Source organism: Flavobacterium soyae (assembly GCF_021245985.1).
Lineage (GTDB): Bacteria > Bacteroidota > Bacteroidia > Flavobacteriales > Flavobacteriaceae > Flavobacterium > Flavobacterium soyae.
This window is the reverse complement of the sequence record NZ_JAJQXA010000022.1, coordinates 1-57,671: the sequence shown is the minus strand read 5'-3', so window position 1 is coordinate 57,671 and position 57,671 is coordinate 1. Positions and strand designations below refer to the sequence as shown.

The window sequence follows — 57,671 nt, the reverse complement described above, 5'->3', positions numbered from 1 at the left end:
TTATGTTATTCCGCCAACAACAAACAATAATTATACACCAGATCAATCGGCAGATTTAAAACTGGAATTCAATACAGAATATCGTGCAAAATTATTTAGTATCGTAAGAGGTGCAGTATTTTTAGATGCTGGAAATATTTGGCTTTTAAATGCCGACCCAGATAAACCCGGAGCCGAAATCTCAAAAGATTTTATGAAACAAATTGCAGTTGGGGCAGGAGCAGGTTTGCGTTTTGATTTATCGTTCCTGATTTTAAGAACAGATTTAGCTATTCCGCTTCGAAATCCTTCCTTACCAGACGGACAACGCTGGGTAATTGACGATATTAATTTAGGAAGCAGTACGTGGAGAAAAGATAACCTGATTTTGAATATTGCGATTGGATATCCTTTTTAGAAAAAGTTTGCCACGAATTTCACGAATTTCACGAATTTTTTTGAGATTTTAATTTATGAATTGACCCATAAATACAACACATAGAATTAGTGGAAATTCGTGAAATTCGTGGCAAAAAAACTTTAGTAAGCTTCGAAAAAAAGAAGTAAATTCGTCTAAATATTTTACAGGAATGCAAAACTTAGTTAAAAGAATTATTAGTATCGGTATTACTATTTTAGTCATTGTTCTGGCTTTTAAATACTGCCAGTTTAAAAAAGATGACGACTCTACAATCGATTATAATACCAATTTAATTCAGCAGCAAATTTTAAATGTTGGAAAACTGGTGGTTACCGAAGGACATTTCTCTGAAGTAATCACGTATAAAAATCAGCAGAAGTATTTGATGGATATGATTTCATTTGAAAAAAAGGCACTTATTGTGGTAAATGCCAATGTTACCGTTGCCTACGATTTGCATAAAATGAAATACGATATCGACGAAAAAAACAAAACCATTACGATTCTAAATATCCCAAAAGAAGAAATCACGATTAATCCTGATATTCAGTTTTATGATGTCGAACAAAGCAAACTGAATCCGTTTACGGGCGACGATTACAATAAAATCAATAAATCGGTAAAAGCCAATCTGGCAAAAAAAATCGAAAAATCAACCCTAAAAACAAACGCCCAAAACCGATTAATAAGCGAATTGTCTAAGATCTTAATTATGACAAATTCTATGGGCTGGAAACTACAATATAACGGGAAAACTATAGAATCTGAAAGCGAATTAAATCAGGATTTGAAGTTATAAATGCCACAAAGGCACAAAGGCGCTAAGTTTTTTGCACTTCTGATAGCTAACGGGATAAAAAATCAAAATGATTTTAGTTGCCTCCAGCTTTAGCTGGAGGTATACATGAAGAAATTAAAAAAGGCTTTAGCCAAAACTCTTTTGGCTTTATTTTTTCCTCCAGCTAAAACAGGAGGCAACTAAAAAAAGTTTGAGACTTTGTAAGATTAAAAAAACCTGCATATATCAGTTTAAATCAGTAAAATCTGCGGGCAAAAAACAAAAAGGCAATAAAAAACTTAGCGTCTTAGCGTCTTAGTGTCTTTGTGGCAAATGCGGCAAAGAACTATCAAAAATCAAATCCAATCCCCCAGAAATCAAATGCGCAATTTCAGGACGTTTTTCTTTCAATTTATCTAAATAAACCAACACTTCCTGCAAAAGCTGTTTTTCATCTGAATCTTTTAAAAGCTCTGCAATTTCAACAGATAATAACCAATCGTTTGAATGATTATTTTTTAGGTTTTCAAAAATAGATTTCAGCTCCGTTTTAGAACCTTTATTTTTTCTAATATCTCTAACTAACGCATATAAATTCTCCAATTCATTACGTTCATCAGTATGTTTTGCTTTTATTGTTTTAGTTGTTGGCACAATATTGATCAAGTCAAAACTATTTACATCTGCCGGGCCAGAAAATGCCGAAATCACTTTTTTACCAATTGCCATATCATAATTTCCCCACTCAGGCTGAAACAAAACAGTTTCGCCATGCGTTACGGTACAATTTCTAAAACTGATTAAAATGATTTCTCCGTGTAAGTTTCGGGAACCCGTAATAATTTCACCTTCAACAATAATATTACCTTCAAATTCCAGTTTTACAGTTTCGTTTTCAACAATACTGTAAGCCTGTAAATCCTTCGGACTCATATCTTCAATTGCCAGATTAAAACCTTTCAGTTTCCCAATCGGACTTCCAAATCCATGTGGGTGCGTTAGAGTTCCGTGTCCTACTAATTCTTTTTCACGGTATGATAAAGCTGTTTTTCCGGTTGTCTGAATATAGACTGGTTTTCCTTCTTCTTCAATAACATTTGTGAAAACTCCGGAAACTTGTAAACCAGTACTCAATTCAATTGTTCCTAAAGCATTGGATTGAATTAATTTTTTAATTCCCGAAAGTCCTCCGGTACGAAGTGCCATTTTATTAGCAAATTCTTCCAGAACTAAACTTAAATAAGAAAAAGTAGGCGTTACATAAAGCTGAGGCTGCAACTGCGTAATATCAAAATTTTGATTGGCTGCAGAAATATCATAAGGGATTTTCTTTACATTATCGGTCATACACCAGGCACTTTCACCAATTGAAGAAAGTAATCCGGCACCATAAATTTTTGGATTTTCAACTGTTCCAATCAAGCCGTATTCAACCGTCCACCAATGCAGGTTTCTAATTTGAGCCATTTCAGACAATTCGCCCATGTCATTTTGTAAATCGGCAACTGCTTTTTCAGCTTCGTCAATTTTTTCCTGAGGCGTATCTTCGGCTTCTTTTAAAATAGAAAGCAAACGAATCGCTTCATACATTTGATAATCTTTGTGAGATGAGATTGCTTTACAGCCAATTTCTCCAAAACGTCTCAAATATTCTGCATATTCAGGATTGGCAATAATAGGAGCGTGGCCGGCACCTTCGTGAATAATATCTGGTGCAGGGGTATATTCAATATGTTCTAATTGACGGATATCTGATGCAATAACCAAAACATTATAAGCCTGAAACTCCATAAAAGCATTTGGCGGAATAAATCCGTCAACGGCAACTGCAGCCCAGCCAATTTCAGTTAGAATACGGTTCATTCCGTACATACTCGGAATAGAATCAATTTCGATTCCTGTTTTACGTAAACCTTCTAAATACGAATGATGTGCAACTTTTGAAAGGTAATCTACATTTTTACGCATAACATATCGCCAAACCGCCTGATTAATTGGTGTATAATCACTATAATCCTGAGGTTTAATAAATTGCTTTAAATGTTTTGGCAATCGTTCTAATAACGGATTTGTTTCTATAGATGCATTCATTTCGAAAACGTTGTAGATTAGAATGTAAAATTACGAATTTAGGTCGCTATTTTTTGCTATTCATCACAAAATTTTTATTCGAAAGTGATTTTTATTGCGTTTTTATAGATTTTTTGAAGTTAGCGGAAAACTAAATTTTAGCAGTCATTATTTTCATAATTAACTTTTTCCAATGTTTTCTCGAAGTTTTCCAGCTCTTTCTTCGTCATTGAGGCTTCTTTCAAGTCGACTGGTAATTGTTTTTTAGCATCAGAACTAATCCATAATCCCGTAAAAGTATTTCCGGTTTTCTTTAAAATTAAAACACCGCTAAAACCATGTTCAACTAAAACAAATTCATTTTCTTTCTTTTTATTCTGAGTAATATCAAGCTGAATCCATTTTTTTGATTTGTCATATCGATACATAGACGTATACATTAAATCGGCAGTACATGGATTTTCTTCTGTTTTAATATAAACTGTTATTGGAGTTTTTCCATCGACAGTTCCTTTGTATAAATTAAAAGCAGGTGCTTGTGATTGCGCGTTTAAATGATTTAGAAAAGAGAAACAGATTATAAAGAACAGGATAACTTTTTTCATTTTAAATAGTTGATTGGTTTTTGATAGTATTTGGGTCAATCAAATTTATTTAATTTAAAACAGTATCCAAATTTAATTTGTCAGCTATTTTTAAAATTTACCTGATGAATTTCGTAACTCGTTTTCGGCATTTCTAAAATATTCAATTTTGTGGCTGAACATAAAAGCCATATTTGTGGCACGCATTTTTGCTTCTTCGGTAATCACTCCTGCAAACTGCGCATCGATTGTAGTATTGAAAATTTGTATCCAGCGGTCAAAATGAGTTTTATCTACCGGTAATTGTTTGTGCGGAGGAAAAGGTGTTCCCGAATAAGCGCGAACATCAAACAAAATAGTCTGCCAAAAACCATACATTTTTTGCAAATGCGGCTCCCAGCGATCTTGTAATTTATCATTAAAAATAGGACCAATTAGATCATCTTTTCTAACATTATCATAAAAGCTGTTCACCATTTGTTTAATATCCTCTATGGTCGAAATATCTTTAAGCGTTTCCATGTTTTCTAATAAAATTGAAATGCAAAAATACGATATAACTTCAGGTTCGTTCCATGATATTTGTCATTTATGAAATAATTATAAGTTGTATTTGGGAATCAAAAACGATAATTTAATTACTGATTTTAAAAGTTTTGTAAAAACTGAAATTTAAATGTAAGTTTTTTATGGTTTTTAATATTTTAAATAATTGGTTTTTAATTGTTTATAAAAAATAAAGATGTGTTTTTGTTAAGGTAATATTTACAAATGATGTGTATTTGTAAAGTTGTAATTATAACGATTTCGTGAAAATTGATATATTTTTGAATCGTTTTAATAAAAATAATCATAATAAAATGAGAAAAATTTAACTATTAACAAACCACAAAAACCACAAAAAAGATGCGCAAAACTACTCAAAAACCTACAAACCGAGTAAGAGCTTTTATGACACAAGTCATTATTATAATGCTGTTATCTATTACCAAAACAAATGCACAGACGGTTACACCTTTTATAACATCAGGTGATCAAACGAGATTATTACAACAGCAGGCAACTGTAAGTTTCGGAACAAACTCAGGAACAAATCCTTCTACAGTTACAGTTAATGCGGGAACAACGTACCAAACAATGGACGGCTTTGGTTACACTCTTACCGAAGGAAGTGCCGAAGTAATCAGCGGAATGGCAGCAACGCAGCAAAACCAATTACTGAATGATTTATATAATCCAAATACAGGATTAAACGCAAGTGTAATTCGTATTAGTATTGCAGCTTCAGATTTAAGTAACTCTTCGTATAGTTATAACGAAACTTCCGGAGATACTAACATGAATAACTTCAGTTTAAACGGACCGGATTTAACGTATCTAATTCCGATTATCAAAAAGATTCAGCTGATAAATCCAAACATTAAAATTTTGGCAACACCTTGGTCAGCGCCACGCTGGATGAAAACCAACGGTTCCTGGATTGGCGGAAGTCTGCAGACACAATATTATGCTGCTTATGCAAGATATTTTGTAAAATACATTGCAGCAATGCAGGCGCAGGGAATTCCTATTTGGGGAATCACACCGCAAAACGAACCTGAAAATCCGCACAACGAACCAAGTATGCTGATGAATTCTACAGAACAAAAGAATTTTATCAATCAACAACTTGGGCCTCAATTGGCTGCAGCTGGATACGGAGGAGTAAAAATTATTGCTTTTGATCACAACTGCAACAATACAGCATATCCAATTGATGTTTTAAATAACAGCAGTTATGTTGACGGAGCGGCATTCCATTTATATTTAGGAAATATTTCGGCTATGTCTACAGTACGAAATTCAACAAACAAAAACGTTTATTTTACAGAACAATACACAGGTTCAGGCGGAAGCTTTGGCGGAGATTTTGGCTGGCACATGCAAAACGTTGTTATTGGGAGTACAAACAACTGGTCTAAAACAGTTTTAGAATGGAATGCTGCAAACAATTCAAGTTTAGGGCCAAGAACTCCGGGTGGATGTAATACTTGTTTAGGAGCGATTACAGTTAATAACAGTACAAGTTATACTAAAAATGTGGCCTATTATATTATTGGTCAAATCTCTAAATACGTAAAACCGGGTGCAGTAAGAATTGGTTCTTCAAGCACCAACGGAAGTATTTTATCTGTTGGATTCAAAAATCCTGATGGCTCAACTGCACTTGTAATTTACAACTCAGGAGGATCAAATACCATAAAAGTGGTTTCAGGATCATCAGCATTTAATTATACAGTTCCGGGATCATCAGCAGTTACTTTTACGTGGGGAGCAGGAACACCGCCTCCAACTGGTTTTCCGGGGTATTATAATATTATTTCAAGAAACAGTAATAAAGGACTGGATGTAGCAGATAATTCAACTACAAGTGGTGGAAGAATACAGCAATATGATGTAACAGGCGGCGGCGGAAATAACCAGCGCTGGAAATTTGTTTCTGACGGAGCAGGGAATTATTACATCATTGTAAAATCAACCGGAATGTATTTGGCAGTTGAAAATAACGGAACTGCAAATGGACTAAAAGTACAGCAAAAATCTTTTTCTTCTTCTAATGAATTTAAATGGACGGTTGCAAGTCTTGGCGGCGGATATTATAAAATTACCAATGTAAATACAGGTAAATCACTTGATGTTGAAAATGTTTCTACAGCAAATGGCGCTAATATTCAGGTTTGGGATTACACGGGCGGACTGAATCAGCAATGGCAGTTTGTTCAGGTTGAATCGACAGCAAAAAAAGCTTTGACAATAACAGAAGATGGTGAAAGCACAAACGATATGGCTATTTTTATTAATTCGGCAAACGATTATTTAAAAATTGATACCAATCATGAAGGAAGCGCCGATGTAGCAATATTCAATATTGCGGGACAAAGTATCTTGAAAAAGAATGTAAACTTTGTAAAAGGAAATCAAGCAGAAATCGAAATTTCAAGATTACCAAAAGGAGTTTATGTAGTAAGAGTAACAGATAATCAGGGATCTTATTCTAAAAAAATATTAAAGCAATAATTACAAATCGAGAATTCAATTAGTAATTTTATATTGATGTTTAAAAGGCTGTCTAATTTTTAGGCAGCCTTTTATTTTTTATCCAATAAGTTGTGTAAACAAATCCTGATTATCGTTTAAGTATTGAAATTCAAATCCGTATTGTGTCATTTTCATTTTGATAGGCAGAATATCTTTTTTCTTTTTCAATTCTAAACCAACAATAACAGAACCAACTTCACGGCTGTTTTTCTTGGCAAACTGGAAATAAGTAATATCATCATCCGGCCCTAAAATGTTATTTACAAATTCTTTTAAAGCTCCGGGACGCTGCGGAAACTGGATCATAAAATAGTGCATTAAACCTTCATAAAGTAAAGAACGTTCTTTTATTTCGGCGGTTCTTTCAATGTCATTATTACTTCCGCTGACAACGCATACTACATTTTTACCTTTAATTTTATCTTTGTAAAAATCCAAAGCTGCAATTGTCAAAGCGCCTGCAGGTTCTACAACCATAGCTTCTTCATTGTACAATCGTAAAATGGTCGTGCAGACTTTACCTTCGGGAACCAAAATAATATCTTCCAGATTATAACGGCAGATTTCAAAAGTTTTATCGCCTACTTGTTTTACAGCCGCGCCATCAACAAATTTGTCGATTGTTTTAAGCGGGGTATTTTTATTTTCTTCAATGGAAGTTTTCATCGAAGGAGCGCCTTTTGGCTCAACGCCGATGATTTTAGTATTAGGACTTAAATGCCTGAAAACTTCAGATAAACCAGAAGCAAGTCCGCCGCCGCCAATCGGAACAAAAACATAATCGATTGGTTTTGTATAACTTTCCAAAATTTCAAGTCCTACAGTTCCTTGTCCGGCAATAACTTTTTCATCATCAAAAGGATGAATAAATGTTTTATGATTTTTAATTGCATCTGCCGTTGCCGATCCGTAAGCATCATCAAAAGTATCTCCGGTTAAAACAATTTCTACAAACGATTTTCCAAACAATTGTACTTGTTTTACCTTTTGTTTGGGAGTTGTTTTAGGCATGTAAATTTTGCCTTTTATATGCAGTAAATTGCAGGAATAAGCAACACCCTGCGCATGGTTTCCTGCACTGGCACAAACAATTCCGTTTGCTTTTTCTTTATCATTTAACGTAGAAATCTTGTTGTAAGCACCTCTAATTTTATATGAGCGAACAATTTGCAAATCTTCCCGTTTTAATAAAATAGTCGATTTAAACTCGTCTGAAAGATTTAAATTTTGGGTAAGGGGCGTCGCGGCAACTACATTTTCTAGCTGCTTTTTTGCGTTAAGTACTTCGTTAAATAAACTCATAATTTGTTTGTTTTTTATTTTTTTGCCACAGATTTAAAGGATTTCCACAGATTAAAAAAATCATTATAATCCTTTAAATCTGTGGCAAAAAAATATTTCGTTTTTAATCTTCTTAAAAATAAAAAACCTCCCGATGTGGGAGGTTTTTATAAATTATATTTTACTTATTTATATAACACCTCGCCATCATTGCTGAATTGCAATAATGCTGATAATCGCGATAATAATGTTATTAAAGTTTTTCATTTTTAACTGATATAGTAACAAATGTACTTATTTTTTTCGAAGTAATAAACAGCAGTTTTGTAAAAAAACTGAATACTAAAAACTGAAAACTGAATACTACTTTTTAACCGGCGGATATTGAGCTAAAATTTTGTTTACGAACTCAGCAATTTTTTCGTCTTTTTTATCAACGTTTTTAGTCAAAGTTCCTAAACCTTCACCCTGCCAGATCATTTCTTTCTTTTTGGCATCGATTAAATCAATATACAAAGTTCCTTCTGTAGAAGTCGAAACCGTAGTTTGTCCGCCGTACATCATATAAGGATTCCAACCCCAGCCCCAGCCGTAACCCCAGCCAGCACTAAATTGGTTTACATTTACCTGTTCTCTAGATTTTGTAAAAATGTTTACTAATAAATCAGGATTATCACTTTTTGTGAAACCTTTTGCTGCCATTTCATTATCAATGGCGTGAAGAATACGTCTTTTATCCAAATCTGAAATCTCAACTTTGTCAATTCCGGGCTTAAAGAAAGCATAAGTTTTATAAGGCGCAAAATCGACATTTTTGTCGTAATCAGAATAAACAGTAACACTGCTGCAGGATGAAAGTATCAAAAGCAGAAAAATCGGAACTAACTTGAATGTTTTCATAATTATTAGAAATTTAATGTTCTTGTTCTGTTTGTTTTATCGTAAAAGCAGCTTTTACGTTTGTCAGGCTGAGCGAAGTCGAAGCCCTTTTTTGCTTACCAGCCTTCGACTTCGCTCAGGATAACATTGCGGTTATGATAAAATCTTTTTAAAAAACTTTAACTAAAGCAGACTTTCGTCAACAATATTTGGTAAAGTTACTTTTAATAAAGGCTCGACTTGCATCGCTCTTTTTATAGCAAAAATAGCTTCGTCATTTCGGGCCCAGCTTCTTCTTGAAATTCCGTTGTTTACATCCCAAAAAAGCATTGATGCTAAACGCTTTGAAGCCTCTTTAGAACCATCAAGAACCATACCAAATCCGCCGTTTATAACCTCTCCCCAGCCAACTCCGCCGCCGTTATGAATTGATACCCAGGTTGCTCCTCTAAAGCTGTCACCAATTACGTTTTGAATCGCCATATCGGCCGTAAAACGAGATCCGTCGTAAATGTTTGAAGTTTCTCTGTAAGGCGAATCAGTTCCCGAAACATCATGATGATCGCGTCCTAAAACAACAGCGCCAATTTCACCTTTTGCAATAGCCTGATTAAAAGCTTCAGCGATTTTAATTCTACCTTCGGCATCAGCATAAAGAATTCTTGCTTGAGAACCTACAACCAGTTTATTTTCCTGCGCACCTTTAATCCATTTAATGTTATCCTGCATTTGCTGCTGAATTTCACTTGGAGAAGTCTTCGCTAATTCTTCTAAAACCTGACTTGCAATGGTATCTGTTTTTTGTAAATCTTCCGGTTTTCCAGAAGTACAAACCCATCTAAAAGGCCCAAATCCGTAATCAAAACACATTGGGCCCATAATATCCTGAACGTAACTCGGATATTTAAAATCGATATTATTTGCTGCCATTACATCTGCGCCGGCACGTGAAGCTTCAAGTAAAAATGCATTTCCGTAATCAAAAAAGTAAGTTCCTTTTACCGTATGTTTATTAATAGCAGCTGCGTGACGGCGTAACGTTTCCTGAACTTTTTCTTTGAATAAATCCGGATTGTTAGCCATCAAATCATTTGCTTCTTCAAAAGAAATTCCAACAGGATAATAACCTCCAGCCCACGGATTATGAAGCGAAGTCTGGTCTGAACCTAAATCAATTTTGATATTTTCCTGATCAAAGCGTTCCCAAACGTCCACCACATTTCCTAAATAAGCAATTGAAACGGTTTCTTTATTGGCTTTCGCCAAAGCTACTCTGGCAACTAATTCATCTGTAGAAGTCACAACTTCATTAATCCAGCCTTGTTCGTGACGGATTTTAGTGATTTTCGGATTTACTTCGGCACAAACTGTAATACATCCGGCAATATTTCCGGCTTTCGGCTGTGCGCCAGACATTCCGCCCAAACCAGAAGTTACAAATAAACTTCCTTCTGGATTTTGTTTTATTTTTCTAAAACCATTTAAAACCGTAATCGTAGTTCCATGTACAATTCCCTGCGGGCCAATGTACATATAACTTCCCGCTGTCATTTGTCCGTATTGCGAAACGCCTAGCGCATTCATTTTTTCCCAATCGTCCGGTTTAGAATAATTTGGGATAACCATTCCGTTAGTAACCACAACTCTTGGTGCTTCTTTGTGCGAAGGAAATAATCCCATAGGATGTCCTGAATACATGGTTAAAGTCTGCTCGTCTGTCATTTCAGACAAATATTGCATCGTCAATAAATATTGTGCCCAGTTTTGGAAAACAGCCCCGTTTCCGCCATACGTTATTAATTCATGCGGATGCTGCGCCACAGCATAATCCAAGTTATTTTGAATCATGTGCATAATCGCTTTTGCCTGTAATGATTTCCCTGGATATTCATCAATAGGGCGGGCGTACATTCTGTAATCCGGACGAAGGCGGTACATATAGATACGTCCGTATTTTTCTAATTCTTCTGAAAATTCAGGAATTAATTCGGCGTGATGTTTTGGTTCAAAATAACGCAATGCATTTTTAAGAGCCAGCTTTTTCTCTTCTGCCGAAAGGATTTCTTTTCTTTTCGGAGCATGATTAATAGCCGGATCGTACGCTGCTTTTTGAGGTAATATATTTGGAATCCCTTGTTGTATTTGTTCCTTGAAAGTCATTTTTTTAGAGATGCTAAGTTGCTAAGATATTTTAGTTAGATTAACAACAGATTAATTTTTTGTTTTTTTAATTCTGAGGTTTAAATGTGATCAACATTTAATTGATGCAATTGGAATTTTGAATTTAAAATTTATTTAAATTATCTAATTCCCATATTGTCACATTTTCTAATTAAAAAAAACTAAGGATAACGGATATCCGACCTGTGATAAGACTTGTGGATTTTAATCCTGAATTTTCTTGAATGGATGTCCATTAATGATTTTAGAGTTTAGATTGTTGATTTTAGATTTTTGAATTACCTAATTGGCACATTTTCAAATTGACTAATTAGCCTTTTTTCTTATTTCGCCTGTTCTTTTATCAAATCCGTACGGACAATGACGGCAGCCGCTTTTGCAGCAATATCCTCTTTTTAAATGATGTTTTTCAGTAAAGCATTTGTAACCTTCAGGTGTATAGTAAAAATCTTCGCCTTCGATTAATTTATTTTCATTACTTTGCTCTTTCATAAATCTGCTTCGCGTTCGTTTTTGAATAATATAAAAATCAAAAATATAAATATTTGATTATGATTTTATTGAAATCGAACAATTTTATAGCTACAAATTTATAAATTTTACAGCCAATGTTTCTGATTGTTGCCAAATATTTAATTCCGAAAGGATATCGCGGAATGGCTGTATTTCCGTTTGTGATTGTAAAATATGGTTTTGATAAAGCAAATGCAGTTTTCGTTAATCATGAAAAAATACATTTGCGGCAGCAGTTAGAACTTTTAGTAATTCCGTTTTTTATCTGGTATTTTCTGGAATATTTAATTCGTTTACTTCAATATAAAAATGCGGAAACAGCTTATCGAAATATCAGTTTTGAAAGAGAGGCTTACACCAAAGAAACTGATTTTAATTATCTGAAAAACCGATCCTTTTTTCAGTTTCTACATTACATTAAAGTGGGCAATAAGCAATAGGCTTTAAGCTTTAAGCGTTAAAGATATTAAGACATGAATTATCACTTTCGACTTTTGACTTTAAATTAAAATGAATCCAGTTTTCAATCAACATATTTCTATTGATTTTCCCAATGATATTTCTTTGACAATAAAGCGAGAAGATTTAATTCATCCGTTTGTTTCGGGCAATAAATTCCGAAAATTAAAATACAATTTACTTCAGGCGAAAGCCGAAAATAAAGAGACTCTATTGACTTTTGGCGGTGCATTTTCGAATCATATTGCGGCGGTGGCTTTTGCCGGAAAAGAGCAGGGTTTTAAAACGATCGGAATTATTCGCGGCGATGAACTTTTTGATAAAATCGAAGAAAATCCAACTTTAAAATTCGCCCAGGAAAACGGAATGAAATTTGAATTTGTTTCTCGCGAAGAGTATCGTTTAAAAAATGAAACTTCCTATATAGAAAAACTAAATGAGAAGTTTGGCGATTTTTATTTAGTTCCCGAAGGCGGAACAAATGGACTCGCCGTAAAAGGCTGCGAAGAAATCTTAACTGATGAAGATGCAAGTTTTAATTACGTTTGCTGCGCTGTTGGAACGGGCGGGACAATTTCGGGATTAATAAATAGTGCTGAGGAAAATCAGAAAATTTTGGGCTTTCCGGCGTTAAAAGGTGATTTTTTAAACGATGAAATTCGTATTTTTGCAAAAAAAGATAACTGGAATTTAATTTCTGACTATCATTTTGGAGGTTATGGCAAGATAAATTTAGAATTAATCGAATTTATCAATGGTTTTTTTGAAGAAACAAAAGTGCCTTTAGATCCAATTTATACAGGAAAGATGGTTTTTGGCGTTATAGATTTAATCAACAAAAATTATTTTCCTGCACATTCAAAAATATTACTCATTCACACCGGCGGATTACAGGGAATTGAAGGAATGAATATAAAATTGAAGCAGAAAAAATTACCAATACTCAAAAAAAATGATTAAAAAAATTGTACTGCTCTTTACAATAATAGTTTTGGCAAGCTGCTCGTCAAGCAAACCGGCTGTCGCTGCGACGAAAAAAACGACGGTTCAGAAGCCAAGAGTAGCGACGACGAAAAAACCAGCTTACAGCAAACCAGCAGTTAAAAATTATCCTTCTACAAATAATACAACTGAGGTTATTCAATCTACTTCAAAAACAGTTGTTACCAGCGATTTAATCAATAATTACATTTTGCAGTTCAAAGATATTGCAATGGGAAATATGAAAACTTACGGAATTCCGGCTAGTATTATTTTGGCGCAGGGAATCTTAGAATCGGGTGCGGGAAAAGGAGATTTAGCGCTTGAAGCAAATAATCATTTCGGAATTAAATGCCATAAAGACTGGCTTGGGGAAAGTGTTCGTCACGATGATGATTCGGCACAGGAATGTTTTAGAAAGTATCCCGAAGCTGCAGAATCGTATCGAGATCACGCTTTATTTTTAGTTGGAAAAAACAGATATGCGACTTTATTCACTTACGAAAAAGACGATTATAAATCGTGGGCAAAAGGTTTGCGTGCGGCAGGTTACGCAACAGATCCTAATTATCCCGATAAATTAATTAGTTATATCGAGCGTTATAATCTGCATCAATACGATTGTCAGGTAACCGGAAAAAATTACGTTGCAATAAATAAAACGGCTCCAGCAAGAAAATCATCTTATGATGTGGCTTCTGATCCAAAGCTAAATATGAACTCAAACGATCCGAATTTGTACGAAGTTCAAAAAGGAGATACTTTGTATTCAATTTCAAAAAAATTCAATTTATTAGTTGACGATTTAAAACAAAAAAATAATCTGACAGATAATGCGCTTTCGATAGGACAGAAGTTGAGAGTAAAATAATTATCAATTGTTAGTTGTTAATTATAAATGAAAAAGAAAATCTTATTTGGAATTTTTATTTTTGCAGCGGTTTTAATAATTAGATTTTTTTGCGGAGTTTACATTCATGATGAATTTGCCACAAAACATTTATTTATAAAATATAGACCAACTTGGAAGTGGACGTTTTATTCACCAATTGGAATGTCTGATAGAAAAATAGAAGAGCTTTCAGAAGAAGAACAAATAGATCAAAAATATTTTAATGAGTTTGTTTTAGATCAAGGTTTAAGTAATTAAATCTAAAATCTAAACTCTAAAATCTAAAATTAAGAATGTTATATAAAAGAAGTAGTCAGCTTTTTGCTGAAGCAGAAAAAGTAATTCCGGGAGGAGTAAATTCACCAGTAAGAGCGTTTAAAGCGGTTGGCGGAACTCCAATTTTTGTAAAAAGTGCCAAAGGCGCTTATTTATATGATGAAGACGGAAACAAATTAATAGATTATATCAACTCTTGGGGGCCAATGGTTTTGGGACACGCTTATCAGCCGGTTGTTGATGCCGTAATCGAAAAAGCAAAACTGGGAACTTCATTTGGAATGCCAACAGAACTGGAAACAGAAATTGCTGCTTTGGCAGTTTCTATGGTTCCGAATATTGATAAAATACGTTTTGTAAATTCTGGAACAGAAGCTTGTATGAGTGCGATTCGTCTGGCTCGCGGATTTACAAAAAGAGATAAAATCATCAAATTTGCAGGCTGCTATCACGGACATTCTGATTCATTCTTGATTCAGGCAGGAAGTGGAGCCGTAACTTTTGGATCGCCAAACAGCCCAGGAGTTACAGAAGGAACTGCAAAAGATACTTTGTTAGCCAAATACAATGATTTAGAGAATGTAAAAACTTTAATCGAAGCGAATAAAGGAGAAATCGCGGCCATTATTATCGAAGCGGTTGCAGGAAATATGGGTTGTATTCCGCCTGCAAAAGGTTTCTTAGAAGGCTTAAGAGAATTGTGTACAGCAAACGGAATCTTATTGATTTTTGATGAGGTTATGACAGGTTTTCGTTTAGCCCGCGGAGGAGTTCAGGAATTGTATAATATCAATGCTGATATTGTAACTTTCGGAAAAGTAATTGGCGGCGGACTTCCGGTTGGAGCTTTTGCTGCACGCGAAGAAATCATGAATTATTTAGCACCGCTTGGGCCTGTTTATCAGGCAGGAACATTATCTGGAAATCCGTTAGCAATGGCGGCTGGATATGCAATGTTAAAAGCGTTAGATAATGACCGTGAAATTTTTACTCGTTTAGAAGAAAAAACGGCTTATTTAGAAGCAGGAATTGACAGAGTTTTAAAAGCAAATAATGTTGTTTTTACCATCAATAGAGTAGGTTCTATGATTTCTGTTCACTTTGATGCAAATCCGGTTACCGATTTCCAAACTGCTGCAAAAGGAGATAACGAAACGTTTAAGAAATTCTTCCACGGACTGTTGCAGGAAGGAATTTACATTGCACCATCTGCATACGAAACATGGTTTATTACAGATGCTTTAACATATGAAGATTTAGATTTTACTATTAATGCGATCGATAAGGTTTCGAAAACATTTTAATAGCAAAAAAGAGGCTGTCTCAAAAGTCGAGACAACCTCTTTTTTATTCGGATACCTATCGGAGAAATTTTCCGTTTACGCGATTCTCAACAGCTTGATTTTACTTTTGAGACAGCCTCTTTTTTTTGATCTCAATTACATTTTATCTTTTCGGTGATCTTTCATTTTGTCTTTATGTTCTTTTTTAATTGCTGTCCATTTTTTGTATTGATCTGCATTTAAAATAGATTTCATTTTTGCATCATAAGCTTTGTGATCTTCTTCCATTTGTTTTTTCATGGCTTTTTTATCAGCTTCAGTTGGCTGTACACCAGAATCTCTTCTGCTTTTTTTAAGCATTTCCATTTTTGTACTTCTGTCAGATAAAAGTTCACTTACTTGTTTTTGCTGATCAGCATTTAGATTTAAGTCAGTCGTTAATTTTTGTAAATGCGCCTGATTACGTTCCTGTGGTGTTTTATGATCTTTATGATCTCCTTTTCCTCTGCGGCCTTCATGTTCTTTTTTTAGAGCCGTCCATTTTGTGTATTGATCCGCATTTAAAATGGCTTTCATTTTAGCATCGTTGGCTTCTCTTTCGGCGGTAATTTGTTTTTTAAAAGCTTCTCTTTCTTCTGCAGTAGGTTTTGTTTTACTGTCTTTTCTTGAATCTCTGAACTTTTCCGTTTTAGCACTTTTCTCTGCCAAAAGCTGCTTTACTTGTTCCTGCTGTTTTTTATCTAAATTCAAATCAGAAGTTAGTTTTTGTAAATGCTTTTCATTACGCTGTTCGGGAGTTAATTTTTCTCTTTGATCACGTGCTGGTTTCTGATTGATGTCTTGTGCAAAACTTACTATTCCAACGAACAATAAAGCTGCGATAAATAATTTTTTCATTTTTCGTCTTTTTAAAAGGTTTATTGCAATTAGACTTCTACAGATTTAATAAGTTTAATGAGATTGTCAGATTTATCTTTTATTTAACAGAAACTATTAATGAAAATATAATGTGGTTTTAAAAATATTTGAAAATACAAAGAGGCTCAACGGCCTCTTTGTATAAACTATATTTAGTTGCTTTCTTTTTTGTATTCTTTTATTTTTTCTCTGGCTTTGTCTTTATTTTTTTCCTGTAAAGAATGCCATTTTGCATATTGATCAGCGTTTAGAATTGCTTTCATTTTTGCGTCATTTGCTTCTTTTTCGGCTTTTATTTCATTTTTAAAAGCTTCTTTTTCAGCTGCAGTTGGCTTTACATCACTGTTCTTTTTTGCTTCTCTGGCTTCTCTGAATTTTTCTGCTTTAGCACTTCTTTCAGCTAGTAATTGTTTTACCTGTGCTTGTTGATTGGCATCTAAACTCAATTCTGTAGTTAACTTTTTTAATTGTTTTTCGCTGCGCTGTTCGGGAGTTAATTTTTCTTTTTGTTCAGCTGCTGTTTTTTGATCGGTGTCTTGTGCAAAACTTGCTATTCCAACTAATAGCATAGCTGCGATAAATAATTTTTTCATGATTTGTCTTTTTTTAAGGTTATAGTATTTAGACTTTATTAAACTGAATAGGTTTAATTAATATTGTGAATTGTTGTTTATTTAACTTTTTGAGATGTAAATATTTAAAACTGCAGCTTTCCTGTATATTGAAAATATTTTCTTATTTTTAGAAGACCAATAAAATATTTTCCAAAAACAAATTATTATGAATTCCTCTTTGTCAAACAATAAAATTGCTTTCTTTTCAACGCAGCCTTACGATAAAGCTTTCTTCAATAAATACAATGCTGATTTTGGTTTTGAACTGGATTTTTTCGAAACACAATTAAATCCTCAAACTGTAATTTTAATTGAAAAAACCAAAATTGTCTGCGTCTTTGTAAACGACATTGTAAACGAAGCCGTAATTAAACAATTGGAAGAAAAAAATGTAAAAATTATTGCATTACGCTGCGCAGGTTTTAATAATGTCGATCTGGAAGCAGCAAAAAAACACAATTTAAAAGTCTGTCGTGTTCCGGCATATTCTCCGCAGGCAGTTGCTGAACATGCGATGGCTATGATTTTGACTTTAAACCGAAAAACACATAAAGCATATAACAGGGTTCGTGAGCAAAATTTCTCTTTAAATGGATTATTAGGTTTTGATTTGTTTGGAAAAACAATTGGAATTATTGGAACGGGAAATATCGGAAAAGCTTTTGCAAAAATTGCTTTGGGTTTTGGCTGTAAAGTTTTGGCTTATGATATTGTAACCAATGAGGAAATGGCTAAAGACGGTATTTCTTTTGTTGGTTTAGAAGAAATATTTAAATCGAGCGATATCATTTCACTTCACTGTCCGCTAAACGATCAAACAAAGCATGTAATTAACAAAAATTCAATTGCTTTGATGAAAGACAGCGTAATGATTATTAATACTAGCCGCGGCGGATTAATTGAAACTTCCTGCGTAATTGAAGGTTTAAAAGAAGGTAAAATTGGCTATTTAGGAATTGATGTTTACGAACAGGAAGAAAAACTTTTCTTCAGGGATTTATCTGCAGATATTATTCAGGATGATGCAATTCAGCGTTTAATGAGTTTTCCGAATGTTTTGGTAACAGCGCATCAGGCGTTTTTTACCAACGAAGCTTTAACGCAGATTGCATTGGTAACTTTCAATAATATAAAATCATTATTGAAGCAAAATGATATTGAAAATAAAGCGGCATTATTAGTTTAAATTATCCGCTGCATTAAACCTGATAGGTTCTTATCCAGAGACTTCGGGACTGTCGGGTTGCTTGTCGAATATTTTTCGTAATTTAATTACTTGAAAATGAGTATGTAGATTTAAAATATCAGATTATGAAAAATAAAATTCTAATTCTAATCGCAATTCTGGCATTATATTCATGTCAAAGTAAAACGGAATCAAAAAATATTATTAAAACGATTATTCAGGATACATTGTCAAAAACCATTGGAGGAACTGCTGATGTAAGTGATGCTCCTGCAAAAGAAGATAAAGCAGCCAAATTAATTCGAAAGCAATTAAAGGTTCTATTAAAGAACGATCTTCCCGTATTGACAAAAGAAAACAGGTTCTTTTATTACGAAGCTTTTGATTTAAATAACGATCAGAAAAATGAATATTTTGTTGGTTTCTCTAATTCGTATTTCTGTGGAAGCGGGGGCTGTTCTGGTTATATTTTAAATAATAAAGGAAGTTTAATCAATTCTTTCACCGTAACTGATTTCCCTATTTATGTAACGACTTCATCAACTGAAAAATTTTATAATCTTTTAATGAAAAGCGGTGGTTTATTTCATCATATAAAAATGAAGAATGGGAAATATCCATCAAATCCATCTGTTCAGGAAAAATGGAAAGGAGATCTTCCAAAAGAAAGTACAAAGGTTTTAGATATTTATGATAAAAAGTTGGTGAAGTATTCATTTTAAAAACCTGTCGGGTTTACGATACCTGAAAATGTACACAAAGATATTCAGTAGAGACGCACAACAGTGTGTACGCAATCTAATTCGACAGCAATAAGATATAAAAAACAAACCCCGACTGGTTTTAAAACCAGTCGGGGTATTATATGATTACCTTTTTAGCATTTTAGAAAGTATTTTTGGATTTCGTCTATTATCCCAAAATGCTATGACAATTAATTCTTTTGTAGTTATTCTATAAAATATATTATAATGTCATAATGTTGAGAATCTAATATCTGGAAAAGTGGTTTTAACGTAAATTTCAGGATTATTCACTAGAAACTTAACTCTTTGTGTTATTTCTGTAACTAACTTTCTTGAATAAGTTTTTGACTTATTTCTTTTATTCCAAATAATTCAATATTTTTCTTCTTTGATTAACAGCTGTATTAGTCCAAATTATTCTGACAGCCATTCTAAATCTTCCGTATCTAAATCTTCTTGAGAAATGACTCTTCCATATTTAATGTCTTCTTCACTTTCTCTCAGCATATCCAATTCATATTGTTCAAATTGATAAATTTCTGAAGTATCTGCATTTTTTAGAAGATTTCTGGTTTTTTCTAACAGGCTGACATCCTCAACATTTTTTAGTTTATCAAATATTTCTAATTTTATTTCTAAAGTGCTCATAATAATACAGTTTTCATTAATCAAAGTTATGTAAATAAAACGAAAAACCCGATAAGTTATAAACCTATCGGGCTGTATTTGTAATAAAATAAGACAAAAATTACTCCACCAATTCAACAGTTTTGAACTCGCCGTCAACGACAACTTTAGTCAAACCATGTTTAGATAAGTTTTTCATAGACGCATCCCATTTTTTACCGCTTAAGTTAGCTGTAACTTTTAGCTGCGCTAATTCCATTTTATTTTCGTTTCCTTTCAATAAAGTAATGATTACTTTTTCTTCGTCAGACAATTCAATTTGAGCTTGTTTTTTCTCCGGACGCATTTGCGGGAACAATAAAACTTCCTGAATAGAAGCATTATTTGTTAAATACATAATCAAACGATCCATTCCAATTCCCATTCCAGACGTTGGAGGCATACCATATTCAAGAGCTCTTAAGAAATCTTCGTCGATAATTCCGTTTGCTTCATCATCCCCTTTTTCAGATAAACGCATTTGATCTTCAAAACGCTCACGCTGATCAATTGGATCATTTAATTCAGAATACGCATTTGCAATTTCTTTACCGCAAACCATCAATTCAAAACGCTCAGTCAAATCTGGATTGTCACGGTGCTCTTTACAAAGAGGTGACATTTCTTTAGGATAATCTGTAATAAAAGTTGGCTGAATATAATTTCCTTCACATTTAGCTCCAAAAATTTCATCAATCAATTTCCCTTTACCCATTGTTTCGTCAACTTCAATTCCCATTCCTTTTGCAGCAGTAAACAATTCTTCTTCTGTTTTTCCGGAAATATCAAATCCAGTAAAATGTTTGATAGAATCGGTCATTGTAACGCGTGCATAAGGTGCTTTAAAGTTGATTGTATGCTCACCAAAAGTAACTTCGCTTGTACCATTTACAGCAATCGCGCAATGTTCAAGTAAACCTTCTGCAAATTCCATCATCCAGTTGTAGTCTTTGTAAGCTACATATATTTCCATTGCAGTAAATTCAGGATTATGTGTTCTGTCCATACCTTCGTTACGGAAGTTTTTAGAGAACTCATAAACACCTTCAAATCCACCAACAATTAATCTTTTTAAATATAATTCGTTTGCAATACGCATGTAAAGCGGGATATCAAGCGAATTATGGTGTGTGATAAAAGGTCTTGCCGAAGCTCCACCCGGAATTGATTGTAAAACCGGAGTTTCAACTTCAAGATAACCGGCATCATTAAAATAGTTACGCATAGCGCTAAACAACTTTGTACGTTTGATGAAAGTTTCTTTAACGTGCTGATTTACCGTTAAATCTACATAACGCATTCTGTAACGTAACTCAGCATCATTAAATGCATCGTGTACGTTTCCTTCTTCATCAACTTTTGGTAAAGGAAGCGGGCGTAACGTTTTACTCAGGAAAGTAAATCCGTTTACACGGATACATTTTGCACCAACTTGTGTAGTAAACAATTCTCCTTCAATACCAATAAAGTCACCTAAATCAGTTAATTTTTTAAATACCTGGTTGTATAAAGTTTTATCGTCACCTTCACACAAAACATCGCGGTTCACGTACAATTGAATACGTCCTTCACTATCCTGCAATTCAGCAAAACAAGCTTTTCCCTGATCTCTCACGCTCATCAAACGACCCGCAACGATAACCTTTTTACCTTCTTCAAACGACTCCTTTATTTGCTTAGAAGTATGATTTACAGGAAAAAGATTAGCTGGATAAGGATTGATTCCCAGACTGCGTAAGTTTTGAAGTTTTTCTCTTCTGATGATTTCTTGTTCTGATAATGCCATTTTGTGCTCTTTTTTTAAGTGTGCAAAGATAAAGAAAAGAATGTAGATTTTAGAATGCTGATTTTAGATTTTTTGTTATAGCAATTTATTGTATTTCAATCTTTAAAATGGGTGAAAAATGGCGGATTGGTTTATAGACCACAGATTTTACTGATGGTACGGATTGACCACGGATTTCTTTTTACAGAGAGAAACTTTGTAAAAGTTAAAGCTAAACAATAATCTGCGTTCAATCCGTACCATTAGTGAAATCCGTGAGCCAATTTTCGCATAAACGATTAAACATATCAACAGTTAACCAATTAAAAATAGAGTTCGTATATTTGATAAAAAATTGTACTACGATGAAATTATACAAATTACTTAGTTTTTCTTTTTTAATAGCGACATTAACAAGCTGTACTTTTACTGAAAATATTTACATCAACGATAACGGAAGCGGAAAATTCTCTGTAGATATGGATGGTTCTGCTTTGATGGAAATGGCGGGCGACCAAATTGGAAGCCAGATGGGAGCCGATGCTAAAAAAGACATTGATTCTACTTTTACTTTCAAACAATTATTTGCAGATAAAAAAGACAGCATCGCAAAAATGTCTCCGGAAGCTCAGCAAGAAATTAAAAAACTCGAAAATTTTGTAGTTAATACCAAAATGAGTGCTGAAAAAAAACAGTTTTTAATGACTTTTTCAACCGATTTTAAAAACGTAAACGAACTTCAGGATATTTTACAAACCGCAAGTACACTTCAAAAATTAGAAGGAGGGGCAGCTCCGCCAAACCCAATGGGAAGCGGTTTTGGAAACAATAACAGCAAATTAAACTATACTTATGACGGAAAGAAATTTGCCCGAAAAGCGATAATCGATCAGCAGAAACTGGCCGAAGTAAAAAAAGATTCAGCAGCAGATATGTCTAAAATGATGTTTGCTTCATCAAATTATATTATCAAATATCACTTTCCGAAGAAAATAAAAAAAGTATCAAACCCGAATGCTTTATTCAGCGACGATCGAAAATCAATTACAATTCAATACACTTTCACGGATTATATGGAGAATCCTGACAAACTTAACTTTGAAGTCGAGTTTGAAAAATAATTAAAATGAATACAAAAATTCAACTTCAAGATCTTGGAAACCGGGATTATAAATCGACTTGGGAATATCAGGAAGAACTTTTTAAGGATATTGTCGACTTAAAAATCAAAAACAGAAGAGAAGAACTTGACTTGCCAACACCAAATTATTTGTTGTTTGTTGAGCATCCGCATGTTTACACTTTAGGCAAAAGCGGCGATCTGGAAAACTTATTATTAAACGAAAAACAGCTTAAAGCTAAAGGAGCAGCTTTTTATAAAATCAATCGCGGCGGTGATATTACATATCACGGGCCGGGACAAATTGTAGGTTATCCAATTCTGGATTTAGAAAATTTCTTCACCGATATTCATAAATATTTACGGTTTCTTGAAGAAGCGATGATTCTGACTTTGGCAGAATATGGTTTAGAGTCGGGCAGGAGTGAAGGTGAAACCGGAGTCTGGCTGGGGGTCGGAACTCCGTTTGCACGCAAAATATGCGCAATGGGTGTTCGCGCTTCACGCTGGGTTACCATGCATGGATTTGCTCTTAACGTAAATGTCGATTTAGGCTATTTTGATAATATTATTCCATGTGGAATTCGCGGAAAAGGCGTTACATCATTAAACGCTGAGCTTGGCGTAGAAAAAGTTGACGAAGAAGAAGTAAAGTCTAAAATAATCAAACATTTAACCAATTTATTTGAAGCTGAATTTATTAATTAAGCTTCTGAAATATATAGTATGAAAAATGCTGAAGAAAATAACAATTATAGAATTGCGGTTCCTTCAGCATTTGAAACTGTTTTTTAGCACTTCTATTTCGCCAAAAATAAAACAGCATTTTTATTTTGATAAGGCTGACTGAGCTTCGGCAGAAAGTGTTTCAGAATGGGAAAATCAACTTAAAAATACTTTTAAACTGATTGATGTAGTTTCTGTTTTTCAATAGAAATTTATTTTAAAAAAGAATTATTGCATAAAATCTAAAAATGTCCAGCTAAGGACCAAGATTTTAAATTGACAGCAAATTACAGGAATATCGTGGTTTTCTAATGTTTTTATGGTAAATTTGGTTTTATACTTTAAGATAAGCTTTAACCAAATATAATCTAACGACCTATGAGAAAAATCTACTTTGTATGTTTCCTATTTATGCTTAATGGTCTTTTTGCTCAAAAGAAAGATAAATTAAATCCAATTGCGGTTTATGAAAAAGCTTGGCAGGAGAAAAATAGTGATGCAAGATTAAAACTGATTAAAACAATCTGGCTGGACGATAGTACTTTTGAAGACCCTTCGGCTTCTATAAAAGGACAGGCTGCTTTAAATAATGTTATAAATGAGTTTTATAAAAAGTTTCCTGATGCCGTATTAACATCGGGGGCAAAAGTTGTAAAAGACAATTATGTAACCTGGGACTGGAAAATTATTGATTCAAAGAAAAAAGAGCCTATAATGGGAGGTCGTGATTTTGCCAGATTAAACGGTAAAGGTCAGGTAAGTAAGATTATCGGTTTTTGGAATACAGATGTTACTTTGTCTGAGGCTGAAGTTTTGCAAAATATTGAGGCCGATAATTTTAAGGTTGTCGCGCAATATTATGAATGTCTTTTTAAAACCAGAGATTTTATTAAAATGGCAGCGTTAATAGAAGATGGTGCAATTTACAGTCAGGCAGAAGGACTGCCTTATGGCGGAACGTATGCTGGGTTTAATGAATGGACGAAGATGTATGCAAAATCTAATGAGTTTTTTGACTTGGAAATAGAAAAAGAACCGGTTTATTTTAGCGATGCGACAAAAAATGGAGTGATTATTTATTTTACAATAAAATGTAAAGCAAAAAAATCCGGTAAAACACTTTCTATGCCCATTTCAGAACATTTTGATCTAAAAAACGGAAAAATTACCGCAATCAGACCATTTTATTTTGATACCAAACAATTTGCAGAATTCTTAAAAAGCAGAAAATAGCATACGGGAAGTTTAATGACCGTATACAATGTTATGTTTCTGTTTTTAAAGTTTTTAGTTAATAAAGAATTTCAATAAAAAAGACTTATCTAATTTGCTAAGTCTTTTTTATTCCTCAAAGAAATTGAGTTCTAATTGATCCGGTAAAAGCCTGAAACTCATTCGGTGGTATTTTGTTGGACCATATTTTCTAATGGCCTCGCGGTGTTCTTTTGTTGGATAACCTTTATTTTTTTTCCAGTTATACATAGGGAATTCTTCGTGAATTTGATCCATATATTCATCCCGATAGGTTTTTGCCAAAACAGAAGCTGCAGCAATACTCAGGAATTTTGCATCGCCTTTTATAATACTTTTATTTGGTATTGATTTTAGTAATGCAATTTCTTCCTTAGAAAATTGCTTTCCAAAAGTGTTTTTTAGGCCAAGTTTTGCATTCAGCGAGCGGTTTCCATCAACAATAATGTATTCAGGAACATGTTTTAATTTTAAAATACATTCCTGCATTCCTTTCATCGAAGCATTCAGGATATTTATTTCATCAATTTCATCTGGAAACAAATGTGTTACAGCAAAACAAACTGCATGTTTTTCGATAATTGGCTTTAAAAAAAACCTCATTTTTTCAGACAATTGTTTACTGTCATTTAAAATTTCGTGCTCAAAATCTTCAGGCAGAATTATGGCTGCAGCAGTTACAGGTCCTGCAAGACAGCCGCGGCCAGCCTCGTCAGTTCCAGTTTCTAAAACAAATCCCGAGAAATTTTTTGCAAGCATTTTTTTGAAATTTTAAAAGGCAAATATCATAAAATTTTATGTAAAAATATTCGTTTTCATACTGTCTGCTAAGGTAATTGTATAAATTGAAGTGTTTTTTTATTTATACATATTTATCTTTTACCTTTGCTCAACAAATTTTGTCGAAATAATTACATATAAAGCCATCAAATGAGAATATTCATTTTTCTATATCTATTAATTGTACCAGCATTATTGTTTTCTCAGGAAAAACCAAAACCAGCTTCTAAAAATAATTTAGATATGAATACGCAATATTCCAGTATAACAGATACTGTTAAAAAGAAGAAGGCAAAAATTGCAACAATAGATCAGTATCAAATTATTACGCTTGAACATGATACTATTTATGCCGATACTTCGCTGACAATAAAAAGTGCTTATAAACAAAATCATCTTAGAAAAGATCTTTTCGGGCTTTTAGAATTTTCGAATATTGGTCAGCCGTTAAATACATTACAATATAGTTTAACGAGTTTTTCACCGTATCCGGAAATTGGTTTTAGTGCCATGCATTCTAATTATATACAGGCAGACGAAGTTAGATATTACTCTGCGGCGACACCTTTTACGGAACTGTTTTTTAATACAACTATTAATAAAGGGCAAAATGTTGATTCGTTTATAACGCTGAATGTTTCTAAAAATCTTAATTTTTCTATTGCATACAAAGGTTTACGTTCAGAAGGAGATTATATAAACCAATTGGTCAGCGCAGGAAATTTTAGATTTACAACAAGTTACGCAACTACCAGCAGAAGGTATGCACTGAATGCACATTATACGTATCAGGATAATTCGAATGAAGAAAACGGAGGGATTACCACTACGGAAGATTTTGAAAGCGACGATCCCGATTTTAAAAACCGTCAGCGTCTGCAGGTTTATTTAACAGATGCGAAGTCATTTTTAAAAGGAAGACGTTTGTTTTTTGATCATGCTTTTAGAATAAATCCTACACATGGAGACAATAATTTATATATAAACCATCAATTAAATTACGAGAATAAATTTTTTGAATACAACCAGCCAACAGTACTTTCTGCGGTTGACGGAATCGAAGATCCTGTAAAACGTTTTGGTGAATCGTATGTGACCAGTAATATAAACGATCAAACACATTTTGAAAGACTTTATAACAAAGTTGGAGCTGCTTATGAAAATTCTCTTTTAGGAAAGTTTAATTTCTTTGTTGATGATTACAGGTCTAATTATCAATACGATAAAATTATTATTTTTAAAGATGGAAGAACTATTCAGGATAATTTATTTCTACAGATTAACAATGTAGGCGGTCAGTATGAATATCAAAAAAATAAATGGAATGGCCGATTCCTGTATACAAGATCTATTACAAATCAATCTCTTTCTGATCTTGATGCAAAACTGCGTTATACTTTAAGCAAGAAGATTCAGTTTGATTTTAGATACAGAAACATTAATAAACTGCCAAACAACAATTATAACTTGTACCAAAGCAGTTATGTATCCTACAACTGGTCGAATGATTTTAAAAATGAAAAAATCAATTCGTTAGGGGCCAATATTTATACACCTTGGTTAAATGCCGAAGTTAACTATACTGTTTTAAAAGATCATTTGTATTTTGAAGATGTATCTGATGATGAAGAGGATGCAGTTAGAACCCAAATTATAAGCCCGGCCCAATACGGAAATGCAATTAATTATTTAGAAATAAAGGCGAATAAAGAATTTAAATTCGGAAAATTTGCCTTAGACAATACACTTTTATATCAAAAAGTAGATCAATCAGATTTGATTTTAAATGTACCTGATTTTGTAACCAGAAATACATTCTACTATTCAAATCATTATTTCAAAAAAGCATTATATGCTCAGGCAGGAATTGTATTTAATTACTTTACTAAATATTATGCTAACGATTATAACCCGGTAATTGGGGAGTTTTTTGTGCAGGATAAAAAAGAAATTGGAAATTATGCCACTTTTGATGTTTTCTTAAATGCAAGGATTCGTCAAACTCGTTTTTATCTTAAAGGAGAACATTTAAATGCTTTATTTTCCAGCAGTAATTATTACTCTGCACCTAATAATCCGTATCGTGATTTTGTTATCAGATTTGGTTTAGTTTGGAATTTCTTCCAATAAAAAACTGAGCGTAGCTTTACCTAAAAAACCAAATATTAAATTTAAATAAAAATGGACTTTTCAAATAATATTTTAGAAACAATTGGTAATACGCCATTGGTAAAACTCAACAAAATTGTTGCTGAAATTGATGCGTTAGTACTAGCAAAAGTCGAAACTTTTAATCCTGGAAATTCTGTAAAAGACAGAATGGCTGTAAAAATGATTGAAGATGCCGAAGCTGACGGCCGACTTAAACCAGGCGGAACTATTATTGAAGGAACTTCTGGAAATACCGGAATGGGACTTGCTCTTGTTGCAATTATAAAGGGTTACAAACTGATTTGTGTAATCTCAGACAAACAATCTAAAGAAAAAATGGATATCCTGCGTGCTGTTGGCGCAAAAGTAGTTGTTTGTCCTACAGATGTTGAACCAACTGATCCTCGTTCGTATTATTCAGTTTCAAAGCGTCTGGCAGAAGAAACACCAAATTCCTGGTATGTAAATCAATACGATAATTTGTCAAACTCATTGGCACATTACGAGCAGACCGGACCGGAAATCTGGAAACAAACTGATGGTAAAATTACACATTTTGTTGTAGGAGTTGGAACGGGCGGAACAATTTCCGGAGTTGGAAAATACTTAAAAGAGAAAAACCCAAACATTAAAATTTGGGGAATTGATACTTATGGTTCTGTTTTTAAAAAATACCACGAAACCGGAATTTTTGATGAAAACGAAATCTATTCTTATATAACAGAAGGAATTGGAGAAGATATTTTACCAAAAAATGTTGACTTTTCTCTAATTGATGGTTTTACAAAAGTAACCGATAAGGATGCTGCAGTTTATACAAGAAAAATTGCACTCGAAGAAGGAATTTTTGTTGGAAATTCTGCCGGAGCTTGTATTAAAGGTTTACTGCAGTTAAAAGAGCATTTTAAACCGGATGATGTTGTTGTGGTATTATTTCACGATTCTGGAAGCCGTTATGTTGGAAAAATGTTTAATGATGACTGGATGCGCGAACGTGGATTTTTAGAAGAAAACGTTACGAAGGCTGAAGATGTTATTAAAGATCATATTGATAAAGAATTGATCGTTGTTCGTACAGAAGAATTAGTTTCGCATGCTATCGAACGTATGCGTAAATATAAGATTTCGCAGATTCCGGTTGTTGATATCAACGGATTTGTTGGTTCTGTGGATGAAACTGATTTGTTTAGAAGCTATGTTGCCGATAAAAACGTAGCCGAAAAACCAATAAAAGAAGTAATGGGAAAACCTTTTCCAATTGTAAAATTAGGAACTCCAATCGAAGAAGTTTCGAAATTATTTACAAAAGAAAATGATGCCGTTTTAGTTGATTTAGGAAACGGGAATCACCATATTATTACTAAATATGATATTATTGGCTCAATAAAATAAAATACGCCTTTATATAAAATTTATCCATAAATCTGATTGTTTTGCAATTAGGTTTATGGATTTTTTCTTCTTGAAATTAGATAATATATTTTTTTTGTAAGAATAATATTAAATTTAGTACTTTTAGCTTTTGTAATAATATAAAATCTAAAATGAAAGAAGACTTTCTTCATTATCTCTGGAGATTCAAAAAGTTTGATACTTTGAATCTTAAAACTACTCAAAATGAACCAATCACGATTATTAAAACCGGCGATTATTTAGAACTTTCGGGGCCGGATTTTTTTAATGCTCATATTAAAATCGGCGATCAAAAATGGGCCGGGAATGTAGAGATACACATAAAATCTTCAGATTGGTATCTGCACAACCATGAAAAAGATGCCGCTTACGAAAATGTAATTCTTCATGTAGTTTGGGAAAACGATACTGCAATTTTTAGAGAAAATAATACTGAAATTCCAGTTCTGGTCCTTAAAGATTATGTAGAAAAAGAAGTTTTAGGTAATTACAATGCGCTGCTTTCTCCTAAAACCTGGATTTCGTGCGAAAAACAAATAAATGAAATCGATGATTTTGTTTTTAAAAACTGGCAGGAAAGATTGTTTTTTGAGCGATTAGAGCGCAAGTCGAGATTTGTTTATAAATTGCTTGAAGAAACAAATCAGGATTGGGAAGCAGTTTTATTTTGCCTTTTGGCGAAGAATTTTGGTTTAAACACTAATGGTTCAGCTTTTCTTCAAATGTCAAAATCAATTCCTTTTTCAATTATAAGAAAAGAAAGCTTTGAAGCAGAAAATCTGGAATCATTGCTTTTGGGAACTTTAAATTTACTGGATGGAGAAAAAGAAGATGTTTATTTTAAAGATTTAAGGTTTAGGTATTTTTATCTGCTGCATAAATATCAGTTAGAAAAATCATTTATAGATCCCGTTCAGTTTTTTAAACACAGGCCAGATAATTTTCCAACAATCAGGCTTTCTCAGCTGGCTAATTTGTATCATAAACATCAAAACTTGTTTTCGAAAATAATTGCTTTAAAATCAGCTAAAAGTGTGTATGAACTGCTAAATGTTTCTGTAAGCCCATATTGGCAGAATCATTATCAATTTGATAAAGAAAGCCCGAAGAAAACGAAAACATTATCCAAATCGTTTCTTGATTTAGTTATTATAAATACTATAATTCCAATTCAGTTTGCTTATTCTGCCATAATGGGAGAATCTGTTTCTGAAGATTTAATAGAGTTTATGAATGAAGTTGCACCAGAAAAAAATGCCATTATCGACAAGTTTACTTCTTTCGGAATAAAATCTAAAAATGCATTTGAAACCCAAACATTACTGGAACTTAAAAATGAATATTGCAGCCACAAAGCTTGTTTAAAATGCGCATTAGGATTAGAGCTGCTTAAAAATAATTAAGCAATTAGAAAATGTATTAATGAGATAATTTGTACTTTTGTCATCCTGAGCGAAGTCGAAGGATAAAGCCTAAAATCTAAAATCAAGATGTCAGCTATTTTAAAACTAAAATTCTTTTTCGAAAAATACGGTTTTCATGTATCGTCAAGGCTTGCAGATAAACTGGGAATGCGTGTAACAAGTGTAAGATTGTTTTTTATTTACATTTCGTTTGTAACAGCTGGTTTAGGTTTTGGAGTCTATCTTACATTGGCCTTCTGGATTCGCCTTAAAGATTTAATCCGGGCAAAAAGAACTTCTGTTTTCGATTTATAGTTCAAAATTTAAGCATAAAAAAGGATCATAAAGTAATTATAACTTCATGATCCTTTTTTATTTATTTTGTGTTCAGAAAATTATTTTTCCGGATTGTTTAATTTACTGTTTTTCTTACCGTACACAAAATAGATAAGAATACCTAAAGCCATCCAGACAACAAGTCTAGCCCAGCTTTCGTTTGGTAACGAATACATTAAAGCTAAACAAATTACAACTCCTGCAATTGGAACAAATGGAACCAAAGGAGTTCTGAAAGCTCTTGGAGCATCTGGCATTTTTTTACGCATTACCATAACACCAATACAAACTAACACAAAGGCTAATAAGGTTCCAATACTTACCATATGTCCTAAGTCGCTTACAGGAACAAACCCGGCAAACAAACTAACAAATACTAAGAAGAAAAGATTAGTTTTCCAAGGTGTACGGAATTTTGCATGAATTTCACTGAAGAAAGGAGGTAATAAACCATCTTTACTCATTGTATAGAAAACACGGCTTTGTCCCATAAGCATAACCAGCATTACAGAAGTATAACCGGCTAAAATTGCAATAATTAAACCAGTTTGTAAAAAATCATATCCCGTTACGGCAAAAGCAGTTGCAGCAGGTTTTGCATCTCCTGCAAATTTATAATAAGGTACAAGTCCTGTCATAACGTGAGAGAACAATACATATAAAAGCGTACAGATAATTAATGAACCTAAAATACCAATAGGCATTCCTTTTTGTGGATTTTTAGCTTCTTGAGCAGCAGTAGAAACAGCATCAAAACCAATAAAAGCAAAAAATACAGTTCCAGCCCCAGCTGCAATACCTGACCATCCAAACTCTCCAAATACCCCTGTGTTTTTAGGAATGTAAGGAATGTAGTTGGTTGGATCAATAAATTTCCATCCTAATACAATAAAAATGATAACAACGGCAACTTTTACAACAACTAATAAGTTATTTATTGTTGCTGATTCTTTTGTTCCTTTAATTAATAATAAAGAAAGTAATGAAACGATAAATATAGCTGGCAGATTTATAATTCCACCTTCAATAACAGTTCCGTTACTAAGTGTTAGTGTTTCCCAAGGAGAACAAATTAAGTCAGGAGGAAGATGAATATTAAATTTAGCAAGCAGTTCAAGTAAATAACGGGACCAGCTTACACCTACTGTAGCGGCGCCTAATGCATATTCTAAAACTAAATCCCAACCAATAATCCATGCCATAAATTCTCCCATAGTGGCATATGAATAAGTGTAGGCGCTGCCGGCAACCGGAATCATCGAAGCAAATTCAGCATAACAAAGGCCTGCAAATGCACATCCTACTGCTGCTAAGATAAAAGAAATTGTAACGGCTGGACCCGCATGATCGGCGGCTGCAATTCCTGTTAGCGAAAATAGTCCCGCTCCAATAATTGCTCCTACTCCAAGTGCAACAAGCGAACGTGAAGATAAGGTTCTTTTTAATCCTTTTTCAGATTCGGATGCTTCACCAAGCAGGACCGAAAGAGGTTTAGTTTTCCAAATTGACATATTATAATATTGGTTTATTGTTATTAAGCTCCAAATGTATCGTTTTTTGTAAAAAATAAAAACAATAATCATATTTTAAGTTATAAAATATTTAATTTTTTGATTTTTCCTGTTATCAATGTTCTGCTAAAGCTGTGTTTATTTAATCTCTATTATATCGATTAAGTTAGGTATATCAATTTAGAAAATAATATTTTTAGTATTTTTCTTAATAAATAAAAATATTATCCCGTATTTTATGCCTTTTATAATATCAATACATTTATAACAACCACAAATTTCAAGATGTTCAAGCAATTTTTTAAATTTACTAGTCAGCAAAGAATTGGTATTTTTTTACTTTTTATAATTATTATCGCATTGCAGTTAATTTATTTCTTTGCCGATTTCGATCAGTCTGAAGAAACTTTTTCTGAAGAAGATAAATGGCTGTCCCTGCAAAAAGAAATTGATGCAGCGAAAGAGATAAAATATAATGAGAAACATAAGGTATATACTTTTAATCCTAATTTCATTTCTGATTATAAAGGATACAAACTCGGAATGTCTGTTGAAGAAATAGACCGTTTATTAGCATTCCGAAAAGAAGATAAATATGTAAATTCAGCCGAAGAGTTTCAAAAAGTAACTCAAATCTCAGATTCATTATTAAAGGTAATGTCTCCATTGTTTAAATTCCCGGATTGGACACAAAAGAAAAACGACTTTAAGACGGAGAAAAAAGAATATGTTCAAAAAACATTTTCTAAAAAAGAAAACGTAATAATCAAAGACATAAATGAAGCCAGTCAGGAAGATTTAATTGCAATATATGGTATTGGAGAAGCATTGTCTTCAAGAATATTAAAACAGAAAGAAACTTTAGGCGGTTTTGTTTCTATGGAACAGCTCGAAGAAGTTTGGGGACTTTCGCCAGAAGTTATAACACAGCTAAATAGCCATTTTAAGGTTGTTATACCAGCAGGTTTTAAGAAGATTGCCATAAACGACGCGACATTAAAAGAATTAGCACAATTTCCGTACTTTAAATATTTTCTTGCAAAACAAATTGTCACATATAGAAGTATGAATGGAAATTTCAATAATATTGAGGATTTGTCAAAAATTAAAGGTTTTCCTGTTGAAAAAGCAAAAATAATTAGTTTATATTTGGAGTTCTAAAAAATTAGTAAATAATGAATTTTGATTATAACGAAATGCAGTCTATGATTGCCCAATCTATAAAAGACTTTGCAGAAAAGAATATAAAACCCTATATAATGGAGTGGGATGAAGCCCAGATTTTTCCAGTTGATTTATTTAAAAAACTTGGAGAAATGGGATTTATGGGGGTTTTAGTGCCCGAAGAATATGGAGGGTCCGGATTAGGTTATCACGAATATGTTACAGTTGTTGAGGAGATTTCGAAAGTAGATCCTTCAATTGGTTTATCAGTAGCAGCACATAATTCGCTTTGTACAAACCATATTTTGACATTTGGAAACGAAGAACAAAAGAAAAAGTATTTACCAAAACTTGCTACTGCAGAATATATTGGCGCCTGGGGCTTAACAGAACATAATACAGGTTCTGATGCAGGAGGAATGAATACAACTGCAGTTAAAGATGGAGATTTCTGGGTTATTAATGGGGCTAAAAACTTTATAACGCATGCTATTTCTGGAGATGTAGCGGTTGTAATTGTAAGAACGGGAGAAAAAGGAGATTCTAAAGGAATGACTGCTTTTGTTTTAGAAAAAGGAATGGCAGGATTTTCTTCTGGTAAAAAAGAAAATAAATTAGGAATGCGTGCAAGTGAAACTGCCGAGTTGGTTTTTGATAATTGCCGGGTTCCAGATGCAAACAGATTGGGAGAAGTTGGGCAGGGATTTGTTCAGGCAATGAAAATTTTAGACGGAGGCCGAATTTCAATTGGAGCCTTATCATTAGGAATTGCAAAAGGGGCTTATGAAGCGGCATTAAAATATTCAAAAGAAAGATATCAGTTTGGTCAGCCAATCAGTAGTTTTCAGGGAATTTCATTTAAACTGGCCGATATGGCAACAGAAATCGAAGCCTCTGAATTGTTACTGCACAAAGCTGCATATTTAAAACAGCAGCACAAACCCGTTACGACTTCTGGTGCAATGGCAAAAATGTATGCTTCAGAAGCTTGTGTGAAAATTGCAAATGAAGCAGTACAGATTCACGGAGGTTATGGTTACACAAAAGATTTTCCGGTAGAGAAATTCTATAGAGATTCTAAATTATGTACTATTGGAGAAGGAACAACTGAAATTCAAAAATTAGTTATCTCGAGAAATTTGTTGAAAGAATAAAGAATAAAGAATAAAGAATAAAGAATAAAGAATAAAGAATAAAGAATAAAGAATAAAGAATAAAGAATATTATATCTATTATCTTGCTTCTTTGATTCTTGTCTCTTTTTTCCAAAAAAAATAATTCATAATTTATAACTAATAATTAATAATTAATTTTTACATTTGCAGCCTTAACGAGAGGAGGTGTCTATATTATGTTAATTATACCAATTAAAGACGGAGAAAATATCGATAGAGCATTAAAGCGCTATAAAAGAAAATTTGATAAAACAGGAACTGTTCGTCAATTAAGAGCGCGTACTGCTTTTATTAAGCCTTCTGTTGTAAAAAGAGCTCAAATTCAAAAAGCTGCTTACATTCAAACTTTGAAAGATAGTTTAGAAAGTTAGTATTTCGCTTTTCAAAAATAATTACCGTTAGTCATCAAAAAGTTTTAACTTTGATGCTAACGGTTTTTTTATTTTAAAAATCTTCTTGTGGTTTATATATAATAGGTATAAATCAGAAAAAAAACTTTCTTATGAAATCAAATAAAGAAGCTTTTCGTGATTATTTACAGCTGGAAAAAAAATATTCTCCACATACAGTTAATGCTTATTTGAACGATATAAGTTTTTTTGAAGAATTTAATAAATCTCGTTTTGAGCAGGAAAATGTTGAGAAGGTTAATTATAGTCAGATAAGAAGCTGGATAGTTTCTTTAGTCGATCAGGAAATTTCTAATGTTTCTGTAAACCGAAAAATGGCTTCCTTAAAAGCCTTTTATAAATTTCTTTTAAAGATTAAGCAGATAGATATAAATCCAATGCTTAAACATAAAGCGCTTAAAACGCCTAAAATTGTCCAGATTCCGTTTTCAGAAAAAGAAATAAATGATTTAATGCTTGGGGTAGATTCTCCTTCTGGGTTTGAAGAAATAAGAGATAAGCTTATTGTTGATCTTTTTTATACAACGGGGATGCGTCGGGCAGAATTAATAGGTTTGATGGTAAAGAATGTTGATTTATCTTCAAATCTTATTAAGGTATTAGGAAAAAGAAATAAAGAGCGAATTATTCCGCTTCTGCCTATTGTTGCAGACCAGATTGATTTGTATTTAAAAGAAAGACTGGGGGTTGGGGAAATTGTGGATTTGGATTATTTTTTTATTTCGAAAAAAGGGTTAAAATTGAGTGAATCGTTTGTGTATCGATTAATAAATTGTTACTTTAGTAGGGTCTCTGAAAAGGTAAAAAAAAGTCCTCACGTGCTTCGGCATACTTTTGCGACTCACTTATTAAATAACGGAGCAGATTTAAATTCAGTTAAGGAGTTATTAGGGCATTCGAGTCTGGCATCTACGCAAGTTTATACTCATAATAGTTTAGCAGAGCTTAAAAAAGTTTATTCAGATGCTCATCCGAGAAATAAATAATAATTCTGAAATGTTTAACCCTAAAATTATTATTATGAAGGTAGATGTTCATGCAGTTAACTTTACTGTCGACAGAAAATTGGTGGATTTTATTCAAGAAAGAATGGATAAACTTGAAAAGTATTACGACCGAGTAGTTTCGGCTGATGTTTTTTTAAAAGTTGAAAGAACAAGTGATAAGGAGAATAAGGCGGTAGAGATTAAGATTAATGTTCCGGGAGATGAATTTTTGGTTAAAAAGCAATGTAAAACCTTTGAGGAAGCAGTTGAACTTTCGGCAGAATCTTTAGAACGTTTACTGGTAAAAAGGAAAGAAAAAATCAGAGCACATATTTAATTGAAATTTTTTTAAAAAAATGTTTTGATTCAAAGATAAAATAGCTACATTTGCAGTCCGTTAGAAATAGCGGACTTTTTTAATGTATTCGCCGATGTAGCTCAGCTGGCTAGAGCAGCTGATTTGTAATCAGCAGGTCGTGGGTTCGAGTCCCTCTATCGGCTCAAAAATATTTCAAATGCAATTTGAAATAGGTTCTTTTAAAATATTGAAAAACAGAAATTTACGACAAAAAAAACAGTTTTAAGATTGATCTAAAGCGGTAAATTTGAAATTGTAAATTATTAGGGGAGATACTCAAGCGGCCAACGAGGGCAGACTGTAAATCTGCTGTGTGAACTTCGCAGGTTCGAATCCTGCTCTCCCCACGATTTTGATTTCAGATTAATGATTTCGGAATTTAGGTTTAAGAGAAAATGAACTCGATTCATTTTTTTTGTTTTAATCTAAAATCAATAATCTAAAATCTAAAATTGAAACTCTGCCGGTGTAGCTCAGGGGTAGAGTGCTTCCTTGGTAAGGAAGAGGTCTCGGGTTCAAATCCCGACATTGGCTCAAGTAAGTAGGAAATTGAAAATTAATATATAACTAAGATTAAAAATTAAGTAAAATGGCAAAGGAGAATTTTAATCGTTCCAAACCGCACTTAAACATAGGTACAATTGGACACGTGGATCACGGAAAAACTACATTAACTGCTGCAATTACAAAAGTATTGTCAGATGCTGGTTACTGTCAAGCAAAATCGTTTGATCAAATCGATAACGCTCCAGAGGAGAAAGAAAGAGGTATTACTATTAATACATCACACGTAGAGTATGAAACTGCTAACCGTCACTACGCTCACGTTGACTGTCCTGGTCACGCGGATTACGTAAAGAACATGGTTACTGGTGCTGCTCAAATGGACGGAGCTATCTTAGTAGTTGCTGCTACAGATGGTCCAATGCCGCAAACTCGTGAGCACATCCTTTTAGGACGTCAGGTTGGTATTCCAAGAATCGTTGTTTTCATGAACAAAGTGGATATGGTTGATGATGCTGAGTTATTAGAGCTTGTTGAAATGGAAATTAGAGATTTATTATCTTTCTACGAATATGATGGAGATAATGGTCCTGTAGTTCAAGGTTCTGCTTTAGGAGGATTAAACAATGATCCAAACTGGGTACCTAAAATTATCGAATTAATGGAAGCTGTTGATAACTGGATCGAAGAGCCAGTACGTGACGTAGCTAAACCATTCTTGATGCCAGTTGAGGACGTATTTACAATTACAGGTCGTGGAACTGTTGCTACAGGTCGTATCGAAACTGGAGTTGCTAACACTGGAGATCCTGTTGAGATCATCGGTATGGGAGCTGAAAAATTAACTTCTACTATTACAGGAGTTGAGATGTTCCGTAAAATCCTTGACAGAGGTGAAGCTGGAGATAACGTAGGTTTATTGTTAAGAGGTATTGATAAAGCTGATATCAAAAGAGGTATGGTTATTATTAAGCCAGGTTCAGTAAAACCACACGCTAAATTCAAAGCTGAGGTTTATATCTTGAAAAAAGAAGAAGGTGGACGTCACACTCCATTCCACAATAACTACCGTCCACAGTTCTACGTACGTACAACTGACGTAACAGGAGTTATTACTTTACCAGCAGGTGTAGAGATGGTAATGCCAGGTGATAACTTAACTATTGAAGTTGCTTTATTAAGCCCGATCGCTATGAACGTAGGTTTACGTTTTGCTATCCGTGAGGGTGGTAGAACAGTAGGTGCTGGACAGGTTACTGAAATCGTAGAGTAATTCTATTATAATACAAAAAAAAGCCAGTTGATTTTCTTAACTGAAATCACTGGCTTTTAATTACGGGCGTAGTTCAAGGGTAGAATAGCGGTCTCCAAAACCGTTGATGGGGGTTCGAATCCCTCCGCCCGTGCAATAAAAAAATATATCAAATGACAAAAGTTACTAATTATTTATCAGAGGCTTTCGAAGAATTAAAGTCAAATGTTACTTGGCCTGCTTGGGCTGAAGTTCAAAAATTGACAATTGTTGTGGCTGTATTTTCGATTCTGTTCGCTTTGGCAACTTGGGGAGTAGACGAATTTTTTGCAAAAGCTTTGGCTGGATTTTTTAACTGGTTAAAAGGATAATTTTTTTGTGATGGCAGATAATAATGTGAAAAAATGGTATGTGGTTAGAGCTGTAAGCGGCCAGGAAAATAAGGTTAAAGCTTACATCGAAACTGAGATTGCCAGATTAGGTATGGGTGATTATGTTTCCCAAGTTTTAGTACCTACTGAGAAAGTGGTTACTGTAAAAGAAGGAAAAAAAATGTCTAAGGATAAAGTTTATTTTCCTGGATATGTTATGATCGAAGCTAACTTGGTTGGTGAGATACCTCATATTATTAAATCTATTACAAGTGTAATTGGTTTCTTGGGGGAGATTAAAGGAGGAGAACCTGTTCCTTTGAGATTGTCTGAGGTAAATCGTATGTTAGGTAAAGTAGATGAGTTAGCTGTAAATACAGATACTCGTGCTATTCCTTTCAGCTTAGGTGAAACAGTAAAAGTGATCGATGGTCCTTTTAATGGTTTCAATGGTACGGTTGAAAAAATCAATGAAGAAAAGCGTAAACTTGAAGTAATGGTTAAGATTTTCGGAAGAAAAACTCCATTAGAATTGAGCTTTATGCAAGTTGAAAAAGTATAATTTTTTGTTACATATAATATCTATCACAATCGCTTCCAATTGATTGTGATATTAAATTTTTTAAAAATGGCTAAAGAAATTAGTAAGGTAGTTAAACTACAAGTTAAGGGAGGTGCTGCGAACCCGTCGCCACCGGTTGGACCTGCTTTAGGAGCTGCTGGGGTTAATATCATGGAGTTTTGTAAGCAGTTTAATGCTAGAACTCAGGATAAACCTGGCAAAATTTGTCCAGTGCAAATCACTGTGTACAAAGACAAATCATTCGATTTTGTTGTTAAGACTCCTCCAGCAGCAGTTCAGTTAATGGAAGCTGCAAAGCTAAAATCTGGTTCTGGTGAGCCTAATCGTAAAAAAGTAGCTAGTGTTACTTGGGAACAAATTAGAGCTATTGCTGAAGACAAAATGCCTGACTTAAATGCTTTTACAGTAGAAAAAGCAATGAGTATGGTTGCTGGAACAGCTAGATCTATGGGTATAACTGTATCAGGAGATGCTCCTTTTTAATTAAGAAAAAGACATGGCAAAATTAACAAAAAAGCAAAAAGAGGCTGCTTCAAAAATTGAAAAGAACAAATTATACTCTCTAAAAGATGCTGCGGCATTATTGAAAGTTGTTGCTTCTGCAAAATTTGATGAGTCTGTTGATATCGCAGTTCGTTTGGGTGTAGATCCAAGAAAAGCGAATCAAATGGTAAGAGGTGTGGTAACTTTACCTCACGGAACAGGAAAGGATATTAAAGTATTAGCATTGGTTACTCCGGATAAAGAGGCTGAAGCAAGAGAAGCTGGAGCAGATCATGTTGGTCTTGATGATTACCTGCAAAAAATTAAAGATGGCTGGACAGATGTTGATGTTATCATCACTATGCCGGCTGTTATGGGTAAATTAGGTCCGTTAGGTCGTATTTTAGGACCTAGAGGTTTAATGCCAAACCCTAAAACAGGTACTGTAACTATGGATGTTGCAAAAGCTGTTCAAGAAGTTAAAGCTGGTAAAATTGACTTTAAAGTTGATAAAACTGGTATCGTTCATGCAGGAATTGGTAAAGTTTCTTTTGGAGCTGAGCAAATTGTTGACAACGCACACGAAATTATTCAAACATTAATAAAACTTAAACCAACTGCTGCTAAAGGTACATACATTAAAGGTATTCACCTTACAAGCACTATGAGTCCTGCTATTGCATTAGACCCAAAAGCAGTATAATTGGTAGTTAAAAATTTTTAGTATGACTAGAGAAGAAAAATCAATCGCGATTGAAAATTTAACTGCGCAGTTAGCTGGTACAAATATCATTTATGTATCTGATATTTCTGGTTTAAACGCAGAGACAACTTCAAACTTGCGTAGAGCTTGCTTCAAAGCAGGTATCAAATTAGAGGTTGTAAAGAACACTTTGCTTGCTAAAGCAATGGAAGCTTCTGCTAATGATTATGGTGATTTACCTACAGTTTTAACTGGTAATAGTGCTATATTTATTTCTGATGTTGCTAACGCACCTGGAAAAATTATCAAAGATTTCCGTAAGAAATCTGATAAACCAGTTTTAAAAGGAGCATACATCAATTCTGAAGTATATATTGGAGATAATCAATTAGATGCATTAGCTACAATTAAATCTAAAGAAGAGCTTATTGGAGAAATCATTGGATTATTACAATCTCCGGCTCAAAGAATTATTTCTGCTTTACAAAACAAATTCGCAGGAAGCGAAGAGGGAGCAGAGTAATTATAAATGTAAGAAAGAATACTTTCTTACGGCTTAATTAGCGCACAATAAATAAATTATATTTTTACAAATCATTTTAAACGATAGAAAAAATGGCAGATTTGAAACAATTCGCAGAACAATTAGTTAACTTAACAGTTAAAGAAGTTAACGAATTAGCAACAATATTAAAAGACGAGTATGGTATCGAGCCTGCTGCTGCAGCTGTAGTAGTTGCTGCTGGTGGTGGAGAAGGTGCTGCTGAAGAAGCACAAACTGAATTTACAGTTGTATTAAAAGAAGCTGGTGCTTCTAAATTAGCTGTTGTAAAATTAGTTAAAGAACTTACAGGTTTAGGTCTTAAAGAAGCTAAAGATGTAGTTGATGGTGCGCCAAGTACTGTTAAAGAAGGTGTTTCTAAAGAAGAGGCTGAAGGTCTTAAAAAATCATTAGAAGAAGCTGGAGCTGTTGTTGAGTTAAAATAACAAAACGCAGTTTAGAACTAGGTTTAGACCTTGGATGGAATCATCCAAGGGTCTAAACCATTTTTCGTATAATAAAATATATCAAGTTTTATTATCAAATAGTTTAAAATACGAAAAAGTTTTTGATCAATACGAAGAAAAAAAATATAACTTACTTTATCTGTTTATTTTTAAAGATGTATTGATTATAATAAGAAAGTATAGATTAAACAGTGTGTTTTACACAAAAAAATTACTTTTTTTTAATCAAAATTTTGTCCATTGATGATAACAAATCAGACTGAAAGATTGAATTTTGCCTCTACAAAAAATATTCCTGACTATCCGGACTTCCTAGATGTACAGGTTAAATCTTTTAAAGATTTCTTTCAATTAGAAACGAAATCTGACGAAAGAGGCAACGAAGGGTTATACAATACCTTCATGGAAAACTTCCCAATTACAGATACAAGAAATAACTTTGTATTGGAATTCCTAGATTATTTTGTTGATCCGCCGCGTTATACAATTCAAGAATGTATAGAGAGAGGTCTTACTTATAGTGTGCCTTTAAAAGCTAGGTTAAAACTATACTGTACAGATCCAGAACACGAAGATTTTGAAACAATTGTACAAGATGTATATCTTGGAACAATACCTTACATGACTCCTAGTGGTACTTTTGTTATTAACGGTGCCGAGCGTGTTGTAGTATCTCAATTACACCGTTCTCCAGGGGTTTTCTTTGGACAGTCATTCCACGCAAATGGAACTAAACTTTATTCTGCGAGAGTAATTCCTTTTAAAGGATCTTGGATAGAATTCTCTACAGATATTAACAGCGTAATGTACGCATATATCGATAGAAAGAAAAAATTACCTGTAACAACTTTATTCCGTGCTATTGGATTCGAAAGAGATAAAGATATCTTAGAGATTTTCGACTTAGCTGAAGAAATTAAAGTTTCTAAAACAGGAATTAAGAAATATATTGGAAGAAGACTTGCTGCGCGTGTTTTGAACACATGGCATGAGGATTTCGTAGATGAGGATACTGGAGAGGTAGTTTCTATCGAGCGTAACGAAATCATCCTTGATCGTGATACAATTATCGACAAAGATAATGTTGAAGAGATCATCGATTCTAACGTAAAATCTATTTTGTTGCACAAAGAGGATAATAACCAAGCAGATTATGCTATTATTCACAACACGTTACAAAAAGATCCAACAAACTCTGAAAAAGAAGCTGTAGAGCACATTTACCGTCAGTTGCGTAACGCTGAACCGCCTGATGAGGAAACTGCTCGTGGTATTATAGATAAATTGTTCTTCTCTGATCAACGTTATAACTTAGGTGAAGTTGGTCGTTACAGAATGAACAAAAAATTAGATTTAGATATCCCTATGGATAAGCAAGTGCTTACTAAAGAAGATATCATTACAATCGTAAAATATTTGATTGAGTTGATCAACTCTAAAGCAGAGATTGATGATATTGATCACTTATCAAACCGTCGTGTTAGAACAGTTGGAGAACAATTGTCTCAACAATTCGGTGTTGGTTTAGCACGTATGGCTAGAACTATTCGTGAGAGAATGAACGTTAGAGATAACGAGGTGTTTACACCAATTGATTTGATCAATGCTAAAACATTATCATCAGTTATCAACTCTTTCTTTGGTACTAACCAGTTATCTCAATTTATGGATCAAACGAATCCATTAGCTGAGATTACACACAAAAGAAGACTTTCTGCACTTGGACCAGGTGGACTTTCGAGAGAGAGAGCTGGTTTCGAGGTTCGTGACGTTCACTATACACACTATGGTCGTTTATGTCCGATTGAAACTCCTGAGGGACCAAACATTGGTTTGATTTCATCTCTTGGTGTTTATGCTAAAGTTAACGGAATGGGATTCATTGAAACTCCTTACCGTAAAGTAACTAATGGTGTAGTTGATTTAGAAAGTACCCCAGTTTACTTAAGTGCTGAAGAAGAAGAAGGTAAAATGATTGCTCAGGCAAACATTGAAATGGATGCTTCTGGTAAAATTACAGCAAGCAATGTTATTGCTCGTGAGGAAGGTGACTTCCCAGTTGTTGAGCCATCAGTAGTTCATTATACAGACGTTGCTCCTAACCAGATTGCATCGATTTCTGCGTCATTAATTCCTTTCTTGGAGCATGATGATGCGAACCGTGCGTTGATGGGATCAAACATGATGCGTCAGGCAGTTCCTTTGATCCGTCCTGAAGCACCGATTGTTGGTACAGGTTTAGAGCGTCAGGTAGCTTCAGATTCAAGAGTATTGATTAATGCTGAAGGGCATGGTACTGTTGAATATGTAGATGCTAATATCATTACTATTAAATACGATCGTACAGAAGACGAGAGAATGGTAAGTTTTGATGCTGATGAGAAAACATACAACCTTATTAAATTTAGAAAAACCAATCAAGGTACAAGTATTAACTTGAAACCAATCGTAAGAAGAGGTGACAGAGTTATTCCTGGACAAGTATTATCAGAAGGATATGCTACTCAAAATGGAGAATTAGCTTTAGGTAGAAACTTAAAAGTTGCGTTCATGCCATGGAAAGGGTATAATTTCGAGGATGCGATTGTAATTTCTGAAAAAGTAGTTCGTGATGATATTTTTACATCTATCCACGTTGATGATTATTCATTAGAGGTTAGAGATACTAAGTTAGGAAACGAAGAGTTAACTAACGATATTCCTAACGTTTCTGAAGAAGCTACTAAAGATTTAGATGAAAACGGTATGATTAGAATTGGAGCAGAGGTTAAGCCTGGCGACATTTTGATCGGAAAAATTACACCAAAAGGGGAATCAGATCCAACTCCAGAGGAGAAATTGCTTCGTGCAATCTTCGGGGATAAAGCAGGGGATGTAAAAGATGCTTCATTAAAAGCTTCTCCATCTTTACATGGTGTAGTTCTTGACAAAAAATTATTTGCAAGAGCCGTAAAAGATAAACGTAAACGTACTCAGGATAAAGACGCTTTAGGCGCTTTAGAAATGGAATTCGAAACTAAATTTGTTGAATTAAAAGACAGATTAGTTGAGAAATTATTCTTGATCGTTAACGGAAAAACATCTCAGGGTGTAATGAACGATTTGGGTGAAGAAGTTTTGCCAAAAGGTAAAAAATATACTCAAAAAATGCTTTACGCAGTAGAGGATTTTGCTCACTTAAGTAAAGGTCAATGGGTTGCTGATGACGCTACAAATAAAATGGTTAATGATTTAATTCATAACTATAAAATTAAGCTGAACGACTTACAAGGAGCTTTAAGAAGAGAGAAATTCACTATTACAGTTGGAGATGAATTACCATCTGGAATCTTGAAATTGGCTAAAATCTATATTGCTAAAAAACGTAAGTTAAAAGTGGGTGATAAAATGGCAGGACGTCACGGTAACAAAGGTATTGTTGCAAGAATCGTTCGTCATGAAGATATGCCTTTCTTAGAAGATGGAACACCAGTAGATATCGTATTGAATCCACTTGGGGTACCTTCACGTATGAACATTGGTCAGATTTATGAGACTGTTCTTGGATGGGCTGGTATGAACTTGGGTAGAAAATTTGCTACTCCAATTTTTGACGGTGCTTCTCTTGACGAAATCAATGCCTTGACTGATGAAGCTAACGTACCACGTTTCGGACATACTTACCTATTTGATGGTGGTACTGGAGAGCGTTTTGCACAAAAAGCAACTGTGGGTGTAATTTACATGCTTAAATTAGGACACATGGTTGATGATAAGATGCACGCACGTTCTATTGGACCATACTCATTAATTACGCAGCAGCCACTTGGAGGTAAGGCTCAATTTGGAGGTCAGCGTTTTGGAGAGATGGAGGTTTGGGCACTTGAGGCTTATGGAGCTTCTAGTACACTACGTGAAATCTTAACTGTTAAGTCTGATGACGTTATTGGTAGAGCTAAAACTTACGAAGCTATCGTTAAGGGAGAAACTATGCCAGAACCAGGTTTACCAGAATCATTCAATGTATTAATGCACGAATTGAAAGGTCTAGGTTTAGATCTTCGTTTGGAAGAATAATAAAAAATGTAGAGACGTGATTAATCACGTCTCTACATTCGTATTTATAAAAGTTTTTAAAGATTTATACCCGTAACCCGTTCCGATTTTTTATAACAATGCGAGGCATTTTATAACTAGCACTTCAAATAAGAATTTGAAGTTTAGAGAAGTAACCCGAGGTAGTGTTTTAAGTCAAAAGTTTAAAAGTCCAAAGTCTAAAGTCGCTCGTGACTTTACAACTTTATGACATTTGACTTTCGACTAGGATAAGAATCAATTTTTTAATTGCAAAATAAATCAATAGTAAAAACTATGATGAATAACAGAAACAATAAAGATAAGAATCCAGTAAAAAGATTTAACAAAATCTCTATTGGATTGGCTTCACCAGAATCTATCTTGAAAGAATCAAGAGGAGAGGTTTTAAAGCCAGAAACAATCAACTATAGAACTCACAAACCAGAGCGTGACGGACTTTTCTGCGAAAGAATCTTTGGACCAGTAAAAGATTTCGAATGTGCTTGTGGTAAGTATAAAAGAATTCGTTACAAAGGTATCATCTGTGACCGTTGTGGTGTTGAAGTTACTGAGAAAAAAGTACGTCGTGACAGAGTAGGACACATCAACCTTGTTGTGCCAATTGCTCATATCTGGTACTTCCGTTCTCTTCCAAACAAAATTGGTTATATCCTTGGTCTTCCATCTAAGAAATTAGATATGATCATTTACTACGAAAGATACGTAGTAATCCAGGCTGGTATTGCTAAAAATGCAGATGGAGAATCTTTACAAAGACTAGATTTCTTAACTGAAGAAGAATACTTAAATATTTTAGATACTCTTCCGCAGGAAAACCAATATTTAGATGATTTAGATCCAAATAAATTTGTTGCCAAAATGGGAGCAGAGTGTATTATGGATTTATTGGCTCGTATTGATTTAGATGCTTTATCTTATGAATTAAGACACAGTGCTAACAACGAAACATCTAAACAACGTAAAACTGAAGCTTTAAAAAGATTACAAGTTGTTGAGTCTTTCCGTGAGTCTAACGAAAACCGCGAAAACCGTCCAGAATGGATGATTATGAAAGTGGTTCCAGTTATCCCGCCAGAATTACGTCCGCTTGTGCCGCTTGATGGAGGTCGTTTTGCAACTTCAGATTTAAATGACTTATACCGTCGTGTAATCATCCGTAACAACCGTTTGAAAAGATTAATGGAGATTAAAGCTCCAGAAGTTATCTTAAGAAACGAGAAACGTATGTTACAAGAATCTGTAGATTCATTATTTGATAACACTCGTAAAGCTTCTGCTGTTAAAACAGAATCTAACAGACCATTAAAATCATTATCTGACTCATTAAAAGGTAAGCAAGGACGTTTCCGTCAAAACTTACTTGGTAAGCGTGTGGATTATTCTGCTCGTTCGGTAATTGTTGTTGGTCCTGAGTTGAAATTATTCGAATGCGGATTGCCAAAAGATATGGCATCTGAGTTATACAAACCTTTCGTTATCCGTAAATTGATTGAAAGAGGTATTGTTAAAACAGTAAAATCTGCGAAGAAAATCATCGATAAAAAAGAGCCAGTAGTTTGGGATATCTTAGAAAACGTAATTAAAGGACACCCGGTATTACTGAACCGTGCTCCTACTTTGCACAGACTTGGTATTCAAGCTTTCCAGCCAAAATTAATTGAAGGAAAAGCGATCCAGTTACACCCATTAGTATGTACGGCTTTCAACGCCGATTTCGATGGTGACCAGATGGCGGTTCACTTACCTTTAGGGCCAGAAGCTATTTTAGAGGCACAATTATTAATGCTGGCTTCTCACAATATCTTGAACCCTGCAAATGGTGCTCCAATTACTGTACCTTCTCAGGACATGGTCTTGGGTCTATATTATATGACCAAAGAGCGTATTTCTACAGAAGATCACAAAATTTTAGGTCAAGATTTGACTTTCTATTCTGCTGAAGAAGTAAACATTGCATTAAACGAAGGAAGATTAGAATTGAATGCTCGTGTTAAAATTAGAGCAAAAGATTTTAATGACGCTGGAGAATTAGTGTACAAAATCATTCAAACAACTGCAGGACGTGTATTATTTAACGAAGTAGTACCTGAAGCAGCTGGATATATCAACGACGTATTGACTAAGAAAAACCTTAGAGATATTATCGGACACATTTTAAGTGTGACTGATGTACCTACAACGGCTGCTTTCTTGGATAATATGAAAGATATGGGTTATAAATTCGCATTTAGAGGAGGTTTGTCATTCTCTTTAGGTGATATTAGAATCCCAGAACAAAAAACAAAGTTAATTGCAGATGCCAGAGAGCAAGTTGAAGGTATCTCAACTAACTATAACATGGGTCTTATCACAAATAACGAGCGTTACAACCAAGTTATTGACGTATGGACTTCAGCAAATGCTCAGTTAACAGAGTTAGCAATGAAAAATATTAGAGAAGACCAACAAGGTTTCAACTCTGTATATATGATGCTTGACTCTGGGGCGAGGGGTTCTAAGGAGCAGATTCGTCAGTTAACTGGTATGCGTGGTTTGATGGCTAAGCCTAAAAAATCTACTGCTGGTGGTGGTGAGATTATTGAAAACCCGATTCTTTCTAACTTTAAGGAAGGTCTTTCGATCCTTGAGTACTTCATTTCTACTCACGGTGCTCGTAAAGGTCTTGCGGATACGGCTCTTAAAACAGCCGATGCTGGTTACTTAACAAGAAGGCTTCATGACGTTTCTCAAGATGTTATTGTTAACATTGAAGATTGTGGAACTCTTAGAGGTGTTGAAGTTGCTGCATTGAAGAAAAATGAGGAAATCGTTGAATCTTTAGGAGAGAGAATTTTAGGACGTGTTGCATTACAAGACGTTATTAATCCTCTTACTAACGAAGTAATGGTTAAATCTGGAGAGCAAATTACAGAATCAATCATGAGAACTATTGAAGCTTCTCCAATTGAAAAAGTAGAAGTTAGATCTCCATTAACTTGTGAAGCTTTAAAAGGTATTTGTGCTAAATGTTACGGTAGAAACTTAGCTACTGGAAAAATGACACAAAGAGGAGAAGCTGTCGGAGTTATTGCAGCTCAGTCTATTGGTGAGCCAGGTACACAGTTAACACTTCGTACGTTCCACGTTGGAGGGGTTGCTGGAGGTATCTCTGAAGAGTCTAGTATTGTTACAAGATTCAATGGTAGACTTGAGATTGAAGATTTAAAAACGGTTAAAGGTGAAGACAGTGAAGGTAATGCGGTAGATATCGTAGTATCACGTTCAACTGAGTTAAAATTAGTTGATGAGAAAACAGGAATCGTCTTAAATACACATAATATTCCTTACGGTTCTAGTATCTTTGTTAAAGATGGCGAAACTGTTGCTAAAGGAACTGTAATCTGTAAGTGGGATCCTTATAATGGTGTAATTGTTTCTGAATTTACTGGTAAGATTGCTTACGAAGATTTAGAGCAAGGACAATCATTCATGGTTGAGATCGATGAGCAGACTGGTTTCCAGGAAAAAGTAATTTCTGAGGCTAGAAACAAAAAATTAATCCCAACTTTATTGGTTTATGGTAAAGAAGGTGAATTGATTCGTTCTTACAACTTACCAGTAGGTGCACACTTAATGGTTGAAAACGGTGAGAAAATTAAAGCAGGTAAAGTATTAGTAAAAATTCCGCGTCGTTCTTCTAAAGCAGGCGATATCACGGGAGGTTTACCAAGAATTACCGAGCTTCTTGAGGCTCGTAACCCTTCTAACCCAGCGGTTGTATCTGAAATTGATGGTGTTGTTTCTTTTGGAAAAATCAAAAGAGGTAACCGTGAGATCGTTATCGAATCTAAATTTGGTGAGGTTAAAAAGTATTTAGTTAAACTTTCAAGCCAAATCTTAGTACAAGAAAATGACTTCGTAAGAGCGGGAGTTCCATTGTCTGACGGTGCAATTACACCAGATGATATCTTAAGAATTCAAGGACCGGCTGCTGTTCAACAGTACCTGGTAAATGAAATTCAAGAGGTTTACCGTTTACAAGGGGTAAAAATTAATGACAAGCACTTTGAGGTAGTTATTCGTCAAATGATGCGTAAAGTAAGAGTTCAGGATCCAGGTGATACTTTATTCTTAGAAGATCAATTAATTCACACTAAAGATTTCATCGTTCAAAACGATAAATTATATGGTATGAAAGTAGTTGAAGATGCTGGAGATTCTTCAGTATTGAAACCAGGTCAGATTATTTCTCCTCGTGAATTGCGTGATGAAAACTCACTATTGAAACGAAATGATAAAAATCTTGTTGTAGCAAGAGACGTAATTACTGCAACTGCAACGCCAGTTCTTCAAGGTATTACAAGAGCTTCGTTACAAACTAAATCATTCATTTCTGCGGCTTCATTCCAGGAGACAACGAAAGTACTTAACGAAGCTGCTGTAGCTGGTAAAGTAGATGATTTAGAAGGATTGAAAGAAAATGTAATTGTTGGACACAGAATCCCTGCGGGAACTGGTATGAGAGAGTACGATAATACTATCGTAGGATCTAAAGATGATTACAATGAAATGATGGCTAATAAAGAAGAATATATTTATTAATTTAGGAAACTATGAGTAATCCGAAACAACAACAAGAGCAAATTAACATTGAGTTAGACGAAACTATTGCAGAAGGGATTTATTCTAATCTTGCGATTATTAATCACTCATCATCAGAGTTTGTTTTAGATTTTGTCAGCATTATGCCGGGTATTCCTAAAGCCAAGGTAAAGTCAAGAATTGTCTTGACACCACAACATGCTAAAAGATTATTAAGAGCAATAGGTGAAAATATCCATAGATTTGAGGCAGCTCACGGCGAAATCAAAGAAACGGAACAAGCACCAATACCGCTTAATTTTGGTCCGGCAGGACAAGCATAAATTTTAAAGCCCCATTTTAATGGGGCTTTTTTTTGCTCTGGGAATAATAATAAATGCAGTTAATCTGATTTAATTTACTTTAATCGACTAAATTTCCTTGTGTGGTTATATTGTTCTAGTTTTGCCCTGCATATAAAAGATTAATTTTTGAAATATAATGACTTAGTAAGGTTGATTTAATTCAAATTAAAAAAAAGCGCTAATCAAATTAGCGCTTTTTTTATGCCCGTACATAAGTATTTCAATTTATAATTCGAAAATATTTTTATTCCGTCCCAACCTTTTAATACAAAATCTACTCTATATAAGTAAGAGCCATTACTAAAGGTTTTAACTTAAATAAAGTATAGTATGAAAAAGAAATTCACCTTAGAAATAAAAAATCCTTGTTCTGAAAATTTTGATAAAATGATTCCTAATGCAAATGGTTCATTTTGTGATTCATGCATGAAAAATGTGATCGATTTAAGTAAAAAAACGAATTCTGAGGTTGCCAGATTCATTGCCGGAAATAAAGATGCAAACATTTGTGCACGATTAAAAACTACACAGCTTGAAGAACAGTTTGAATACGGCGAAACTTCTAAAATCAGTACTTTAAAATATGCGGCAGTTGCAGCATCTGTTCTACTTGCATCAAATCTTACCGCGCAGGAAAAAGAGCCTGTTAAAATTGAAAAAGTTTGTACAGAGCCTATGTATAGATTAGGTAAAGTAGCTTATAACCAAACTGTAAATGAAGAAGTTTTAATAACAGTAAAAGGAAAACTATTAGAAACAAAAACGCATAAACCTTTTGATAAAGAAACATATCCAGATTTAATGCTCGCTGTTAATGGTTCACAAACTCCTGTGAAAGTAAATCCAAAAACGGGAGAATTTTCTATAACAGCTCAAGTTTTAAAAAACAGTAAAGCGCTAATAGTTACTATTTCAGGAAGTGATTATTATCTTTCAAAAGAAATACCTTTTACAATAAAATCAGTTAAAAATAATGTTTTATCACAAAATATAATCGTTGATTCAGAAGAACTGACTAAAATTTTTATTGCCGGTGGATTGGGAATTAATTATACAGATCAATAAAACAAAATATTGATGGATGTAATGAAAAAGGCTATCTACCAATAGACAGCCTTTTAATATTTTCTAAAGAAGTGATTAATCAAATTCAGAAGTAAAGTATAATTTCACACTTGGATATTTGCTTTGTGTCATTTGAATTGTAAAATCAGAATCAGCTAAAAATACCAATTGACCATATTTATCATGAGCAAGGAATTTTTGTTTGATTCTTTTAAATTCTTTGAATTCTTCATTTTTAGCATCGTCAGGTTTTACCCAGCAGGCTTTGTGAACCGGGAAGTTTTCGTAAGTACATTTCGCACCGTATTCGTGTTCTAAACGATATTGAATTACCTCATATTGAAGCGCCCCAACAGTTCCTATAACTTTACGATTATTCATCTCTAAAGTAAACAATTGTGCTACACCCTCATCCATTAACTGATCAACTCCTTTTTCTAATTGCTTAGCTTTCATAGGATCGGCGTTGTTGATGTATCTAAAGTGTTCTGGAGAGAAACTCGGAATTCCTTTAAAGCTCATCACTTCACCTTCTGTTAAAGTATCACCAATTTTAAAGTTTCCTGTATCGTGTAAACCAACAATGTCACCGGGATAAGAAATATCAACGATTTCTTTTTTCTCTGCGAAGAAGGCGTTCGGACTTGAGAATTTTAAATTTTTCTTTTGACGAACGTGGTAATAAGGTTTGTTTCTTTCAAAAGTTCCAGAAACAATTTTTATAAAAGCTAAACGGTCACGGTGTTTCGGATCCATATTAGCGTGAATTTTAAATACAAAACCAGACATTTTATCCTCTGCCGGATCAACTAAACGAGTTTCAGAATCTTTTGGTCTTGGAGATGGAGCAATTGCAACGAAACAATCTAACAATTCGCGAACTCCAAAATTATTCAAAGCTGAACCAAAAAACACAGGCTGGATTTTTCCATCTAAATAATCCTGACGTTCAAACTTTGGATAAACTTCATCAATTAATTCTAATTCTTCACGAAGTTTCTCAGCTGCTTTTTGACCAACAATTTTATCTAGTTCAGGATTGTTTTGAACATCAGAGAAAGCAATAGTTTCTTCAATATTTTTACGGCTGTCTCCGCTAAAAAGATTGATATTTTCTTCCCAAAGATTATAAATTCCCTGAAAATCATACCCCATTCCAATTGGGAAACTTAATGGCGTAACTTTTAAATTCAATTTTTGCTCTACTTCATCCATTAAATCAAAAGCATCTTTACCTTCACGGTCTAACTTATTGATGAAAACAATCATAGGAATGTTACGCATTCTACAAACGGCAACTAATTTCTCCGTTTGTTCTTCAACCCCTTTTGCAACGTCAATAACAACAATTACACTATCAACAGCAGTAAGAGTTCTAAAAGTATCTTCGGCAAAATCCTTGTGCCCGGGAGTATCAAGGATATTGATTTTTTTATCTTTATAATTAAAAGCAAGTACAGAAGTCGAAACCGAAATACCTCTTTGGCGTTCGATCTCCATAAAGTCACTCGTTGCTCCTTTTTTAATTTTATTATTTTTTACAGCTCCAGCTTCCTGAATCGCCCCTCCAAATAACAATAATTTTTCCGTTAATGTTGTTTTACCGGCATCGGGATGCGATATAATTCCAAATGTTCTTCTGCGTTGTATTTCTTTTAAAAAGCTCATATTTTGTATAAATAGGTTGCAAAAGTACTATTAATTACGGCTTAATAAAAATATTCAGTTCTTAAATTGAAAGTGATAACTTTTCAAAACATCACTTTTTATAAAAAAATAAGGCTGTTTTTAAAAACAGCCTTACATTGATATTGAAAAATAAATTATTGGTTAATTGACCAAACAGAATATCCTTTTGGCGGACATTGAATTTTTACCCATTTGTCTGCCTGAGTTGTAGGATACCAAGATGAGTTTCCTGTAAAATCTTTAATCTGCGTATTTGCCCAGTTGGTTTGAATCCATCTTTCCTGCCAAACATCAGAATTATTAATGTAAACAACCAATCCTGGGTTTCCGTTGTAACCGTTTCTTCTTGCCACATATTCGTCATTATCAGAATATAAAATAGAAGTTGTACCAGTTGCCTTGTTGTTATGAATCCAGATAAGATTGTTTAATTTGGCTTTATCCAGCCATTCTTCATAATCTCTGTAAAAAATCGTTGGATATCCTTCGTGAGTTAAAATATAAGAATAGGCCAGCATTTTATTCCAAATTTCATCTGTATCATGATTGGTTACAAAAGTTACCGCTTTATACGGATTTCGTTTCCACATCATATCATCATTTAAAAGTGCCAGATTGTTGCCGTCAAAAGCATCGTTCATTTTGTAATAACAAGCAAAATCAAATACAGAACTATTAGCATTGTTTGCCCACCATTCAAGTGTGTTTACATTGGCATCCCAATATTCTCCAACAGAAAACCCGCCTACGTTTGCATTCCAATCGTGTACAACCCATGGAGCAAAACCTTTTACATAATCAAATCTCCAACCATCAAATTTCATGGTGTTTTTATAATATTTACCAACCCCGTCAGTTCTAAGCCACAACCAATTTTGAACATTTGGAGCAGCGTGGCATAAATCTGGAAAACCTCCAAAAGCACCTTCATCATTATTGCCATAACTGTTTTTGTAAAAGTCATTGTAAGTGCGGGGAAATTTTCCTGAAGCTATTCCAGTAAAATTAGTCCATGTATTTGTTCCTGTAAATGGATTAGCTTCAGACTGACCTCCGCTATTATGATTAATTACGATGTCAGCATATACTTTAAGGTTTTCAGTATGAGCATTTGTAATCAAACTTACTAGTTCAGTTTTAGAGCCAAATCTGGTTTCAGTAGAGCCATTTTGATTGTAATCTCCAAAATCAAAATAATCAGTAGGATCGTATCCCATAGAGAATGCACCATTTTGTGCTTTTGAAGCAGGCGGTAACCATATTGAGCCAATTCCTGCATTACCCCAGGCAGCTACTTTGCCGCTTACGGTATTCCACCAGGTTCCGCCAGCAGGAACATCCCAATAAAAAGCCTGCATCATTACACCTCCGCCCGGATTGTCTACATATTTTCCGGCAGCAGATGATAAAGAGGCTCCGGTACTGAAAGGTTTTCCATCGTGGTGTGTGACATTGATGATTTTAAATTGCTGACTTTCTGCTTTAGAGTCAGCATCATTAGTTTCATTTTGTGTACAAGAATACAAAAAAGCTGTAATTGCAGTAAGAAAACTTAATCTTACAATAGGTTTTTTCATAATAGATTGTGGTTAAAGTTAAATTAATAAAGTTTGTAATTGCTAATTTTAACACTTTAAAAACAAGATATTCTTATTTTTTGCTGCCTGAAATTATCAATAACGCATCTAAAGTAGAGGTTTTTTGATTTGATTTGTTTTTGTAAGAAAATAGTTTTACAACGAAAACGTTGTAGTGTTTAAAACTTTTTTTTACAAGGCTGAAAATCAACTAATATTGTTTTAATTGTTTTTGCGCGAATGGCATTTTATAAAAGAAAAAGATTTGAGAATTGAACGTCCTGCAGCGTATTTAAATACAATCCACATAATTTTTTGTTAATACTATGGCTGATAGTTGTATTATGTAATTGAATTGTTATTTTTGTTCGTTTTATAAAAGAAAACAGAAGTTCATTATTTAGTTTTTCAGAATCGCTTTTGAAAATAAATAATAGTCCAATTAAAATTTAGAATACAGATCTTTACATCCAAAAATTAAATTTAAAATAATGTCATTAAAAAAATTACAGCTAAAAACGATTGATTATAAGGCAGCCTTAACAATGTGTTTTTTATTTTTTTTCAACTCAGTAATTTCAGCACAGGAAATTATTAAGGATGTTGTAGCTGAGAAACCGGCAGAAACTGTACATGGAAAACAAAAAATTGACGGTATCATTGCTACGGTTGGAGATTATATTGTTTTAGATTCTGATATTGACAAAGGTTATTTAGAGATTGCAAGTCAGGGTGGTAATATTAAAGATATTACAAGATGCCAAATGCTTGGTAAACTTTTAGAAGATAAATTATACGCGCACCAGGCAATTCAGGATAGTATTATTGTAAGTGATGCCGAAGTTAGAGGAATGATGGAAGAGCGTTTGAATTATATGATTCAGCAGGTTGGAGATATCAATAAGGTTGTAGAATACTATAAAAAGAGTTCTGTAGAAGAATTTAAAACCTATTTTGCCGACATCTTAAAAGAGCAAAAATTGGCCTCAGAAATGAGAGATAAAATTGTAAAAGATGTTGAAATAACTCCGGAGGAAGTTCGTAATTTCTTTAAAAAAATCCCTAAAGATGAATTGCCGACTTTTGGAGCAGAAATGGAAGTAGCACAAATTGTGTGTGAACCAAAAGTTTCGAAAGAAGATAAGCAAAAGGTAATTGACAGATTAAATGCAATTCGAAAAGATGTTTTAGAAGGTTCCAGTTTTGCTACAAAAGCAGTTTTATACTCTCAGGACCCGGGATCTGCACCAAATGGAGGCTATTATAAAATGACACGTAAAACACCTTTTGTAAAGGAATTTAAAGATGTGGCGTTTAGTCTGCAGGAAGGCGAAATTTCTCAGCCATTTGAAACTACTTTTGGTTTCCACATTATAATGGTTGACAAAATAAAAGGACAGGAAGTTGAATTAAGACATATTTTAATTGCTCCGGTAGTTTCTGAAAGTGCTTTGAAAGAAGCAAAAGAAAGAGCTGCTAATATTAGAGCTAAAATCGTAAGCAAGCAAATTACTTTTGCAGAGGCTGCAAGAACAGAATCTGACGAAAAAGAAACTAGAGCAAACGGAGGAACGTTAATAAATCCAAACACTCAGGATACTCGTTTTGAATTAACTAAAATGGATCCAACTTTATACGGTCAGGTTTCAAATTTAAAAGATGATGAAATTTCTCAGCCGCTTTTAAATACGGATGATAAAGGTAAAAAAACGTATAAACTGATCACTGTTACAAACCGAATTGACGAGCATACTGCTGACTATGCTAAAGATTACACAAAAATTAAAGAATTAGCTTTAAAAGAAAAACAAATCAACGCAATTGCAAAATGGTTTGATACTAAAATTAAAGATACTTATATCAAAATTATCGGAGAGTATAGAGACTGTACGTTTGCTAACAACTGGTTAAAAAAATAATTTTTATTAAATAAAGAAAAAGAGTTAGTTTTATGAATTCATTCAACTAACTCTTTTTAATTTAAAATACATTCATAAATGTCTGACGTAACAGCAATTCATAACTTAGTTCAGAAACGCAACGAATTAAAAAACGAAATAGCAAAAATCATTGTAGGGCAGGATGCCGTTATTGACCAAATTTTACTTTGTATATTTTCAGGAGGACACGCTCTTTTAATTGGTGTTCCTGGTTTGGCAAAAACCTTAATGATAAATACTTTGTCTCAAGCTTTAGGTTTAGATTTTAAAAGAATTCAGTTTACACCGGACTTAATGCCTTCAGATATTTTAGGAAGTGAAATTCTGGATGAAAACAGACATTTTAAATTTATAAAAGGCCCCATTTTTTCTAATATTATTTTGGCTGACGAGATCAACAGAACGCCGCCAAAAACGCAGGCAGCTTTATTGGAAGCTATGCAGGAACGTTCGGTTACAATTGCAGGACAGAATTATAAATTAGATTTGCCATACTTTGTACTGGCAACACAAAACCCAATTGAGCAGGAAGGAACTTATCCTTTGCCAGAGGCGCAATTAGACCGTTTTATGTTTGCCATTAAATTAGAATATCCAACTTTTGAAGAAGAGGTAAAAGTGGTTAAGCAGACTACATCTGATAATAAAGTAGAAATTAATCCATTATTTACAGCGCAGGAAATTATCGATTTCCAACATTTAATCAGAAGGATTCCTGTAGCCGATAATGTTATAGAATATGCGGTAACTTTAGTAAGTAAAACACGTCCGGATAATGCCTTGACAAATGATTTTGTAAAGAATTATCTAGATTGGGGAGCAGGACCAAGAGCTTCGCAAAACTTAATCCTGGCAGCAAAAGCTCACGCAGCTTTCAACGGTAAGTTTTCGCCGGATATTGAAGATGTAAAAGCCGTAGCAGCCGGAATTTTACGTCACAGAATTATTAAAAACTACAAAGCAGACGCTGAGGGAATAACGGAAGAAGTTATTATTAAAAAGCTGATGTAAATTATGATAGAATTGAGATTATAAAAGAGGCTGTCTCAAAAGTGAGGCAGCTTTTTTTGTGGCATAAAAAAAGGAAAGCTTTCGCTTTCCTAATTCTTGCAATTTGATTAAATTGCGGTGTGTGTATAGCTTCAAAAGTAGTCTTTAAA

General features: G+C 33.8%; 50 protein-coding genes and 4 tRNA genes (1 of these 54 running past the window's edge). 39 read left to right on the top strand and 15 right to left on the bottom strand.

The genetic code is table 11. The features are described 5' to 3' along the window. Both tamL and LUU93_RS19945 read left to right on the top strand, forming a co-directional pair. Positions 1-397, top strand: the end of a protein-coding gene (gene tamL / locus LUU93_RS19950) for a translocation and assembly module lipoprotein TamL (protein ID WP_232682909.1). 1,922 nt of this gene lie to the left of the window's left edge; only the last 397 of its 2,319 coding nucleotides appear in the window; its start codon lies beyond the left edge, outside the window; its stop codon occupies positions 395-397. A 172-nt stretch (positions 398-569) separates the two neighbouring features. Continuing rightward, complete coding sequence (locus LUU93_RS19945; protein ID WP_232682908.1) at positions 570-1,199, top strand: DUF4230 domain-containing protein; 630 nt, start codon at positions 570-572, stop codon at positions 1,197-1,199. 294 nt (positions 1,200-1,493) lie between these two features. Here the strand turns inward: LUU93_RS19945 and LUU93_RS19940 are convergent, their stop codons facing one another. From LUU93_RS19940 to LUU93_RS19930, 3 genes are all read right to left on the bottom strand, one after another. Next, positions 1,494-3,269, bottom strand: coding sequence for an aromatic amino acid hydroxylase (locus LUU93_RS19940; RefSeq protein WP_232682907.1), 1,776 nt, complete (start codon positions 3,267-3,269; stop codon positions 1,494-1,496). Positions 3,270-3,406: 137 nt separating this feature from the next. Continuing rightward, the gene (locus LUU93_RS19935; RefSeq protein WP_232682906.1) at positions 3,407-3,853 is read right to left on the bottom strand and encodes a hypothetical protein; all 447 of its coding nucleotides are present in this window, start codon (positions 3,851-3,853) and stop codon (positions 3,407-3,409) included. A 90-nt stretch (positions 3,854-3,943) separates the two neighbouring features. Further along, complete coding sequence (locus LUU93_RS19930) at positions 3,944-4,354, bottom strand: group III truncated hemoglobin (protein WP_232682905.1); 411 nt, start codon at positions 4,352-4,354, stop codon at positions 3,944-3,946. Between the two features lie 384 nt (positions 4,355-4,738). Between LUU93_RS19930 and LUU93_RS19925 the strand changes: the two genes are divergently transcribed. After that, positions 4,739-6,889 carry an RICIN domain-containing protein gene (locus tag LUU93_RS19925; protein ID WP_232682904.1) on the top strand — a complete coding sequence of 717 codons (2,151 nt, stop codon included), beginning with the start codon at positions 4,739-4,741 and terminating at the stop codon, positions 6,887-6,889. A 78-nt stretch (positions 6,890-6,967) separates the two neighbouring features. On the opposite strand, the gene ilvA is transcribed toward LUU93_RS19925, so the two are convergent. The 4 genes from ilvA to LUU93_RS19905 form a co-directional block, all read right to left on the bottom strand. Beyond that, a complete protein-coding gene (gene ilvA / locus LUU93_RS19920; RefSeq protein WP_180858554.1) occupies positions 6,968-8,212 on the bottom strand; it encodes a threonine ammonia-lyase IlvA in 1,245 nt (414 codons plus the stop codon). Between the two features lie 342 nt (positions 8,213-8,554). Further along, on the bottom strand, positions 8,555-9,091 hold the full coding sequence (locus tag LUU93_RS19915) for a DUF4136 domain-containing protein (RefSeq protein WP_053470523.1): 537 nt from the start codon (positions 9,089-9,091) through the stop codon (positions 8,555-8,557). A 162-nt stretch (positions 9,092-9,253) separates the two neighbouring features. Beyond that, the gene (hutU, locus tag LUU93_RS19910; protein WP_232682903.1) at positions 9,254-11,230 is read right to left on the bottom strand and encodes a urocanate hydratase; all 1,977 of its coding nucleotides are present in this window, start codon (positions 11,228-11,230) and stop codon (positions 9,254-9,256) included. Between the two features lie 327 nt (positions 11,231-11,557). Further along, positions 11,558-11,743: a C1orf53 family protein gene (locus LUU93_RS19905; protein ID WP_073418076.1), complete on the bottom strand. Its 186-nt coding sequence runs from the start codon at positions 11,741-11,743 to the stop codon at positions 11,558-11,560. A gap of 116 nt (positions 11,744-11,859) precedes the next feature. On the opposite strand from LUU93_RS19905, the gene LUU93_RS19900 reads away from it, so the two are divergent. The 5 genes from LUU93_RS19900 to hemL all read left to right on the top strand — a co-directional run bounded on the left by LUU93_RS19900 (position 11,860) and on the right by hemL (position 15,676). Then, entirely contained in the window at positions 11,860-12,204 is a 345-nt protein-coding gene (locus LUU93_RS19900) for a hypothetical protein (RefSeq protein WP_232682901.1), read from the top strand. A gap of 70 nt (positions 12,205-12,274) precedes the next feature. Next, positions 12,275-13,183 (top strand): 1-aminocyclopropane-1-carboxylate deaminase/D-cysteine desulfhydrase, encoded by a 909-nt coding sequence (locus tag LUU93_RS19895; protein ID WP_232682900.1) that lies wholly within the window; start codon positions 12,275-12,277, stop codon positions 13,181-13,183. Continuing rightward, positions 13,176-14,075 (top strand): glucosaminidase domain-containing protein, encoded by a 900-nt coding sequence (locus tag LUU93_RS19890; RefSeq protein WP_232682899.1) that lies wholly within the window; start codon positions 13,176-13,178, stop codon positions 14,073-14,075. The genes LUU93_RS19895 and LUU93_RS19890 overlap by 8 nt, the downstream gene beginning before the upstream one ends. Before the next feature lie 27 nt (positions 14,076-14,102). Further along, complete coding sequence (locus tag LUU93_RS19885) at positions 14,103-14,354, top strand: hypothetical protein (protein ID WP_232682898.1); 252 nt, start codon at positions 14,103-14,105, stop codon at positions 14,352-14,354. Positions 14,355-14,389: 35 nt separating this feature from the next. Beyond that, positions 14,390-15,676 carry a glutamate-1-semialdehyde 2,1-aminomutase gene (gene hemL / locus LUU93_RS19880; protein ID WP_232682897.1) on the top strand — a complete coding sequence of 429 codons (1,287 nt, stop codon included), beginning with the start codon at positions 14,390-14,392 and terminating at the stop codon, positions 15,674-15,676. Positions 15,677-15,811: 135 nt separating this feature from the next. Here the strand turns inward: hemL and LUU93_RS19875 are convergent, their stop codons facing one another. Then, positions 15,812-16,552, bottom strand: a complete 741-nt coding sequence (locus LUU93_RS19875) for a DUF4890 domain-containing protein (RefSeq protein WP_232682896.1) — start codon at positions 16,550-16,552, stop codon at positions 15,812-15,814. A gap of 173 nt (positions 16,553-16,725) precedes the next feature. Next, positions 16,726-17,166: a DUF4890 domain-containing protein gene (locus LUU93_RS19870; protein WP_232682895.1), complete on the bottom strand. Its 441-nt coding sequence runs from the start codon at positions 17,164-17,166 to the stop codon at positions 16,726-16,728. 187 nt (positions 17,167-17,353) lie between these two features. Between LUU93_RS19870 and LUU93_RS19865 the strand changes: the two genes are divergently transcribed. Further along, complete coding sequence (locus LUU93_RS19865) at positions 17,354-18,373, top strand: 2-hydroxyacid dehydrogenase (protein ID WP_232682894.1); 1,020 nt, start codon at positions 17,354-17,356, stop codon at positions 18,371-18,373. 125 nt (positions 18,374-18,498) lie between these two features. Continuing rightward, on the top strand, positions 18,499-19,095 hold the full coding sequence (locus LUU93_RS19860) for a hypothetical protein (protein ID WP_232682892.1): 597 nt from the start codon (positions 18,499-18,501) through the stop codon (positions 19,093-19,095). A gap of 438 nt (positions 19,096-19,533) precedes the next feature. Here LUU93_RS19860 and LUU93_RS19855 read toward each other — a convergent pair whose 3' ends face one another. Next, complete coding sequence (locus LUU93_RS19855) at positions 19,534-19,767, bottom strand: hypothetical protein (RefSeq protein ID WP_232682891.1); 234 nt, start codon at positions 19,765-19,767, stop codon at positions 19,534-19,536. Positions 19,768-19,867: 100 nt separating this feature from the next. Next, on the bottom strand, positions 19,868-21,571 hold the full coding sequence (gene lysS, locus LUU93_RS19850; RefSeq protein WP_232682890.1) for a lysine--tRNA ligase: 1,704 nt from the start codon (positions 21,569-21,571) through the stop codon (positions 19,868-19,870). A gap of 344 nt (positions 21,572-21,915) precedes the next feature. Here lysS and LUU93_RS19845 point away from each other — a divergent pair, with 344 nt between their 5' ends. The 3 genes from LUU93_RS19845 (at position 21,916) to LUU93_RS19835 (ending at position 24,629) form a co-directional block, all read left to right on the top strand. Beyond that, positions 21,916-22,671, top strand: coding sequence for a hypothetical protein (locus tag LUU93_RS19845; protein ID WP_232682889.1), 756 nt, complete (start codon positions 21,916-21,918; stop codon positions 22,669-22,671). A 5-nt stretch (positions 22,672-22,676) separates the two neighbouring features. Then, positions 22,677-23,378 (top strand): lipoyl(octanoyl) transferase LipB, encoded by a 702-nt coding sequence (gene lipB, locus LUU93_RS19840; RefSeq protein ID WP_232682888.1) that lies wholly within the window; start codon positions 22,677-22,679, stop codon positions 23,376-23,378. 396 nt (positions 23,379-23,774) lie between these two features. Then, positions 23,775-24,629: a nuclear transport factor 2 family protein gene (locus tag LUU93_RS19835; protein WP_232682887.1), complete on the top strand. Its 855-nt coding sequence runs from the start codon at positions 23,775-23,777 to the stop codon at positions 24,627-24,629. Between the two features lie 108 nt (positions 24,630-24,737). Here the strand turns inward: LUU93_RS19835 and rnhB are convergent, their stop codons facing one another. Next, a complete protein-coding gene (gene rnhB, locus LUU93_RS19830; protein ID WP_232682886.1) occupies positions 24,738-25,406 on the bottom strand; it encodes a ribonuclease HII in 669 nt (222 codons plus the stop codon). Positions 25,407-25,577: 171 nt separating this feature from the next. On the opposite strand from rnhB, the gene LUU93_RS19825 reads away from it, so the two are divergent. The 4 genes from LUU93_RS19825 to LUU93_RS19810 all read left to right on the top strand — a co-directional run bounded on the left by LUU93_RS19825 (position 25,578) and on the right by LUU93_RS19810 (position 30,709). Then, positions 25,578-27,557, top strand: a complete 1,980-nt coding sequence (locus LUU93_RS19825; protein ID WP_232682885.1) for a putative porin — start codon at positions 25,578-25,580, stop codon at positions 27,555-27,557. 51 nt (positions 27,558-27,608) lie between these two features. Then, positions 27,609-28,970: a pyridoxal-phosphate dependent enzyme gene (locus tag LUU93_RS19820; RefSeq protein ID WP_232682884.1), complete on the top strand. Its 1,362-nt coding sequence runs from the start codon at positions 27,609-27,611 to the stop codon at positions 28,968-28,970. A 152-nt stretch (positions 28,971-29,122) separates the two neighbouring features. After that, entirely contained in the window at positions 29,123-30,394 is a 1,272-nt protein-coding gene (locus LUU93_RS19815) for a DUF2851 family protein (protein WP_232682883.1), read from the top strand. A gap of 87 nt (positions 30,395-30,481) precedes the next feature. Continuing rightward, a complete protein-coding gene (locus LUU93_RS19810; RefSeq protein WP_007810860.1) occupies positions 30,482-30,709 on the top strand; it encodes a PspC family transcriptional regulator in 228 nt (75 codons plus the stop codon). 80 nt (positions 30,710-30,789) lie between these two features. Here the strand turns inward: LUU93_RS19810 and LUU93_RS19805 are convergent, their stop codons facing one another. Continuing rightward, on the bottom strand, positions 30,790-32,241 hold the full coding sequence (locus LUU93_RS19805) for an amino acid permease (protein ID WP_232682881.1): 1,452 nt from the start codon (positions 32,239-32,241) through the stop codon (positions 30,790-30,792). 285 nt (positions 32,242-32,526) lie between these two features. Between LUU93_RS19805 and LUU93_RS19800 the strand changes: the two genes are divergently transcribed. From LUU93_RS19800 to LUU93_RS19705, 20 genes are all read left to right on the top strand, one after another. Then, complete coding sequence (locus LUU93_RS19800) at positions 32,527-33,402, top strand: ComEA family DNA-binding protein (protein ID WP_232682880.1); 876 nt, start codon at positions 32,527-32,529, stop codon at positions 33,400-33,402. A 14-nt stretch (positions 33,403-33,416) separates the two neighbouring features. Then, the gene (locus LUU93_RS19795) at positions 33,417-34,559 is read left to right on the top strand and encodes an acyl-CoA dehydrogenase family protein (RefSeq protein WP_232682879.1); all 1,143 of its coding nucleotides are present in this window, start codon (positions 33,417-33,419) and stop codon (positions 34,557-34,559) included. A 197-nt stretch (positions 34,560-34,756) separates the two neighbouring features. After that, positions 34,757-34,951: a 30S ribosomal protein S21 gene (rpsU, locus tag LUU93_RS19790; RefSeq protein WP_012024008.1), complete on the top strand. Its 195-nt coding sequence runs from the start codon at positions 34,757-34,759 to the stop codon at positions 34,949-34,951. A gap of 131 nt (positions 34,952-35,082) precedes the next feature. After that, entirely contained in the window at positions 35,083-35,976 is an 894-nt protein-coding gene (locus tag LUU93_RS19785) for a tyrosine-type recombinase/integrase (RefSeq protein ID WP_232682878.1), read from the top strand. A gap of 34 nt (positions 35,977-36,010) precedes the next feature. Further along, entirely contained in the window at positions 36,011-36,313 is a 303-nt protein-coding gene (hpf, locus tag LUU93_RS19780) for a ribosome hibernation-promoting factor, HPF/YfiA family (protein ID WP_042564006.1), read from the top strand. Between the two features lie 90 nt (positions 36,314-36,403). Continuing rightward, a tRNA-Thr gene (locus tag LUU93_RS19775) sits at positions 36,404-36,477 on the top strand. Between the two features lie 123 nt (positions 36,478-36,600). Continuing rightward, positions 36,601-36,681: transfer RNA gene (locus LUU93_RS19770), tRNA-Tyr, on the top strand. Between the two features lie 115 nt (positions 36,682-36,796). Then, positions 36,797-36,868: transfer RNA gene (locus LUU93_RS19765), tRNA-Thr, on the top strand. Between the two features lie 55 nt (positions 36,869-36,923). After that, positions 36,924-38,111 (top strand): elongation factor Tu, encoded by a 1,188-nt coding sequence (gene tuf / locus LUU93_RS19760; protein WP_109192121.1) that lies wholly within the window; start codon positions 36,924-36,926, stop codon positions 38,109-38,111. Positions 38,112-38,173: 62 nt separating this feature from the next. Further along, a tRNA-Trp gene (locus LUU93_RS19755) sits at positions 38,174-38,244 on the top strand. A 19-nt stretch (positions 38,245-38,263) separates the two neighbouring features. Next, positions 38,264-38,461, top strand: coding sequence for a preprotein translocase subunit SecE (gene secE, locus LUU93_RS19750; protein WP_008466927.1), 198 nt, complete (start codon positions 38,264-38,266; stop codon positions 38,459-38,461). A gap of 10 nt (positions 38,462-38,471) precedes the next feature. Next, on the top strand, positions 38,472-39,023 hold the full coding sequence (gene nusG, locus LUU93_RS19745; protein ID WP_007807444.1) for a transcription termination/antitermination protein NusG: 552 nt from the start codon (positions 38,472-38,474) through the stop codon (positions 39,021-39,023). A 66-nt stretch (positions 39,024-39,089) separates the two neighbouring features. Next, complete coding sequence (rplK, locus tag LUU93_RS19740; RefSeq protein ID WP_026713295.1) at positions 39,090-39,527, top strand: 50S ribosomal protein L11; 438 nt, start codon at positions 39,090-39,092, stop codon at positions 39,525-39,527. 13 nt (positions 39,528-39,540) lie between these two features. Beyond that, positions 39,541-40,230, top strand: coding sequence for a 50S ribosomal protein L1 (gene rplA / locus LUU93_RS19735; protein ID WP_232682877.1), 690 nt, complete (start codon positions 39,541-39,543; stop codon positions 40,228-40,230). 22 nt (positions 40,231-40,252) lie between these two features. Then, positions 40,253-40,753: a 50S ribosomal protein L10 gene (gene rplJ / locus LUU93_RS19730; protein ID WP_035651992.1), complete on the top strand. Its 501-nt coding sequence runs from the start codon at positions 40,253-40,255 to the stop codon at positions 40,751-40,753. 92 nt (positions 40,754-40,845) lie between these two features. Continuing rightward, positions 40,846-41,217 (top strand): 50S ribosomal protein L7/L12, encoded by a 372-nt coding sequence (gene rplL, locus LUU93_RS19725; protein ID WP_025572412.1) that lies wholly within the window; start codon positions 40,846-40,848, stop codon positions 41,215-41,217. Positions 41,218-41,481: 264 nt separating this feature from the next. Beyond that, on the top strand, positions 41,482-45,294 hold the full coding sequence (gene rpoB / locus LUU93_RS19720; RefSeq protein ID WP_232682876.1) for a DNA-directed RNA polymerase subunit beta: 3,813 nt from the start codon (positions 41,482-41,484) through the stop codon (positions 45,292-45,294). A gap of 294 nt (positions 45,295-45,588) precedes the next feature. Next, entirely contained in the window at positions 45,589-49,896 is a 4,308-nt protein-coding gene (rpoC, locus tag LUU93_RS19715; RefSeq protein ID WP_232682875.1) for a DNA-directed RNA polymerase subunit beta', read from the top strand. Between the two features lie 11 nt (positions 49,897-49,907). Further along, the gene (locus LUU93_RS19710) at positions 49,908-50,219 is read left to right on the top strand and encodes a DUF3467 domain-containing protein (RefSeq protein WP_012024017.1); all 312 of its coding nucleotides are present in this window, start codon (positions 49,908-49,910) and stop codon (positions 50,217-50,219) included. A gap of 351 nt (positions 50,220-50,570) precedes the next feature. Then, entirely contained in the window at positions 50,571-51,305 is a 735-nt protein-coding gene (locus LUU93_RS19705; protein ID WP_232682874.1) for a hypothetical protein, read from the top strand. A 75-nt stretch (positions 51,306-51,380) separates the two neighbouring features. On the opposite strand, the gene LUU93_RS19700 is transcribed toward LUU93_RS19705, so the two are convergent. Then, complete coding sequence (locus LUU93_RS19700) at positions 51,381-52,973, bottom strand: peptide chain release factor 3 (protein ID WP_232682873.1); 1,593 nt, start codon at positions 52,971-52,973, stop codon at positions 51,381-51,383. A 155-nt stretch (positions 52,974-53,128) separates the two neighbouring features. Then, complete coding sequence (locus LUU93_RS19695; protein ID WP_232682872.1) at positions 53,129-54,571, bottom strand: alpha-amylase; 1,443 nt, start codon at positions 54,569-54,571, stop codon at positions 53,129-53,131. 491 nt (positions 54,572-55,062) lie between these two features. Here LUU93_RS19695 and LUU93_RS19690 point away from each other — a divergent pair, with 491 nt between their 5' ends. Both LUU93_RS19690 and LUU93_RS19685 read left to right on the top strand, forming a co-directional pair. Then, positions 55,063-56,490: a peptidylprolyl isomerase gene (locus LUU93_RS19690; RefSeq protein ID WP_232682871.1), complete on the top strand. Its 1,428-nt coding sequence runs from the start codon at positions 55,063-55,065 to the stop codon at positions 56,488-56,490. A 78-nt stretch (positions 56,491-56,568) separates the two neighbouring features. After that, a complete protein-coding gene (locus tag LUU93_RS19685) occupies positions 56,569-57,522 on the top strand; it encodes an AAA family ATPase (RefSeq protein ID WP_232682870.1) in 954 nt (317 codons plus the stop codon). Positions 57,523-57,671 lie beyond the last annotated feature (149 nt).

Bases quoted from the DNA above. Each gene is read 5' to 3' on its own strand.
- LUU93_RS19875 (WP_232682896.1), bottom strand. From the start codon at position 16,552: ATGAAAAAATTATTTATCGCAGCTTTATTGTTCGTTGGAATAGTAAGT.
- LUU93_RS19865 (WP_232682894.1), top strand. From the start codon at position 17,354: ATGAATTCCTCTTTGTCAAACAATAAAATTGCTTTCTTTTCAACGCAG.
- secE (WP_008466927.1), top strand. From the start codon at position 38,264: ATGACAAAAGTTACTAATTATTTATCAGAGGCTTTCGAAGAATTAAAG.
- rplL (WP_025572412.1), top strand. From the start codon at position 40,846: ATGGCAGATTTGAAACAATTCGCAGAACAATTAGTTAACTTAACAGTT.
- ilvA (WP_180858554.1), bottom strand. From the start codon at position 8,212: ATGAGTTTATTTAACGAAGTACTTAACGCAAAAAAGCAGCTAGAAAAT.
- LUU93_RS19800 (WP_232682880.1), top strand. From the start codon at position 32,527: ATGTTCAAGCAATTTTTTAAATTTACTAGTCAGCAAAGAATTGGTATT.
- LUU93_RS19885 (WP_232682898.1), top strand. From the start codon at position 14,103: ATGAAAAAGAAAATCTTATTTGGAATTTTTATTTTTGCAGCGGTTTTA.
- rplJ (WP_035651992.1), top strand. From the start codon at position 40,253: ATGACTAGAGAAGAAAAATCAATCGCGATTGAAAATTTAACTGCGCAG.
- LUU93_RS19810 (WP_007810860.1), top strand. From the start codon at position 30,482: ATGTCAGCTATTTTAAAACTAAAATTCTTTTTCGAAAAATACGGTTTT.
- hpf (WP_042564006.1), top strand. From the start codon at position 36,011: ATGAAGGTAGATGTTCATGCAGTTAACTTTACTGTCGACAGAAAATTG.
- lysS (WP_232682890.1), bottom strand. From the start codon at position 21,571: ATGGCATTATCAGAACAAGAAATCATCAGAAGAGAAAAACTTCAAAAC.
- LUU93_RS19820 (WP_232682884.1), top strand. From the start codon at position 27,609: ATGGACTTTTCAAATAATATTTTAGAAACAATTGGTAATACGCCATTG.
- LUU93_RS19685 (WP_232682870.1), top strand. From the start codon at position 56,569: ATGTCTGACGTAACAGCAATTCATAACTTAGTTCAGAAACGCAACGAA.
- LUU93_RS19900 (WP_232682901.1), top strand. From the start codon at position 11,860: ATGTTTCTGATTGTTGCCAAATATTTAATTCCGAAAGGATATCGCGGA.
- hutU (WP_232682903.1), bottom strand. From the start codon at position 11,230: ATGACTTTCAAGGAACAAATACAACAAGGGATTCCAAATATATTACCT.
- LUU93_RS19695 (WP_232682872.1), bottom strand. From the start codon at position 54,571: ATGAAAAAACCTATTGTAAGATTAAGTTTTCTTACTGCAATTACAGCT.
- rplA (WP_232682877.1), top strand. From the start codon at position 39,541: ATGGCAAAATTAACAAAAAAGCAAAAAGAGGCTGCTTCAAAAATTGAA.
- LUU93_RS19945 (WP_232682908.1), top strand. From the start codon at position 570: ATGCAAAACTTAGTTAAAAGAATTATTAGTATCGGTATTACTATTTTA.
- rpoB (WP_232682876.1), top strand. From the start codon at position 41,482: ATGATAACAAATCAGACTGAAAGATTGAATTTTGCCTCTACAAAAAAT.
- rnhB (WP_232682886.1), bottom strand. From the start codon at position 25,406: ATGCTTGCAAAAAATTTCTCGGGATTTGTTTTAGAAACTGGAACTGAC.
- rpsU (WP_012024008.1), top strand. From the start codon at position 34,757: ATGTTAATTATACCAATTAAAGACGGAGAAAATATCGATAGAGCATTA.
- rplK (WP_026713295.1), top strand. From the start codon at position 39,090: ATGGCTAAAGAAATTAGTAAGGTAGTTAAACTACAAGTTAAGGGAGGT.
- nusG (WP_007807444.1), top strand. From the start codon at position 38,472: ATGGCAGATAATAATGTGAAAAAATGGTATGTGGTTAGAGCTGTAAGC.
- LUU93_RS19785 (WP_232682878.1), top strand. From the start codon at position 35,083: ATGAAATCAAATAAAGAAGCTTTTCGTGATTATTTACAGCTGGAAAAA.
- lipB (WP_232682888.1), top strand. From the start codon at position 22,677: ATGAATACAAAAATTCAACTTCAAGATCTTGGAAACCGGGATTATAAA.
- LUU93_RS19855 (WP_232682891.1), bottom strand. From the start codon at position 19,767: ATGAGCACTTTAGAAATAAAATTAGAAATATTTGATAAACTAAAAAAT.
- LUU93_RS19905 (WP_073418076.1), bottom strand. From the start codon at position 11,743: ATGAAAGAGCAAAGTAATGAAAATAAATTAATCGAAGGCGAAGATTTT.
- hemL (WP_232682897.1), top strand. From the start codon at position 14,390: ATGTTATATAAAAGAAGTAGTCAGCTTTTTGCTGAAGCAGAAAAAGTA.
- LUU93_RS19690 (WP_232682871.1), top strand. From the start codon at position 55,063: ATGTCATTAAAAAAATTACAGCTAAAAACGATTGATTATAAGGCAGCC.
- LUU93_RS19815 (WP_232682883.1), top strand. From the start codon at position 29,123: ATGAAAGAAGACTTTCTTCATTATCTCTGGAGATTCAAAAAGTTTGAT.
- LUU93_RS19890 (WP_232682899.1), top strand. From the start codon at position 13,176: ATGATTAAAAAAATTGTACTGCTCTTTACAATAATAGTTTTGGCAAGC.
- LUU93_RS19805 (WP_232682881.1), bottom strand. From the start codon at position 32,241: ATGTCAATTTGGAAAACTAAACCTCTTTCGGTCCTGCTTGGTGAAGCA.
- LUU93_RS19860 (WP_232682892.1), top strand. From the start codon at position 18,499: ATGAAAAATAAAATTCTAATTCTAATCGCAATTCTGGCATTATATTCA.
- LUU93_RS19795 (WP_232682879.1), top strand. From the start codon at position 33,417: ATGAATTTTGATTATAACGAAATGCAGTCTATGATTGCCCAATCTATA.
- LUU93_RS19845 (WP_232682889.1), top strand. From the start codon at position 21,916: ATGAAATTATACAAATTACTTAGTTTTTCTTTTTTAATAGCGACATTA.
- LUU93_RS19940 (WP_232682907.1), bottom strand. From the start codon at position 3,269: ATGAATGCATCTATAGAAACAAATCCGTTATTAGAACGATTGCCAAAA.
- tuf (WP_109192121.1), top strand. From the start codon at position 36,924: ATGGCAAAGGAGAATTTTAATCGTTCCAAACCGCACTTAAACATAGGT.
- LUU93_RS19895 (WP_232682900.1), top strand. From the start codon at position 12,275: ATGAATCCAGTTTTCAATCAACATATTTCTATTGATTTTCCCAATGAT.
- LUU93_RS19700 (WP_232682873.1), bottom strand. From the start codon at position 52,973: ATGAGCTTTTTAAAAGAAATACAACGCAGAAGAACATTTGGAATTATA.
- LUU93_RS19930 (WP_232682905.1), bottom strand. From the start codon at position 4,354: ATGGAAACGCTTAAAGATATTTCGACCATAGAGGATATTAAACAAATG.
- rpoC (WP_232682875.1), top strand. From the start codon at position 45,589: ATGATGAATAACAGAAACAATAAAGATAAGAATCCAGTAAAAAGATTT.
- LUU93_RS19825 (WP_232682885.1), top strand. From the start codon at position 25,578: ATGAGAATATTCATTTTTCTATATCTATTAATTGTACCAGCATTATTG.
- LUU93_RS19835 (WP_232682887.1), top strand. From the start codon at position 23,775: ATGAGAAAAATCTACTTTGTATGTTTCCTATTTATGCTTAATGGTCTT.
- LUU93_RS19705 (WP_232682874.1), top strand. From the start codon at position 50,571: ATGAAAAAGAAATTCACCTTAGAAATAAAAAATCCTTGTTCTGAAAAT.
- LUU93_RS19870 (WP_232682895.1), bottom strand. From the start codon at position 17,166: ATGAAAAAATTATTTATCGCAGCTATGCTATTAGTTGGAATAGCAAGT.
- LUU93_RS19925 (WP_232682904.1), top strand. From the start codon at position 4,739: ATGCGCAAAACTACTCAAAAACCTACAAACCGAGTAAGAGCTTTTATG.
- LUU93_RS19935 (WP_232682906.1), bottom strand. From the start codon at position 3,853: ATGAAAAAAGTTATCCTGTTCTTTATAATCTGTTTCTCTTTTCTAAAT.
- LUU93_RS19915 (WP_053470523.1), bottom strand. From the start codon at position 9,091: ATGAAAACATTCAAGTTAGTTCCGATTTTTCTGCTTTTGATACTTTCA.
- LUU93_RS19710 (WP_012024017.1), top strand. From the start codon at position 49,908: ATGAGTAATCCGAAACAACAACAAGAGCAAATTAACATTGAGTTAGAC.